A 57671-nucleotide genomic window follows, 5' to 3' on the forward strand; every position below is an offset into this window, starting at 1 on the left:
GGCGGTGACGCGTGATCAGCCGCTGGCACTGTCGTTCGCACAGGAACGTCAATGGTTCCTTTGGCAACTGGACCCGACCAGCGCCGCCTACCACGTGCCGAGCGCGCTGCACCTGCGTGGGCGCTTGGACGTCGCGGCACTGGAGCAGGCGCTCCAGGCCCTGGTGCAGCGCCACGAACCGTTGCGCACTACCTTTGAGGAGGACGGTGAGCACACCTGGCAGGTGATTCACCCAAGCCTGCCGATGCCGATCGAACAACAACGGGTCGCCGCTTCGGCCATCGAGCACGCGGTGGCGCAGGAAATCCAGCGTCCCTTTGACCTGGTCGCTGGCCCGCTGATGCGCGTCAAATTGCTCCGAGTTGAGCCGGAGCACCATGTGCTGGTGATTACCCAGCACCACATCATTTCCGATGGTTGGTCGATGCAAGTAATGGTCGACGAGTTGGTGGCGCTCTATGCGGGGCAACCCCGGTTGCCTGGGTTGCCGATCCAGTATGCCGACTACGCGCAGTGGCAACGCGACTGGATGGCCGCCGGTGAAAAACAGCGTCAACTCGATTACTGGCGCATGCGCCTGGGGATGGAGCATCCGGTGCTTGAACTGCCGCTGGATCACCCGCGCCCGGCGGTGCAAAGCCACCGTGGCGCACGCAGGCAAGTGCATTTGGACAATGCGCTGGTGGCCGACCTCAAGGCCTTGGCCCTGCGCCAGGGTGTGACGTTGTTCGTGCTGCTGCTGGCGTCTTTCCAAGTGTTGCTGCATCGCTACAGCGGCCAGTCGCAGATCCGCGTGGGCGTACCGATCGCCAACCGCAATCGCTTGGAAACCGAGCGTCTGCTCGGCTTCTTCGTTAACACCCAGGTGTTGCAGGCTGACATGCAAGGGCAGATGGCGTTTGATCAATTACTCGTCCAGGCCAGGCAGCGTGCCCTGGAGGCTCATGCCCATCAGGAACTGCCGTTCGAACAGTTGGTGGAAGCCCTGCAACCGCAGCGCAGCCTCAGTCACAATCCGTTGTTTCAGGTGATGTTCAACCATCAGGACAGCTTGCGGGCAGCCCCGGTGCAATTGCCTGGCCTGGCGTTGCAACCGGTGGATTGGTCGGGGCACAGCACCCAGTTCGACCTGAGCCTGGAGACCGAAGAATCCGCCGAAGGCTTGTGGGCATCTCTGACCTACGCCACCGACCTGTTTGACGCAGCAACTGTCGAGCGCCTGGCCGAACATTGGCAAAACCTATTGTGCGCCGTGGTGCGCGATGCGTCCCAGGCCGTTGATGAGCTGATGATGCTCAGTGCGCCGCAGTGGCAGCAGATGCTCGAAACCTGGAACGACACCGCCGTCGACTACCCCCGCGAGCGTTGTGTGCATCAGTTGTTCGAAGCCCGGGCCCTGGCACAACCACACGCCCTGGCGCTGCAATTCAATGGTCAAGCCCTGAGCTACGATGAACTCAACCGTCGCGCCAACCGCCTGGCCCATCGCTTGATCGCGGCGGGTGTGGGTCCGGACGTATTGGTGGCGGTGCATGTCGAGCGCTCTCTGGACATGGTGGTCGGCCTGCTGGCGACGCTCAAGGCAGGTGGCGCCTATGTGCCGCTTGATCCGCAATTCCCGGCGGATCGCCTGGCTTTCATGCTCGAAGACAGCCGCGCACAGGTCCTGCTGACCCAGCCACACTTGATCGGTCACCTGGCGCACCGGCACTGTGTGCAGGTATTGATGGTCGACGCCGCCGACGCTGCCGAGCACAACCCGCAGGTCGAGGTCACGCCGGAACACCTGGCCTATGTGATCTACACCTCCGGTTCCACCGGCAAGCCCAAGGGTGTGATGGTACGCCACCGGGCGCTGTGCAGCTTTACCTGCGGCATGGCCGATACTCTGGACTTCGGCATTGACGCACGGATGTTGTCACTGACCACCTTCTCGTTCGATATCTTCGCCTTGGAACTGTACGTGCCCCTGACGGTGGGTGCCATGGTACTGCTGAGCGGCCAGGAACTGGCCCTCGACCCGGAAGCAATCATCGACCTGGTGCACAGCCAGTCCGCCAACGTGCTGCAAGCGACGCCTTCGACCTGGCGCATGCTGATGGAAAGCCCACGTGCCCGGTTGCTGCACGGTATCAAGAGCCTGTGCGGCGGTGAAGCGCTGCCGGCGAACCTGGCTCAGCGCATGCTCGACCTGCAAGGTCCGCTGTGGAACCTTTATGGTCCCACCGAGACCACCATCTGGTCGGCGGCCCATCGTCTGCACGACGCACAGCCTTTTGTCGGGCGACCTATCGCCAACACCACGTTCTTTATCCTCACTGCCGGGTTGACACCAAGCCCGGTGGGCGCTGCTGGTGAACTGCTGATCGGCGGTGTCGGCCTGGCCCGTGGTTACCACGAGCGCCCCGCGCTGACGGCCGAGCGCTTTGTGCCCAACCCGTATGGTGCGCCAGGGGAGCGCCTCTACCGTACTGGCGACCTGGCCCGCTACCGTGCAGATGGCGCGGTGGAATACATTGGCCGCGTCGACCATCAGGTCAAGGTGCGCGGGTTCCGCATTGAACTCGGCGAAATCGAAGCCTGTTTGCGCGAGCATGCCGGCGTGCGCGAAGCCGTGGTTCTGGCCGATAACGACCGCTTGATCGCTTACCTGGTCAGCTCGGTACCCGACACGGTAGAGGCCTACAAGGCGGCCCTGCGCGAGCGCCTGCCGGACTACATGCTGCCGGCGCACCTGGTGTTCCTCGACAGCCTGCCCCTGACCCCCAACGGCAAGCTCGACCGTAAGGCTTTGCCGGCAGTGGACGCTGCGCGTTTGAGCAAAGGCCATGTGGCGCCAGTCACACTGCGTGAACAGCAGGTCGCGGCGATCTGGGCCGAGGTGCTGGAGCTGCCGCAGGTCGGCCTTGACGATCACTTCTTCGAGCTCGGCGGGCATTCGCTGCTGGCCACCCGTGTTGTCTCGCGGGTTCGCCAGGTGCTGGCGCTGGAAGTGGCGCTCAAGACCCTGTTCGAACATCCGCGGTTGGAGGACTTCGTTCGGGCGCTGGGCGAGGAGGGCGTGGTTGCTCCTGCGTTGCTCAAGGCTGACCGCAGTCAACCGCTGCCGTTGTCCTATGCCCAGGAGCGCCAATGGTTTCTCTGGCAACTGGACCCGCAAAGCACGGCGTATCACATCCCCAGCGCATTACGTTTGAAAGGGCTGCTCGACCTGCCTGCTCTGCAATGCAGTTTTGACACCTTGCTGGCACGCCATGAAAGTCTGCGCACCCATGTGCGCCAGGACGCTGGCGGCGCGGTGCAGGTGATTGAAGACTCGGGCCTGATTGAGATCAGCCTGCTCGGCACCGAGGAAGATGGCCTCAAGGCGCGGGTCGCAGAAGTGGTTGCGCAGCCATTCGACCTGCTGCGCGGGCCACTACTGCGGGCCAAGTTGCTGCGTCTGGCTGTTGATGACCACGTACTGGTGCTGGTGCAGCACCATATCGTCTCCGATGGCTGGTCGATGCAATTGATGGTCGAGGAACTGGTCCATTTGTACGCTACCTTCAACCAGGGGCGGATGCCCGACTTGCCCGCCTTGCCGATCCAATACGTCGATTACGCCCTGTGGCAGCGCAACTGGATGGAGGCCGGTGAGAAGGCTCGTCAACTGGCGTACTGGCAGGCCCAGCTGGGTGGCGTACAGCCGGTGCTGGAGCTGCCTTTCGACTACTTGCGTCCGGCGGTACAGAGCCAGCGTGGCGCACGCCTGGGCATCGAGCTGCACCCTGAGCTTCTGAGCGGCCTGCGTCAGTTGGCGCAGAACGCCGAGATCACCTTGCCGATGGTATTGCTGGCATCCTACCAGGCGTTGCTGCACCGCTACAGCGGCCAGGAAGACGTGCGCGTCGGCGTGCCGATAGCCAACCGCAATCGCCTGGAAACCGAAGGGCTGATCGGCTTTTTCGTCAACACCCAGGTGCTCAAGGCCGATATCCATGGGCAGATGAGCGTTGTGCAACTGTTGCAGCAAGTGCGCCGGCGTTCCCTGGAGGCCCAGGCCCATCAGGACTTGCCGTTCGAGCAATTGGTGGAAGCCTTGCAGCCTGAGCGCAGCATGAGCCTGAGCCCGCTGTTCCAGGTGCTGTTCAACCATCGTGTGACGTCAGCCAATAACCACCTGCAGCGCCTCACCGAACTGGATGTCGAGGTGCTGAGCTGGGATGAAGGCGTGGCGCAATTCGACCTGGCGCTGGATGTGGAGGAAAGCCAGGCGACGCTGCGTGCCTCCCTGAGCTACGCCACAGACCTGTTTGCCCCTGCCACGATTGAACGCATGGCCGGCCACTGGCAGAACCTCTTGCAGGCAATGGTTGCCGATCAACAGCAACCCATCAGCCAACTCAACCTGCTGGGCGAGGATGAGCAACAACACATCCTTCGGTTGTGGAACCAGACTGACGCCGGCTTCTCGGCCGAGCGGCTGGTGCACGAATTGGTAGCCGACCGTGCCCGGGAAAACCCGGATGCAGTCGCGGTGAAGTTCGACACGCAAACCCTGAGCTACGGTGAATTGGACCGCCAGGCCAACCGCCTGGCCCATGCGCTGATCGCCCGTGGTGTCGGCCCGGAAGTGCGCGTGGCAATTGCCATGCCGCGCAGTGCCGAGATCATGGTGGCGTTCCTCGCGGTGATGAAAGCCGGTGGCGTGTACGTGCCACTGGATATCGAATACCCGCGTGACCGCCTGCTGTACATGATGCAGGACAGCCGTGCCCGGTTGCTGCTGACCCACACCAGCGCCTTGCAGCAACTGCCGATTCCCGAGGGGCTGGACAGCCTGGCGATTGATCGCACCGAGGAGTGGGCGGGGTTCAGCGACACTGACCCTCAAGTGAAGCTGGATGGCGACAACCTGGCCTATGTGATCTACACCTCCGGCTCCACCGGCATGCCCAAGGGCGTGGCGGTGTCCCACGGTCCACTGGTAGCCCATATCATTGCCACCGGCGAGCGTTATGAAACCTCGCCCGCCGATTGCGAACTGCACTTCATGTCGTTCGCCTTCGACGGCTCCCACGAAGGCTGGATGCACCCGCTGATCAACGGCGCCAGTGTGTTGATCCGCGATGACAGCCTGTGGCTGCCGGAATACACCTACCAGCAAATGCACCGTCACAACGTGACCATGGCGGTGTTCCCGCCGGTGTACCTGCAACAGTTGGCCGAGCATGCCGAGCGTGACGGCAACCCACCGAAGGTGCGCGTGTACTGCTTCGGGGGTGATGCCGTTGCCCAAGCCAGCTACGACCTGGCCTGGCGCGCGCTCAAACCCACTTACCTGTTCAACGGCTACGGCCCGACGGAAACCGTGGTCACGCCGTTGCTGTGGAAAGCCCGCCGTGATGACCCATGCGGTGCCGTCTACGCACCGATCGGTACATTGCTGGGTAACCGCAGCGGCTATGTGCTGGACGCACACCTCAACCTGCAACCTATCGGCGTGGCCGGCGAGCTGTACCTGGGCGGCGAGGGCGTAGCGCGGGGTTATCTGGAGCGACCGGCGTTAACGGCTGAGCGCTTCGTGCCGGACCCATTCGGCAAGCCGGGCAGCCGTGTGTACCGCAGCGGTGACCTGACCCGTGGGCGTCCGGATGGCGTGGTGGACTACCTCGGCCGCGTCGACCATCAGGTGAAAATCCGTGGTTTCCGTATCGAACTGGGCGAAATCGAAGCGCGCCTGCGTGAGCAGGACAATGTCGGTGAAACCGTAGTGGTCGCCCAGGACGGCCCGACCGGCAAACACCTGGTGGCTTATGTGGTGCCGGAAGGCGGCAACCTGGCCAACGAAACCGAGTTGCGCGACGTTCTGCGCCGCGCCCTGAAAACCCGTCTGCCGGACTACATGGTGCCGACGCATTTCATGTTCCTGGCGCAAATGCCGTTGACCCCCAACGGCAAGCTCGACCGCAAGGGCCTGCCCGAGCCGGATGCGAGCCTGTTGCAACAGGCCTATGTGGCCCCCGAAACCGAGCTGGAACAACAGATCGCCGCGATCTGGGCCGATGTCCTGCGCCTGCCGCAAGTCGGCCTGAACGACAACTTCTTCGAGGTGGGCGGCCATTCCCTGCTGGCGATTCAGATCACCTCGCGGGTCCAGGCCGAACTGGGCCTGGAAGTGCCCCTGGTAGAAGTGTTCCAGACCGAAACCCTGCGTGCCTACGTGCAGGCCGCTGCCACCTTCCGTGCCGGCAGCGCGGAAGACTTTGATGATCTTCGTGACTTTTTGAGCGAACTAGAGGCGATTTGACCCATGCTTTCCAACCCTAACATCGATCTGGTTTCGCGCTTTCTTCGCCTGCCTCTGGAACAGCGCCAGCAGTTTTACCAGCGCCTGCAAAGCCGCGGCATGAGCTTCGCCCAACTGCCGATTGCCTCGATCCGCGAGGACGGCCAACACCTGCCGCTGTCCTACGCCCAGGAACGCCAGTGGTTTCTCTGGCAACTGGACCCGGACAGCGCCACTTATCATATTCCCGGCGCACTACGTCTGCAGGGCCGACTGGACCTGGCGGCCCTGCAACGCGCGTTCGACAGCCTGCTGGTCCGCCATGAAAGCCTGCGCACACGCCTGGTACAGGACGGCGAGCGCCTGCTGCAAAACGTAGCGCCCGAGGCGCGCATCGAGATACAGCAGGACGTTGCCGACGAACACCAATTGATGGCGCGCATCGAAGCCGAGATAGCCCGGCCTTTCGATTTGCAGGCGGGGCCGTTGTTGCGCGTGACCTTGCTGCAACTGGCCGAAGACGAGCATGTGCTGGTGATGGTGCAGCACCACATTATTTCCGATGGCTGGTCGATGCAGGTCATGGTCGAGGAGCTGGTGCAGTTCTACGCCGCGCACAGCCAAGGCCAGGATGTGCAATTGCCGGGCTTGCCGATCCACTACGCCGACTACGCGCTGTGGCAGCGCAGCTGGATGGAAGCCGGGGAGAAGGCCCGTCAATTGGCCTACTGGCAGGACCTGCTGGGCGGTGAGCAACCGGTGCTGGAATTACCCCTCGACCATCCGCGCCCGGCGCAGCAAAGCCATCGCGGCGCCAGCTTGCAGGTGCATCTGCCGGCGGACCTGGTGTCCGGTATCAAGCGCCTGGCCCAGCAAGAAGGCGTGACCCCGTTCATGCTGTTGCTGGCCTCGTTCCAGACCCTGCTGTTTCGCTACAGCGGCCAGTCGGACATCCGCATCGGCGTGCCGAATGCCAACCGCAACCGCGTGGAAACCGAGCGGCTGATCGGCTTTTTCGTCAACACCCAAGTGCTCAAGGCCGACCTTGACGGGCAGATGAGCTTCGCCGAACTGCTGCAACAGGCCAAGCGCCGCGCCCTGGAAGCCCAGGCGCACCAGGACTTGCCGTTTGAACAATTGGTGGTGGCGCTGCAACCTGAACGCAGCCTGAGCCATAACCCGCTGTTCCAAGTGATGTTCAACCACCAGACCGACGCCCAGGGCGGGCGCGATGGCCAGCAATTGCCTGGCCTGCGGGTGGCGGAACTGGATTGGGAGAGCCAGACCACGCATTTCGACCTGAGCCTGGACACCCATGAGTCCGCCGAAGGCCTCTGGGCGGCGCTGACCTACGCCACCGACCTGTTCGAAAGCGCAACCATCGAACGCTTGGCGCAGCATTGGCAGAACCTGCTCCAGGCGGCAGTGAGTGCACCACGCAGCCGTCTTTGCGCGCTGTCGATGCTCGATGCACCCGAACAACAGCGGATGCTCAAGGACTGGAATGCCCCCGCCACCGTCGCCGCACCGCATGCCGTGCACCAGTTGTTCGAGGCGCAGGCCCGCGAACATCCGGCGCGCCAGGCACTGGCCTTGGATGAGCAAACGCTCAGCTACGGTGAACTGAACCGCCAGGCCAATCGCCTGGCGCACTACCTGATCGCCCAGGGCGTAGGCCCGGAAGTTCTGGTGGGGATCGCGGTCGAGCGCTCCTTTGCCATGGTGGTCAGCCTGTTGGCCGTGCTCAAGGCGGGTGGCGCCTACGTGCCGCTTGACCCTGAATACCCGCGTGAACGCCTGGTGCATATGCTCGATGACAGTGGTGTGCGACTGGTGTTGACCCAATCCCACCTGCGCGACCGCTTGCCATTGCTGCCCGATCTGACGGCGCTGGACATCGACGTTGCCGACGCGCAGTTGGCGCAGTGTGCCGAGCACAACCCGCCTGCCGTGTTCGAGCCCCGCAGCCTGGCGTATGTCATCTACACCTCCGGCTCCACCGGCAAGCCAAAAGGCGTTGCCATCAGCCATGCGGCATTGAGCGAATTCGCCGGTATCGCGGCCGAGTATTCGCGCCTGGTCGCGGACGACCGCGTACTGCAGTTCGCGACCCTGAACTTCGATGGTTTTGTCGAGCAGCTGTACCCGGCCCTGACCCTGGGCGCGACGGTCGTGTTGCGCGGGCCGCAGTTGTGGGACGGCGCTGACCTGTACCGGCAGATTATCGACCAAGGCATCACCCTGGCCGACTTGCCCACCGCCTATTGGAAACTGTTCCTGCAGGATTGCCTGGCAGCGGGGCCACGGCCCTATGGCGCATTGCGCCAGGTGCATATCGGCGGCGAAGCGATGCCGCTGGATGGCCCGGTGCTGTGGCGGCGCGCGGGGCTGGGGCATGTACGGCTGCTCAATACGTACGGGCCGACCGAGGCCACGGTGGTGTCCAGCGTGCTCGATTGCAGCGATGACAACGCCGTGATTGGCGCCACTGCCAGCCCGATTGGCCGCGCGTTGCCGGGGCGTGGCCTGTATGTGTTGGACCGTGACCTTAACCTGTTGCCGGTTGGCGCCGTGGGTGAGCTGTACATTGCCAGTGCCAGTGGCTTGGCCCGTGATTACCTGCAACGCCCGAGCCTGACCGCTGAGCGTTTTGTCGCCGACCCGTTCAGCACCCTGGGCGAGCGTCTTTACCGCACCGGTGACCTGGCGCGTTATCGCGCCGACGGGGTGATCGAATACGTCGGTCGCGTCGACCATCAGGTCAAAATCCGCGGTTTCCGAATCGAGTTGGGTGAGATCGAAGCGCTGCTGTTGGCCCAGAAGGCCGTGCGCGAAGCCTTCCTGCTGGCGGCCGACAACCAGTTGGTGGCTTACCTTGTGCCAGCCCAGCCGTTGTCCGCCGCCGAGCATGCGGCGGCGGGCGAAACGCTCAAGGCCACCTTGCGTGAGCAACTGCCCGATTACATGGTGCCTGCGCACCTGATCTTCCTCGACCGCATGCCGTTGAACCCCAACGGCAAGCTTGACCGCCAGGCGCTGCCCAAACCCGATGGCAGTGCGGTGCAACAGGCCTGGCAGGCACCGATTACGCCACTGCAACAGCAGGTTGCGGCGATCTGGGCCGATATTCTTGGCGTCGAGCGTGTGGGCCTGACCCACCACTTCTTCGAGCTCGGCGGGCATTCGCTGCTGGCCATGCAGGTGGTCTCGCGCGTTCGCCAGGCATTGCAGCGCGAAGTGCCGCTCAAATTGCTGTTCGAGCAGCCGCGCCTGGAGGGGTTTGTCGCCGCACTGACCACCCAGGCCCCAGGCGCGCCGACCGCGCCCGCGCTGTTGCCGGTAGGGCGGGACCAGCCGTTACCGCTGTCCTACGCTCAGGAGCGCCAGTGGTTTTTATGGCAACTGGAGCCGCAAAGCGCCGCGTACCACATCCCCAGCGCCTTGCGTTTGAAAGGGCAGCTTGACCTGGGTGCACTGCAACGCAGTTTCGATACCTTGCTGGCCCGGCATGAAAGCCTGCGCACTCATTTGCGCCAGGAGCGCGACCGCGCGGTTCAAATCATTTCACCGCAGCTGTCGTTGCAGATAGCGCACGCCGAGGTGCAGGAAGCACAGCTCAAGGCGCGGGTCGAGGCCGAAATAGCCCAACCCTTCAATCTGGGACAAGGGCCTTTGCTGCGGGTTTCGTTGCTGCGCATCGCCGCTGATGAACATGTATTGGTATTGGTGCAGCATCACATCGTGTCCGATGGCTGGTCGATGCAGCTGATGGTTGAAGAACTGGTGCAACTCTATGCTGCCTACAGCCAGGGACAGGTGTTGCAATGGCCGGCGCTGCCGATTCAGTACGCCGACTACGCCGTATGGCAGCGCAACTGGATGGAGGCGGGCGAGAAGGCCCGTCAACTGGCGTATTGGCGCGACATGCTAGGCGGTGAGCAGAGCGTGTTGGCGTTGCCGTTCGACCACCCACGTCCGGCTGTGCAAAGCCATCGTGGCGCGCGCCTGGCATTCGAACTGCCCGGCGCGTTGACCCAAAGCCTCAAGGCCCTGGCCAAGCAGCAGGACGTGACCTTGTTCATGCTGCTATTGGCCTCGTTCCAGACGTTGCTGCATCGCTACAGTGGCCAGGAAGAGATCCGTGTCGGGGTGCCGATCGCCAACCGCAATCGCAGCGAGACCGAGCGTCTGATCGGCTTCTTCGTCAACACCCAGGTGCTCAAGGCCGATCTCCACGGCCAGATGAGCGTCGAGCAACTGTTGCAACAGGCCCGGCAACGGGCACTGGACGCCCAGGCCCACCAGGACCTGCCCTTCGAGCAACTGGTGGAAGCGCTGCAACCCGAGCGCAGCCTGAGCCACAACCCGTTGTTCCAAGTGATGTTCAACCACCAGACCGACGTGGGCCAGGCTCAGGTTCAGCAGCAACTGCCGAATCTTTCGGTAGAAGGGCTGGAATGGGAAAGCAAAACGGCGCATTTCGACTTGGACCTGGATATCCAGGAATCCACCGAAGGTATCTGGGCGACGCTCGGCTATGCCCAGGACCTGTTTGAGGCCAGTACCGTGCAACGCATGGCGCGACACTGGCAGAACCTGTTGCAAGGCATGGTTGCCGACCCACGGCAGAATATCAGCCAATTAAACCTGCTGGACAACGCCGAACGGCAACAGATTCTTCAACTGTGGAACCAGAGCGACGCCGGCTTCTCGGCCAAGCGCCTGGTCCACGAGTTGGTGGCCGACCGTGCCGGGGAAACCCCTGAGGCGGTGGCGGTGAAATTTGGCGAGCAACAGCTGACTTACGGCGAGCTGGACCGCCAGGCCAACCGCCTGGCCCATGCCTTGATCGCCCGTGGTGTCGGTCCCGAAGTGCGCGTGGCGATTGCCATGCCGCGCAGCGCCGAGATCATGGTGGCGTTCCTCGCGGTGATGAAAGCCGGTGGTGTCTACGTGCCACTGGACATCGAATACCCGCGTGATCGCCTGCTGTACATGATGCAGGACAGTCGCGCCCGATTGCTGTTGACCCATTCGGCAGTGCAACAGCGCTTACCGATTCCAGACGGCCTGGAAGCCCTTGCCGTGGACCAGACGCAAGCCTGGTCCACTGACGACGACACCGCACCCGAGGTGGCGCTGGATGGCGACAACCTGGCCTACGTGATCTACACCTCCGGCTCCACCGGTATGCCCAAAGGCGTGGCGGTGTCCCACGGTCCACTGGTAGCCCATATCATTGCCACCGGCGAGCGTTATGAAACCTCGCCCGCCGATTGCGAACTGCACTTCATGTCGTTCGCCTTCGACGGCTCCCACGAAGGCTGGATGCACCCGCTGATCAACGGCGCCAGTGTGTTGATCCGCGATGACAGCCTGTGGCTGCCGGAATACACCTACCAGCAAATGCACCGTCACAACGTGACCATGGCGGTGTTCCCGCCGGTGTACCTGCAACAGTTGGCCGAGCATGCCGAGCGGGACGGCAACCCACCGAAGGTGCGCGTGTACTGCTTCGGTGGTGATGCCGTTGCCCAAGCCAGCTACGACCTGGCCTGGCGCGCGCTCAAGCCGACTTACCTGTTCAACGGCTACGGCCCGACCGAAACCGTGGTCACGCCGTTGCTGTGGAAAGCGCGCCAGGGCGATCCCTGCGGTGCCGTCTACGCACCGATCGGTACATTGCTGGGTAACCGCAGCGGCTATGTGCTGGACGCACACCTCAACCTGCAACCTATCGGCGTGGCCGGTGAATTGTACCTGGGCGGCGAGGGCGTAGCCCGGGGTTACCTGGAGCGTCCGGCTCTGACCGCCGAGCGCTTCGTACCGGACCCGTTCGGCAAGCCCGGCAGCCGTGTGTATCGCAGCGGCGACCTGACCCGTGGCCGCCCGGATGGCGTGGTGGATTACCTCGGCCGCGTCGACCATCAGGTGAAAATCCGTGGCTTCCGTATTGAACTGGGCGAGATCGAAGCGCGCCTGCGCGAGCAGGACAGTGTCGGCGAAACCGTGGTGGTGGCCCAGGAAGGGCCGAGCGGCAAGCAACTGGTCGCCTATGTGGTGCCGCTGGACCCCTTGCTCGTCAACGACGCAGTGGCGCAGTCGACCTGCCGCGAAGCCTTGCGTCGCGCCCTGAAAACCCGTTTGCCGGACTATATGGTGCCCTCGCACCTGATGTTCCTTGAGCGCATGCCGCTGACGCCGAATGGCAAGCTCGACCGCAAGGGGCTGCCGCGCCCGGATGTCAGCCAGATGCAGCAGGTGTACGTGGCGCCACAGAGTGAGCTGGAGCAGAAGATCGCGGCGATCTGGTCCGACGTGCTGCGTCTGCCACGTGTCGGTTTGCACGATAACTTTTTCGAATTGGGTGGTGACTCGATCATCTCGATCCAGGTGGTCAGCCGTGCCCGCCAGGCCGGTGTGCGCTTCACGCCCAAGGATCTGTTCCAGCACCAGACGGTCCAGAGCCTGGCGGCCGTGGCCCGGGAAGGCGAGGGCGCGGTGGTGATGGATCAGTCGGCATTGACCGGCGAGTTGTTGTTGCTACCCGTCCAGCAGGCGTTTTTTGGCGATGACATCCCCCAGCGTCACCACTGGAACCAGTCGGTGGTGCTAAAGCCACACCAGGCGTTGCAGGCGCCGCTGCTGGTGACGGCGCTGCAGGCCTTGATCGTGCATCACGACGCCCTGCGCATCGGATTCGTCCAGGGCGCGGCAGGCTGGAGCGCGGCGTATCGCGGGCCGCAGCAGCATCAGGCCGAGCAGGTCCTGTGGCAGACCACCTTGAATGCGGTCGAAGAGTTGGAGGCCCTGGGTGAGGAAGCCCAGCGCAGCCTCGACCTGAGCGAAGGGCCGCTGCTGCGTGCAGTGCTCGTCGACCTGGCCGACGGCTCCCAGCGCTTGCTGCTGGTGATTCATCACTTGGTGGTGGACGGTGTGTCCTGGCGCATCCTGCTGGAAGACCTGCAAACGGCTTACCGTCAGCTTGCCCAAGGTGCCACGGTCGTGTTGCCCGCCAAGACCAGCGCGACCCGTGCCTGGGCCGAGCGTCTGCAAACCTATGCACGCAGCGCCGCACTGGCGCAGGAACTGGCCTGGTGGCAGACGCAGTTGCAAGGCAGCCCCACCGGCCTGCCGGGGGCCGATCCAAAGGCCAGCTTGAGCAACCGGCATGCGCTGAGTGTGACCACCCATCTGGATCAGGCCTTCACGCGGCGTCTGTTGCAGGACGCCCCCAGTGCTTACCGCACCCAGATCAATGACCTGTTGCTGACCGCGCTGGCGCGCGTCGTTGTGCGCTGGACCGGTGACGCGTCGATGTTGATTCGCCTGGAAGGCCATGGCCGTGAAGACCTGTTCGACGAGATCGACCTGACCCGTACCGTCGGCTGGTTCACCAGCCTCTACCCGGTGAAGCTGATGCCGACCGATTCGTTGGCCGGCTCCCTCAAGCAGATCAAGGAGCAACTGCGCGCGATTCCCGACAAGGGCCTGGGCTTTGGTGCCCTGCGTTACCTGGGGAATGCCGAGGCTCAACAGGCCCTGAGTGAACTGCCGCGCCCACGCATCACCTTCAACTACCTGGGGCAATTCGACGGCAGTTTTGACGGCGGCGAACAAGAAGGCTTGTTCGTCCCCTCCGGTGATGGCAGTGGTTCTGAGCAGAGTGCCGGGGCACCGCTGGGTAACTGGTTGGAAATCAACGGCCAGGTCTACGCCGGCGAATTGAAGTTGAACTGGAGCTTCAGCCAGCAGATGTTCGATGAAGCGACCGTACAGCGCCTGGCGGATGACTACGCGGCGGAACTCAAGGCGTTGATCGAGCACTGTGGCGTCAACCGGGGTGTCACGCCCTCGGACTTCCCGTTGGCGCGCTTGTCCCAGGCGCAACTGGACAGCTTGCCGGTGACGGTGGCTGATATCGAAGACGTCTACCCGCTGTCGCCGATGCAGCAAGGCATGTTGTTCCAATCGCTTTACGGCGAAGGCTCGGGTGACTACATCAACCAGATGCGCATCGATGTCGAGGGCCTGGATGTACCGCGCTTCCGCCAGGCCTGGCAGGCGGCGGTCGACCGCCATGAGATCCTGCGCAGCGGTTTTCTCTGGCAGACCGAGCTTGAGCAGCCTTTGCAGGTGGTCTACAAGCAGATGCACATGCCGTTCGCCGAGCAGGACTGGCAAGGTCGTCCTGACAGCAGTGTGGCACTCGATAGCCTGGCCGAGTCGGCGCGGGCCCAGGGGTTTGTGCTGGAACAGGCGCCGTTGCTGAGCCTGACGGTGGTCCGTACGGGGGCGTCCCGTTATCACTTGATCTACACCAACCACCACATCGTGATGGACGGCTGGAGTGGTTCGCAGTTGTTTGGCGAGGTGTTGCAACATTATGCCGGTGAACCGCTGCGTGTGCCCATCGGGCGTTACCGCGATTACATTGCCTGGCTGCAGGCACAGGACAAGTCGGTCAGCGAGGCATTCTGGAAAGAGCAACTGCTCAACCTGCAAGAGCCAACCCGCCTGGCCCGTGGCCTACAAGCTGCGCAAAGCGAGGCGCTGGCGGTCAACGGCGAGCATCGTCTGAACCTGGACGCCAGCCAGACCGCTCAGCTCAAGGCCTTCGCCCAGCGCAGTAAAGTCACCCTCAATACGTTGGTGCAAAGCGCCTGGCTGCTGCTTTTGCAGCATCACACCGGGCAGTCCACCGTGGCGTTCGGCGCCACTGTGGCAGGCCGTCCGGCGCAATTGCGCGGTATCGAACAACAGGTCGGTCTGTTCATCAACACCTTGCCCGTGGTGGCCACGCCGGATGCACAGATGACGGTCAGCCAGTGGCTGCAGCAGATCCAGGCGCAGAACGTGCGCTTGCGTGAGCAGGAGCATACGCCGCTGTTCGAGATCCAGCGTTGGGCCGGGCTGGGTGGCGAGGCGCTGTTCGACAGCATTCTGGTGTTTGAGAACTACCCAGTGTCCGAAGCGCTGGAGCAGGGCGCACCTTCGGGGCTCACGTTTGGCGCCGTCCACAGCCTGGAGCAAACTCATTACCCGTTGACCGTCCTGCTGGGCATCGGTGAAACCCTTGGCCTGGAGTTCAATTACGACCGCCAGGCATTCAGCGCGGCGCATATCCAACGGTTGGCCGAGCACTTCCAGCAGGTGTTGCAGGCATTGGCAATGGACGGCGACCAGCGTCTGGCAACGTTGCCTTCGCTGGCCAGTTCCGAGCGCGAAACGGTCCTGTATGCCTGGAACGACACGGCCACGGACTACCCGCTGCACCTCGCGGTGCATCAGTTGATCGAAGCCCAGGTGGTGCGCACGCCGGACGCACCGGCGCTGGTATTTGCCGGGCAGGTGTTGAGTTACTCCGCGCTTAACCGCCGGGCAAACCGCCTGGCGCATCGCCTGATGGCGGCCGGCGTGGGGCCGGATGTCCTCGTGGGGCTGGCGGTTGAGCGTTCGATTGAAATGGTCGTTGGCCTGCTGGCTGTACTCAAGGCAGGTGGCGCTTATGTGCCGCTGGACCCGGAATACCCCCGCGATCGATTGGCCTACATGCTGCAAGACAGCGACGTGAAGCTGTTGTTGACCCAGGCGCATTTGCTGGAGCAACTGCCGATTCCAACGGGCTTGCACAGCCTGGTGCTGGAGCAGGGCGATGAGGGGTTGCAGGCCTACGCCGAGCGGAATCCGCAGGTCGTCGTCGATGGCGAAAACCTCGCCTATGTGATCTACACCTCGGGCTCCACCGGCCAACCCAAAGGTGCGGGTAACCGCCATTCGGCGCTGACCAACCGGCTGTGCTGGATGCAGCAGGCGTATGGCCTGGACGGCAGTGATACGGTCTTGCAGAAGACGCCGTTCAGTTTCGACGTGTCGGTGTGGGAGTTCTTCTGGCCGCTGATGACCGGTGCGCGCCTGGTGGTGGCAGCGCCGGGCGACCATCGTGATCCGGCCAGGCTGGTGAGTCTGATCAACGCCGAGCAAGTCACTACGTTGCACTTTGTGCCGTCCATGCTCCAGGTCTTCTTGCAGGATGCTGGCGTCGGCGCGTGTCAAAGCCTGCAGCGCATTGTGTGCAGCGGTGAAGCGTTGCCGGTGGATGCCCAGCAACAGGTGTTCGCCAAGCTGCCACGTGCCGGTTTGTACAACCTGTATGGGCCGACCGAAGCGGCAATCGACGTGACCCACTGGACCTGCGTCGACGAAGGGGGTGACGCCGTGCCGATTGGTCGGCCGATTGCTAACCTGGGCTGCTACGTGTTGGACGGCAACCTGGAACCGGCACCCGTTGGCGTGTTGGGTGAACTCTATCTCGGCGGCGTCGGCCTGGCGCGTGGTTATCACCGTCGGCCGGGGCTGACCGCCGAACGCTTTGTGACCGATCCGTTCGGCAGTGGCACCCGTTTGTATCGCACCGGGGACCTGGCGCGTTATCGCGACGATGGGGTGATCGAGTACGCCGGGCGCATCGATCACCAGGTCAAGCTGCGTGGCTTGCGCATCGAGTTGGGTGAAATCGAGGCCCGCCTGCTGGAGCATGCGTGTGTGCGTGAAGCGGCGGTGCTCGCCGTGGACGGCACGCACCTGGTGGGCTACCTGGTGCTGCAGGCGCCGAGCGAGGATTGGAAAGCACAGGTGGCGATGCACCTGGCGGCGCAGTTGCCGGACTACATGGTGCCGGCGAAGTGGGTGGTGTTGACACAGATGCCGCTGAGCCCCAATGGCAAGCTGGATCGCAAGGCGTTGCCTAAACCGGAGGCGCAAGGCACGGACGCTTATCAGGCCCCGCAAAGCGCCATCGAGCAGCAAGTCGCGGCGATCTGGCGTGATGTCCTCGGTGTCGAGCGCGTAGGGCTGAACGACAACTTCTTCGAGTTGGGCGGTCACTCCTTGCTGGTGCTGATGCTCAAGGAGCGTATCCGTAAAGTCAGCGGTGTCGGCTTGTCCGTCAGCCAGTTGATGCTTAACCCGACCGTACGCGGCCAGGTCAACTGCCTGCAGGGCGACGCGCGCAGCTCGTTGATCGTCAAGCTCAACAGCCAGACAGAAGGCACACCGTTGTTCATGTTCCACCCAAGCTTCGGTTCGGTGCATTGCTACACCGCGATTGCCCTCGCGCTCCGGGAGCAGCGTCCGGTGTTCGGGGTGATTTGCCGTGCATTGGCCGAAGACGGTGCAGCAGTACCCGAATGGCAAGCCATGGTCGAGGATTATGCCGAGCAACTCCTGTTGGCCCAGCCCCAAGGCGCCTTCCGCCTGGCAGGCTGGTCGCTGGGTGGCAACCTGGCGATGGAAGTCGCCTACGTGCTGGAGCAAGCGGGACGCGACGTCGAGTTTGTCGGCTGGATCGACTCCGCGCCGCCGCAGTGGCTCACGCCTTATTGGCAGGCGGTCGTCACCGAGGATGACCGTGAAGTCTCGGCGAACGAGCGGCGTGCGGCCTTGTTAGGCGTGATGTTCCCGGCGTTTGCCGAGCGGATTCAGGCGGCCTGGCAGCAATGTCAGCGCGATGCCCAAGACGAAGCGGGGCAATGGCAAGGGTTTATCGCCTGGGCCGAGCAGACCCTGGGCGAGGCCTTTACCGGTATCAAGGACGAGTTGCTGCGTGGCAATGAGGCGCAGATTTCCTGGGAGGTCGACCGCGCGCTCAGTGAGCGTCTGTCGGCGGCGGACTTCAAGCCGATCAAGGCCCCGGTCAGTTGCTGGTGGGCGTCCATGAGCCGCGCCGGGCAGTTCAAGGAACTGATCGAGCAGCACATGGCAAGCACCCTTGTTCAGGGGCGGGTCGAGCGTTCAGTGGTGATCGAGACTGATCACGATGGGATCATCGACAGTGCCGAGTTCATCCGTAGCCTGGTGGCCGCCATGGAATAACACCTCAAGTGATGAACACTGAACCTGTGGCGAGGGGCTAGCTCACTCGCCACAGGGGAGGGCGGGATACAAAAAAGCCCGATGAAAGCAGCGCTTCCATCGGGCTTTTGGTTGATCGCCGCCAGGGCAATCAAGGCATCACATCAGAAGTCCCAGCGGGTGCTGAACATCACGTTGCGCGGCTCGCCGTAAGCGGCCGAGTTATAGAAGCCCACGTTGGTGTAGTAGGACTTGTCGAAGATGTTGTTGAAGTTGACAGTCGCCGAGAGGTTCTTGGTGACCTGGTAGCGGGTCATCAAGTCCACCAGCCAATAGGACTCCTGGGTGATGTCCTGGTTGGTGTTGAGCTGCGAGTTGTAGATTTCATTCCAACCCTTGCTCTGCCAGCGCAGGCCGCCACCGATGGTGAACTTGTCGAGATCGCCCTTGAGTTTGTAAGTGGTGTTCAGGTTGACCTGGTGCTCAGGTTCGAAGGTGGAGATTTTCTTGTCGTCTGCATCCCGCACGATCTTGTGGGTGTAACCGCCTTGTACTTGCCAGCCGGGCGCCAGCTCACCTGAGATTTCTGCTTCGTAACCCTTGGTGACGGCCTTGGAGCTCTTGAACGCATAGTTTTGCGGGGAAGGAGTCTGGTTGTTATAGGCATCGTCCGGGATGGCACGGTTGTCTTCATGCACTTCGAAGTAGGCAATGCTGGTGTTCAAGCGACCGTCGAGAAACTCGCCCTTCAGGCCCAGCTCGTAGTTTTGGCCTTCGTCCGGTTCCAGCAACGTCTGGTTGCGGTCTTTGTACGTGCTTTCCTGGGGTTGGAAGATATCGGTGTAGCTGGTGTACACCGAGAAATTGTCGTTCAGGTCGTAGATCACGCCGGCATACGGCACGAACCGGCCGGTTTCCTTGTAGGAAGGGTTGATACCGGTGACGTGGTAGTTGGCGACGCGACCACCGAGAATCACGTGCAGGTCATCCATCACGTTCAAGCGTGTGGTCATGTAGTAGCCGGTCTGGCGGATGGTATCGTCAATGTATTGCTGGACAGGGCCGTAGATCGGCTTGGCGATATGGCCATTCCAGTTGTAGAAATCGACTTTGTTGCCGCCTGGCCAATCCGGCGACCAGTACCCCTTGCCTTGCCAGCGCGACGTGCCGATCGAGCCGCCCACCACCAGTTCATGTTCGCGGCCAAACAGGCTGAAAGGCCCGGTGGCGTAGAGGTCGGCGGAGGTGCTTTTGGTTTCGCCGGTGTATTTCTGACCGTTGACCTCGGCGGTGCCATCGGCTGCCGGCTGGACAAACTGGATCGAACCAAGGTCAGCATGGTAGCTGTTGATCTTGTGGTCGAGCTGGAATTTGGTGACCCAGCCGTCACCCATATCATGCTCAAGCATGGCAAAGGCGGTGCGGGTGTTCTGTTCCCAGGAGCTCCAGGTGGCGCCGTTGTTGTAGGAGCGTGGCATCTTGTTGATGCTGCCGTTGGAGTTGACCAACGGGAACGAACCGGACCAGCTGGAGCCTTTCGGAATGTTGTCCTGATAGTCGAATCCGACGGTCAACATGGTGTCGGGGGACAGGTCAAACTCGGTAATGCCGTAGTAGGTTTCGGTCTTGCGCGAGTAATGGTCCATGAAGGACTTTTTGTCCTGGTACGCCGCCACTGCACGGCCCCGGACATTGCCGCTATCGGTCAACGGACCGCTCACATCCACTTCGCTGCGATAGTTGTCCCAGGAGCCGGCGCCCAATTGCACATGGCCCTTGAATTCCGACGTCGGCTTCTTGCGGATCAAGTTGATGGTCGCGCCCAGGGAGCCGGCGCCGTTGAGCAGGCCGGTGGCACCCTTGAGCACTTCGACGCGGTCGTAGATCGCCATGTCGCTGAGGGTGTTCCCCGCCGAGTAGCCGACGTTGCGCACGGTGGACGGAATACCGTCGTACTGGAAACTGTTGACCGGGAACCCACGCGAGTAATAGTTGGTACGGTCGGTGTCATAGGCCGATACGGTGATGCCAGGCGTGTGGCGCATGACGTCATCGACGTTGTTGAGACCGAAGTCCTCGATATGTTGGCGGGTAATCACCGTGATCGACTGCGGAGTTTCCCGCGGGGTCAGGGTCAGCCGCGTGGCCGTGGCAATGGTGCCCGGCGTGTAGGAGCCGGAGCCCTCGGTGATGTTGCCCAGCACGTTGCCGGTCACTTGGGTCGGACTCAATTCCAGCCCGGCGGACGCGCCGGCGGCGGTAACGGTCAGCGCGTTGCCACTGAGGCTATGGGTGGTCGAAGTGCCTGCCAGCATGGTGTTGATCGCCTGCTGCGGATCCAATTTGCCTTTGATCGCCGTGCTGTTTTTTCCCGCCACGTCGGTCGGGCTGTACAGCACCTGCAGGTTGGCCTGGCGGCCGAATTCCTGCAGTGCACTCCCCAGTGCCTGTGCTGGAATATCCAACTCGATCTCCTGTGCCTGCACATAGCCGGCAACCGGCAGCGATACCGCTAGGGCAAGCGCGCTCGGCAGGAGGTTGATGTTCAGGGCCCTGGTTAGCGTTTTGCTCAGTGGGCTGAGACCGAGTCGTGCTGACATGGATGGTTTCTCTTCTATATTTTAAGTGGGCAGATTTTAATGTTTATTGAGGTTAGTTCTCATTACCACTAGTGAGACGTTCCTACTTCGGAAAACCGGAAAAGAAAATTTCATGCAGGCTCCATTTCATGCACTACCTGGCCGGCGCGCAGCCGTACCAGCTGATCGGCGATGTCGAAATAGCGGTCGTCATGGCTGATCACAATGATGGTTTTGCCCAGGCGCTTGAGGTCCGGCAGCAGCTCGGTATAGAAAATCCGGCGGAAGGCCGGGTCCTGGTCGGCGGCCCATTCGTCGAACACCAGCACTGGGCGTTCTTCCAGCCAGGCGTTGACCAGTGCCAGACGCTTGCGCTGGCCGGTGGACAGGTCGGTGGTGCTGAACACACCGTCCTTGACGCTGACCTTGTGCGCGATCTCCAGGCGTTCCAGGTATTTAGTGGCGCTGTCCAGTGACTGGGTGGCGCTGCCCTGGACCAGGTCGTCGAACAGGTAGTAGTCGGCGAATACCGTGGTGAACAATTGGCGATAGTCATCGCGCTCGGGGTCGGTCACGGCCTTGCCGTTGAGCAGGATTTCGCCGGACTGCGGCGGGTAGAGCCCCAGCAGCAATTTGATCAGCGTGGTCTTGCCACTGCCGTTTTCGCCGACGATAAATACGATGTCGCCTTGGGCAATGCTCAGGTTGATCGGCCCCAGGTGAAACGGTTCGCTGCCTTCCACGGCCGGAGGGCTGTAGCTCACGTTTCGCAGTTCAAGGCTGTTGACGATCGGTGTCGGCGCCTCGCTGTCATCCATCAGCAGGTGCGGTTCAGGAGAGGAGAAGCGCTCCGACAGCTCGCTGATACGCCCGAAGGCAATCTTCGCCTTGCCCACCACGGGCAGGTAACCCAGCAGGTGTTCCAGCGGGCCTTTCATGTACAACAGCACCAGCACGAAGCCGGTGATCACGGCCGGGTCCGGGTTCGGGTTATAGGCCTGCATCGCCAGGGCCAGGCCGATGACCACGAAGAACAGCATCGAGCCGAAGGTCTTGGCGAGGATGTAGATGTTGACCGAACGCACCTGGATATCGCTGATGCGATCCGCCGTTTCCTGGATACGGTGGGTGTTCATGCGAAAGCGCCGTGGCCGATGCATGCGCAGTTCCTTGGCGCCGGACGCGATGGCGTTGTAATAACGCTGCAATTCGTCTTCATGGCTGCGTGCAAGGTCGAAGCCTTGGATACCCTTGCCGCCGGCGATGAACTGCACGGCGCTGCCAATCACGATGGCGACGACCATCATCAGGAACATCGGCACCGACAGGTACGCCAGGTAGCCCAGGCAGCCCAGCGTCACCGTGGCGGCAATGGCCAAGGGCGTGAACGCGAAGGAGAAGTCGCTGATGGTGTCGACATCGTGGGTCAGCACCGGGATCAGACGGTGGGAGCGATACTGTTCGATCTGCTCGATGGGCGCCGACAGCACCTTTTCACCCAGGTCCTTGCGCAGGGCGGCGATGATCCGCTGGCCCACATAGTTGGTACCGATATCGGAGACGATCGAACTGGTGAGCGCCAGCACACACAACGCCGCAAACGTCAGAATCACCCCCTGCGTCATCCCGGTGGGCGAGTGCAGGGCATTATTGATGGTCGCCAGCAACAGCGTGATGGCCAGGCCGCCGGCCATGCCCAGGGCGACGGAGACGGTCACGATGGTGCGAAAGGGCCTGAGCAATGCGAGCAAACCGTTGAAGGCGCCGCGCTTGGGGTCGGTCATAAATACTTCCCGGAAGGTGAAAAAGAGGGGGCTGGGCACACAGACCCTTACCCATGACAAACGAAGGATTGGCGCGACTATTTAGCTCGGTGCGCTCAGTGGTGGCGGTGGCGGATAAATTGCGCGGCGGCTGGTTCGTTCTTGTGGTGTAGGCGCACGCGCATTGGCGCGTGCCTGATCTATCCAGCGAGAGCGAAGCAATGACGAAAAAGAATCTGGTGTACGTGTGGTCCCTGCGCAATGCCGCGGCTGACAAGGCCGGGCAGCCGGTGGCCTACAAAGACCACGAGCGCTACATGATGTCGGTGTTGGAATCCCTGGTGGGGGCGCTGAACGACACGCCGCTGGGTGAGGCTTACCATTTGGTGGGGGTGGTGTACGACGATGACGAGCAGAACCCGCGTGACCAGCAACTGGTCAGCGACTACGGCTTTGCCTACCAGCCGGGCCGCCAATGGCTGTACCCGGCCGACCTGCGCGTGCAAGGCCGGCTGGTCAATGACTTGCTGCTGAGCGTGCCGTCCACCTACCGGCGCTTGCCACGGGGCAGCGCAGAACACATCGCCGGCAAGCAGGACTTCGAGCGCCGCCTGCACGACACGCTGGTGGAATTGAAAGCGGACATCGTGGTGCTCGACGGCCTGCTGGTGATTCTCGATGAACTGGTGCGTCCGGGCGCGCCGTTTGCCCGCCGCATCATGAACATCCACCCGGGGATTACCCGCATCGAATCGCCCTACGAGCGCCGTGGCGCCTACGCCACCTGGAACGCCCTGTACGGTGCGCGTGGGCAAACGGTGGTGGATTGGTCGACCAAGGAAACCCGGCCCTCGGAGCCGCTGTACCTCACCGGTGCCTCGTTCCACTACGTGGACAACGGCATTGATTCGGGTGAGGTGTTCCACGACGTGCTCAAGACCGAGATCGCGCCGGACGACACCATCCTCGAGCTGCGCTGGAACAACTTCAACAACAGCCTGTTCCCGGCGTTGCATGAAGGGTTGGCGCTGTTGGCGCAGAAGGGCTGACCGCAATTTTCCTGAGGCATGCGGTCCAAATGTGGGAGCTGGCTTGCCTGCGATTGCGGTGGGTCAGACACATTGATGTTAGCTGACCTGCCGCCATCGCAGGCAAGCCAGCTCCCACATTGAAGGGTGTCCGTGTTACAGGTCGCGCACTACCCGAAACCCGATCCAATCTCCGCGCGTCTGCGGGTAGATGGTGTTGCGGTTGCCCGAGCGCGAAAACACTGGCGCTTCGCCCCAGTCATTGCCGCGAATCATGTAACCCTCGCAGTTCGGCTCCACCCACGCACTGCCATCGGTAGGCGCGCCGATGTAGTTGGGGTGTTCGCAGTCGGCCACGCGCTCATAGACGTTGCCATGCATGTCGTACATGCCGAAGGCATTCGGCGGGTAGCTGCCCACGGGTGAGGAATAGCTGTAGCCATCGGCCGGGCCATAGGTGTTCGCATGCTTGGCGATGCTGTAGCCCTTGCCCTCATCGAACGGGAAGGGGAACGGCCCGGTCGAGCCCGCGCGCGCGGCATATTCACGCTGCGATTCGCTGACCATGTGGTACTGCTGCCCGGTCTTTTTCGACAGCCAGGCCACATAGCCTTTGATGTCATCCATGTCCATGCACACCGCCGGTTGGCGTGGGCCCTGGGGGTAACGCGGCTTGCTGGCGATGCATTCGCGACCGGGGCGGGTGTCGCCATCGGCGATGTTCACGCCGGTCTGGCGGATGTAGCTGTCCCACTCACCGGCGGTGATATGAAAGCGGCTCATGGCGAACGGCTTGGCGAAGGTCACTTCATGCAACGGGCCTTCGTCCGGCTCGCGGCCGACTTCGCCCTCGGAGGTGCCCATGGTGAAGGTGCCGGCGGGGAGTACCACCATCTCCGGGCAGTCCTTGCAGTCCTTGAACACTTTGCCGGGTTGCGGCGCGGCGGCTTGGGCCAGGTTGGGCAGGAGTGCGCCGCACAGGGCGGTCAGTGCCAGTGCCGTGAGGGGTTTGAGTCGGGATGGATTCATATGGGCATCTCGTTCAAAGAAAAAAGGGTGAGCGTCACACCTGCTGGCGAAGCAAGGTCATGAAACGCTGGATTTCATCGGAGGAATTGAGCAGGCCAGGGGCGGTGCGGATTACCGGGCCGACATCACGGTTCACCGCGTCGATCACCACACGGTGTTTCATCATGTTGGCCGCGACGGCATCACAGTCCCTTCCCTTGACGCGGAAGAAGGTGAAGCCGGCCGACAGTTCGGGGCTGCACGGCGTGACCAGTTCGATCTGCGGCTGTGCCAACAGCTGCTCCTTGAGTTCGGTATTCAACCCACGAATGCGTGCCTGCACCTGCGCCTTGCCCAGTTGCAAGTGCAGCTTGAACGCCTCATCCGCCGCCCAGCGATGCTCGAAGGCGTGGTAGCCGCCCGGGGTCATGATGGTGGCGAAGTCCTTCTCTTCGGAGAAGGTCGGCACCATCGGTGTCACGTATTTGTTTTCGGGGTCGCGGGCGCAGACCAGCCCGGTGCCGCGCGGGCCGAACATCCACTTGTGGGTGCCGGCGATGAAAAAGTCGCAATGCATGTCCGGAAAGTCGAGGTTTTCCACGCCGAAACCATGCACGCCATCCACCACATAGAGGATGCGGTCCTGGTCGTCGCGGTTGCGGTTGTGTTCATCCACCAGCGTGCCGATCTCGCCGATGGGCAGTTTTACGCCGCTGCCGGACTGCACCCAGGTCATGCCGAGCACGCGGGTGTTGGGGCGGATATGGCGCTGGATGTTGCCCAGCACCTCGTCGGCGGACACGCGGTGGGCGCTTTCGAATAACGTGATCCGGCGCACCTGGGTGCCTTCTTTGAGTGCGCGATAGTCCAGCACATGTTGGGTGGCGTAGTGCTCGTGGACGGTCGTAAGGATTTCCTGATCGGGCCGTACCTTGATCCCGCCGTAGATCATCGCCAACCCTTCCGAAGTGCTGCCGGTGAGGGCGATCTGTGCGGGGGTGGCCTGCAAATAGCGGCCGGCCCACTCACGCACCTGGCCTTCGCGCTTCCAGGTTTCCTGCAGGTCCCAGTCCATCGCCAGCCCTGGGTTGCGGTCGATCTGCACCCGGTAACGCTCGATGGCCTCGCGTACTGGCTTGGGGTGCGAAGCCACCAGGAAGTTGGAGAAGTGCAGGTAATCCGGGTCTTGGTTGAACAGCTGCTTGAGGCCCGTCCATGGGGCATCTGTGGTGTTGGCGGCGATTGCTTGCGGGAGCAGCGCGGCGCCCAGTGGCAGGCTGGCGGCAAATACACCCGCCTGCTTGAGGAACGTACGGCGGTCGGTCATGGACGTGCTTCTAAGTGATTAGCGGTTGGCCAATGGCTTGGCGGCTTTTTGTACCTGGTCCCACACGCGCAGGAAGTTGCCTCCCCACAGTTTGGCGATATCGGCTTCGGAGTAGCCGCGCTGGATCAGTTCGGCGGTCACGTTGCGTATCTCGCCGACGTTGTCCCAGCCCTGGATGCCGCCGCCGTCGTTGAAGTCCGAGGCGATGCCGACATGATCAATCCCGATCTTGCGCACCGTGTAGTCGACGGCGTCGCCCCAATCCTTGAGCGTGGCCTTGGGCTCCTCTTCAAGAATGCCGTACAGGCCTTGGGCATATTGGCCGAACTTCTGCTCGGGCCAGGCGGCAATGATCGCGTCGCCCGGCATCAAGGCCATGGCCAGGTTGGGCAGGGGAGGCAGGTCGAAACGTGCGCGCAGGGCATTGAGTTTGTCCTGGGTCGGCTGGCTCAAGGGGCGTAGATACGCCGGGAACCCCACGACCTGAACCACGCCGCCGCTGTTCTTGATCAGTTGCAGTTCCTTGTCACTGAGGTTGCGCGGGATATCCACCGACGCGCGTGGCGCTGAATGGGAGGCCACCATCGGCGTGCGGCTCAGCTGCGCCACTTGCTCGAGGGCCTTGGTCGACATCTGCGACACATCGATGATCACGCCCAGGTCGTTGAGGCGGTGCACGGCTTGCTGGCCAATCGGCGACAAACCTTCGAGTGCGTCGGCGGAGTCATTGAAAAACGGCAGTGGGCGCGAAGAATCGGACCAGGTGTTATTGCCGATATAGCTGAACCCGAACATGCGCATGCCGCGTGCGGCCCACAGGTCCAGCTGGTTCAAGTCGTTGCCCAAGGGGTAGGCATTGAGCATGCTGATAAAGATCGCGAACTTGCCCTCGCCATGCAGGCGCCGGAAGTCGTCCGGGGTGTAGGCAATGCCCACTTGGTTGGGAAAGTCGCGGACCATGCCGGAGATGATCTTGAAGCGCACCTCTTGCTCATGGCGTGCCTCTTCGACAAAACCGTCGGTGGGCTTGTGCGGGGCGTTGGGGCCGTTCCAGATTTCCGGCCAGCCAAAAATCGTCAGGGCCGCGCCGGACAAGCGCCCGCGCGCCGCCTTGGCCAGGTCGAACTGGCCGTTGCCATCTTTGTCTGCCTCGTTGTCGATGCCGCCGAAATCCAGGGGCACGGTGATATGGCTGTCGAATGACAACAGGCGATCCTGCATTTCATTGGCCTGTTTGATCACCTCCAGCGGGTAGCCGGCATTGCCCCTGAACCAGTGATCCCAGGCCAGGAAGCCGACTCCGGCGCCAATGGCGAGTGCCAGCGGCAGGCCGATATACAACGCCTTTTTCGAACGTGGTTTTGTCATTGCCATCTCAGTCAGTTGAGGCCTTTGCTATCAGGGAAGAACGAGTGATGGGCGGGGAAATTTAGGCGGCGAGGGCGCGCCGGTAAATTTCCCCGGCGTGCAAACGTTCTAGCTCTGATAAAGCCGTTTCCTAAGGTAGACAATGACCATCTCTCGACGTGGGTTCATCGCAGGCCTGGCGCTGACAGGCGCTGCGGTGCCAGCAGCCTTCTATGCCCATCGCGAGCTGACGCGCGAAGAAGAATTCCCCATCACCCCCGGCGAAGCCACGGTGGACCTGGCCGACACCGCCGGCCAGCACCTGGCGAACACCCTGCGAGGGGTCTGGAACCTGCGACTGGAAGGTCGCGACGCGGGCCTCAAGCGCTTACCGTTGCAAGGCCTGATGTTGCTGCTCGACATTGCCCCCCGGGGGCGCGGCCTGCGCGGCTACCTGGACACTGCCGCCAACCTGCGCGCTGAGGGTGAGCCTCGTTACCGGGTGCTCGGGGACCTGCTGACGGGTGAGGGTGCCGTGCTGTATTGGCGGTTGATCGACCGCGACTCGGCCGATGGCCTACCCGCCTACGAATTCAAGATGACCCTTGATGAGGTCTGGGCCAACTTCGCCAATGCCGGCAGCGGCACCCTCAGCGGGCAGATTCTTGAGCTGGACCGGCCGCTCGCGCTGGTTGAGCGCGACAATCGTTTTATCGCCCACAAGCAAGCGTTTCCTGAAGCGCGCGAACGCATCGGCCTCAACCCGGCCTTGTTGGCCTGGCTGATTGCTCCCGAGCACCGCTTGTTCCACCAACTGTGGCACGCCACCCGCGACCAATGGCACAAACTCTCCGAAGAAAAACGCGACGCTCTGCGCGGCATCGGCTGGCAACCCGGCCCGCGGGGCCAGGAGCGCGACGCCCGGGGCACGCGCAAAGACCGCAACGGCTCGGGCATCGACTTCTTCTTCATGCACCGGCACATGCTCGGCACCGCGCGCGCCCTGCAGGATTTGCCCTCGTGGCCGCAATTCCCCGAACCGCAGCCGGCGCTGGAGCGTGATCGACTGGGCTTCCTGCGTTACTTCGACAACCACGACGGCTTCGCGCTGCCGCCCACGTGGTCGGCGCCGGATGACAGCGCCTACACCCAGTGGGTCAGCGACATCAAGGCCGCTGAGACCTATCACAGCAACTTTCAGGTGTGGGAGTCGCAGTACCGCGACCCCCGCTATTTGTCCAAACTGACACTCGGGCAGTTGGGTTCAGAGATGGAACTGGGCCTGCACGACTGGCTGCACATGCGCTGGGCCTCGGTGCCGCGTGACCCCTCCAACGGTGCGCCGGTGCCGTTCGCCCGTGCCCCGTCCGACTTCGCCCCACGCTGGTACACGGCGCAGAACGACTTTCTCGGCGACCCATTTTCCTCCCACGTGAACCCGGTGTTCTGGCACTTTCACGGCTGGATCGACGACCGTATCGAAGACTGGTTTCGCGCCCATGAGCGCTTCAATCCGGGTGAAGTCCGCCGCATGCAAGTCAACGGCGTGGCCTGGTTCGCGCCGGGCCGCTGGGTCGAGGTGGGAGACCCGTGGCTGGGTCCGGACACGCATGGCTGCAGTACGACGCCGGGGTTGCAGAGGGGGCGGTCGATGGAAATGGACCCGGAGACCATGAAGCTGGCGCTGCGGATCACCTTTGGCGAAGACGACGGCATGTTGCAGGGGCTATTCAAGCGAGTGCCAAAGCGGCCCTGGTATGCGCGGCATCTGAAGCTGAAGCCGCGCGAGGTTTGAGTGTCCGGCTGCGCCCCGACAAGCCAGCGCCCTAGGGGCAGCGGTGCTTCATGGATGTGCAGCCGCGTCATCCTCCGTCGAATACAGCCACCGCAACAACGAATGCCGCCCACTGATCCCCAGCTTGATCGCTGCGCGTTTCAAGTAACTCTCAATGGTATTGACTTTCAATGCCAACTGCTCTGCCAGCTCCGGCGCCGTGCGCCCGGCCAGCAGCCCCAGGCACACCTCAAGCTCACGGTTGGACAACGTTAACCCCGACTGTACCAACCGCTCTTCAATGCGCCGGCGCAGGGTTTCGATAGCCTGGTTTTGCGGCATCACCGGGTCGCGGTCTTGACGGCACGGGTGGATTGCCGCGATGTGCTTTTCCACCAAGGGCAACAGCAGTGTGGAGAAGTCCTGCAGCAGGCTGCGTTCCTGCGGCGAGAAATTGTCTGACGGGTGTGAGCGATACACCGACAGCACGTAGCGTACGTCGTCCTTGTGGCGGGTGAGGTGCAATTGCGCGGCGTGCCGTTCCCCGTTCAGGGTTGCCACCGAGTCGGTATAGACCGGGCTGATCTTGCGGCGGGGGTGCCCGTCGGTGCTGACCTGCAATTGGGTGATATGGGTGGCGTCCACTGCCAGTTGGGTGAGGATGAGGTCATGCAGCATGCGTGGGAAATGGCGACTGCCGGTGCTGGCGATGACCTTGCCAATATGAGGGAACAAGTGTGCGTTCATCAATTCGTCCATGAGGCGTGCAGGTACTCGGCTTTATAGCGGCGGGGATTGAGAGGCTAGCCAATGCGAACAACCTGCCGTGATAGTCCTTCCCGCCGGGACCTATGCTAGTACAGCGTGGCGGCGGGAAGGGGATCCAATCTGAAAAGATCGGCTCAAACACTCACAAATTGAGTACGACGCGGCGCGGCGCGCGCGCACTTGGCCAGTGCCTGCTGCACATCCGCCAGCAAGTCCGCAACGTCCTCAAGCCCCACCGACAGACGCACCAGCCCTTCGCTGATCCCGTGCCGGGCGCGTTCCTCCGGAGTGTAGGTGGAATGGGTCATGCTCGCCGGGTGCTGCGCGAGTGACTCTGCGTCGCCCAGGCTGACCGCGCGGGTAAACAGCTTGAGTGCATTCATGAAACGACGTCCCGTCTCGAGGCCGCCCTTGAGTTCAAAGGCAATCATGCCCCCGGGCATTTTCATCTGGCGCGTCGCCAGTTCGTATTGTGGGAAGGCGCGCAGCCCTGGATACGTCACCCGCTCCACGGCCGGGTGCGCCTGCAGGGCTTCGGCCACCGCCTGAGCGTTGCTGCAATGGCGCTCCATGCGCAGGGCCAGGGTCTTGAGGCCGCGCATCAACAGCGAGGCGTCCTGGGGCGACATCACTGCGCCGGTCAGATCCTTGAGACCTTGCAGGCGAATACGCTGAGCCAGGGTCTGGTTGCTCACCGCAATGCCCGCGGTGATATCGCCGTGGCCGCTGAGGTATTTGGTCGCCGAATGCACCACTACATCGGCACCCAGGTCGAGGGGGCGCTGCAGGTAGGGCGTGCAGTAGGTGTTGTCGACCACTACGGTCACGTTGGGCTGCTGGTGGGCGAGAGCCGCCACGGCGGCGATATCCACCAGTTGCAGGTTGGGGTTGGCCGGGGTTTCGCAGTAGATCATGCGGGTGGCGGGGCAGAGTGCGGCTTGCAGGGCGGCCAGGTCAGTCAGGTCGACGTGCCGCACCTTGATCCCGAATTCGCCGATGCCATGGTGCAGCAGGGCGAAGGTGCAGCCGTAGAGGGTCTGGCTGACGATCACTTCATCGCCGGGCCGCAGCAGGGTCCAGAACGTCGCCGCAATCGCGCCCATGCCGGAGCTGAATGCCACCGCCGCCTCACCGTTTTCCAGGGTCGCCATGCGCGATTCCAACAACGCCAGGGTCGGGTTGGAAATGCGTGTGTAGAAGTGGCCACTGGCTTCACCGGCAAAACAGGCGGCGCCATATTCGGCGGTAGGGAAAGCGAAGGTGGCTGACAGGTAAATCGGTGGCACGAGCGCGCCGTGGTGGTCCTTGGGGTCATAGCCATGGTGGATGGCGCGGGTAGAAAAGCCGAGTGCATTGTGTTTATTGTTCATGTCGGGCGCTCCCTATTTCCTACAATGCTATGCTCATAACCAGAGATGAACGTTGCATTATTTGCTGTTAATTCCTGCATTTTTGGATGAAAGTCCTATAAAAATAACGAACAGAGGCACGTTATGCCCGTCAGTCTGGATCGTACCGACAAGGCTCTTTTAAACGCGTTGCAAGGCAACGCCCGGCTCACAGTGGCCGAATTGGCCGACCGCGTATCCCTGACCACCTCGCCGTGCTGGCGGCGGGTGCGAAACCTGGAAGAGAGCGGGGTGATCAGCGGGTATCAGGCGATTCTTTCGCCCAAGGCGCTGGGGTATGGGGTGACGGCATTTGTCAGCATCATGATGGAGAGTCATACCCAGGAAATTGCCCGGGCGTTTGAGCAAAGGTTGTTGGAGATTCCGGAGATTGTGGCGTGTCACAACGTGTCGGGGCGGTATGATTTTTTGCTTGAAGTGGTGGCGAAGGATCTAGAGTCGTTTGGCGAGTTTGCGCGGGAGGTGTTGCAGACGTTGCCTTGTGTTAAGGAGATTTACTCCAGTTTTTCTTATAAGTCGGTGCGGGCGTTGCGGGTGATTCCGTTGCCGGGGTGAAGCGCTGTTTTTTGTAAACATATCCGTTATTTAGGTCACGGCCACCTACGGTTCCGCTCTTACAGCGGGTCACTTTTTGAAGAGCGCAAAAAGTAACCAAAAACGCTTTGACCCAACACTCGGCACCTCGCCTAGGCTCGGTGTGCCCGAACGAAGGCTTGAATCCGTGGGTAACCCGGCGTCCTGCCGAGTTGCCTGCATCGCAGGCAAGCCAGCTCACACAATTTGGATCTCCATTCATCAGGCAGATATCAACCTTCTCTTGATCTGCTCTTGATCTGGCTTGTGATCTTGATCTTAGGCGCCCCGTCAAACACGCTGGCCGGAATTCGACATGGATTTGGGGCACACCGAGCCTAAGCGAGGTGCCGAGTGTTGGGGCAAGAGCGCTTTGGTTACTTTCGCGCTTTTCGAAAGTGACCCGCTGTAAGAGCGGAACCATAGGTGGCCGTTACCTAAATAACGGATATGTGTACCCAACCCAACCCAACCCCCCCAAACAGCACGTACATCCAATTTTCCCCACCCCACACCCCTGCAAACTAGCCTCACCGCTGAAACATCAAGGCAGAGGGGCACCCCATGGACCCAGCACCAAAACCAGGCTCCGATGAAGTCGTCACCCTGGTGGTCAAACACCTGATCAAACAAGGCCGTGAAGCCGATTACGAAGCCTGGCTACGCCGCATCGTGCGCATCGCCGGCGACCGTCCTGGCCATCTGGGCGTCGATGTGGTCCGCGGCAAGCAAGGCAAGCTGGCGATGTTCACCTGCATATTGCGCTACCGCTCCACCGACGACCTGGAAACCTGGCTCCACTCGTCCGAGCGCAAAACCCTGATTGCCGAAGCCGCCCCGATGCTCGCCGACGGCGACAACACCGAAATCGGCACGGTCAACGAATTTTGGTTCAACCCCGAAACTGAAAACACCCCCAAGCCGCCCCGCTGGAAGCAGGCAGTGGTCACGCTGTTTGTAATCCTGCCGCTGACCCTGCTGGTGCCGATCATCTGGGGACCGGTACTGCGCCTGCACCCGTTCCTCTCCAATTATGTAGTCGCCACCTTCCTGGTCACCGTGACGATCGTTGTGCTGGTGGTGTACCTGCTGATGCCGGCGGCTACCCGCCTGTTCGCTCCCTGGCTTGAAACCTCTGTTAAGGAAACCCTATGAACGCCGATCTGATTCTGTTCAATGGCCAGTTCCACACCGTGGACCGTGAGAACCCACGTGCAACCGCTGTCGCCATCAGCCAGGGGCGATTTGTTGCCGTAGGCACCGACGGTGAAGCCATGGCGCTACGTGGCAGCGGCACGAAGGTCATCGACCTCAAGGGCCGCACCGTCATCCCTGGCCTCAATGACTCGCACCTGCACCTTATCCGTGGGGGCCTGAACTACAACCTTGAACTGCGCTGGGAAGGTGTGCCGTCCCTGGCCGATGCCTTGCGCATGCTCAAAGACCAGGCTGATCGAACCCCTACGCCGCAATGGGTGCGTGTGGTCGGTGGCTGGAACGAATTCCAGTTCGCTGAAAAGCGCATGCCAACCCTGGAAGAACTCAACCAGGCCGCGCCGGATACTCCGGTGTTCGTGCTGCACCTCTACGACCGCGCCTTGCTCAACCGTGCCGCGCTGCGTGTGGCCGGCTACACCAAGGACACGCCAAACCCGCCGGGTGGCGAGATCGTGCGTGACAGCAACGGCAATCCCACCGGCATGCTGGTAGCGCGGCCTAACGCGATGATCCTGTATTCGACCCTGGCCAAGGGCCCGAAACTGCCGCTGGAATACCAGGTCAACTCGACCCGCCAGTTCATGCGCGAGCTCAATCGCCTGGGGCTCACCAGCGCCATTGATGCCGGCGGTGGTTTCCAGAACTACCCCGATGACTACGCGGTGATCGAGCAACTGGCCAAGGACGAACAGTTGACGGTGCGCATCGCCTACAACCTGTTCACCCAAAAGCCCAAGGAAGAACTCAGCGACTTCAAAAACTGGACTGGCAGCGTCACCCTGCACCAGGGCGATGACTACCTGCGCCACAACGGCGCGGGCGAGATGCTGGTGTTTTCGGCGGCGGACTTCGAAGACTTCCTTGAGCCGCGCCCCGACTTGCCGCTGACCATGGAACAGGAGCTGGAGCCGGTGGTGCGCCATCTGGTGGAGCAGCGCTGGCCGTTCCGTCTGCACGCAACTTATGACGAATCCATCTCGCGCATGCTCGACGTGTTCGAGAAGGTCAACCGCGATATCCCGTTCAACGGTTTGCCGTGGTTCTTCGATCACGCCGAAACCATCACCCCGAAAAACATCGAGCGCGTGCGTGCCCTCGGCGGCGGGATTGCGATCCAGGACCGCATGGCGTTCCAGGGCGAGTACTTCGTCGAGCGTTACGGGGCCAAAGCTGCCGAAGCCACGCCGCCGATAAAGCGCATGTTGGCCGAAGGCGTACCGGTAGGGGCCGGCACTGACGCCACGCGGGTGTCGAGCTACAACCCATGGACCTCGTTGTACTGGATGGTCAGCGGCCGCACCGTCGGCGGCCTGGAGCTACACGCCGAAGGCCTGCCGCGCCTCACCGCGCTGGAACTGTTCACCCATGGCAGCGCCTGGTTCTCGTCTGAACAGGGCAAGAAGGGCCAGATCAAGGTTGGGCAATTGGCGGATGTGGCGGCACTGTCGGCGGACTTTTTCAGTGTCGATGAAGAAGCCATCAAGTGGATCGAATCGGTACTGACCGTGGTCGGCGGCAAGGTGGTCTACGGCGCCGGCGATTTCGAAGATTACGCACCGCCACGGGTTCCGGTGCTGCCGGACTGGTCGCCGGTGGTCAAGGTGCCGGGTCACTGGCGTCCAAGTTCGCCTTTGCAAGCTCAAGTTCACCAATGCAGCGGCCCGTGCGGCGTGCATGCCCACAGCCATGAAAAGGCGCGTCTTTCCAGCGTGCCGGTCAGCGACTTCCAGGGTTTCTGGGGTGCGTTTGGCTGCTCGTGCTTTGCTTTCTGAATCCCCTACATCCCACAGGAGTTACCCCATGACTTACAAGCGCTTGAACAAAGATGACGCCGTTGTCCTGTTGGTCGATCACCAGACCGGCCTGATCTCGCTGGTACAGGACTTCTCTCCGAACGAATTCAAGAACAACGTACTGGCCCTGGCCGACGTCGCTAAGTTCTTCAATCTGCCGACCATCCTCACCACCAGTTTTGAAAGCGGCCCTAACGGTCCACTGGTCCCAGAGCTCAAAGCCCTGTTCCCGGACGCGCCTTACATCCCGCGCCCTGGCCAGATCAACGCCTGGGACAACGAAGATTTCGTCAAGGCCGTCAAGGCGACCGGCCGCAAGCAGATCATCATCGCCGGCGTAGTGACTGACGTCTGCGTGGCGTTCCCAACCCTGTGCGCCCTGGATGAAGGCTTCGACGTGTTCGTGGTCACCGACGCTTCGGGCACCTTCAACGAAACCGTGCAACAAGCGGCCTGGGCGCGCATGACCGCCGCCGGTGCCCAACTGGTGAACTGGTTCTCCGTGGCTTGCGAGCTGCAAGTTGACTGGCGCAACGACATGGAAGGCCTGGCCAACCTGCTGTCGCCGCGCATCCCTAACTACCGCAACCTGATGAACAGCTACTCGGCGTTTACGGCCAAGTAAGCTGCGCCACAGAACACCGCTGAACCCTGTGGGAGCCGGGCTTGCCCGCGATGGCGGTGTGTCAGCTGACAGCAATGTTGGCTGACACACCGCTATCGCAGGCAAGCCAGCTCCCACACTTGATTTGTGGTGTGGCGACATACCCGTTATAAAAACCACAAATGTCCACCGAGAAGCGACAATGAACCCCTTCGAAGACATGCGCCTGTTCTGCCAGGTCATGGAGTCCGGCAGTTTTACCGCCGCCGCCGAACAGTTGGGCCTGTCCAAGCAGTTCGTCAGCCGCCGCCTGATCCAGCTGGAAGATCGCCTGGGCGTGCGCCTGCTCAACCGTTCCACACGCCGCCTGGATGTCACGCCACTCGGCCAGACTTATTACGAATCCGCGTTGCGCCTGCTCAGTGACGTCGAGCAAGTGGAGCAGGGCATTGCCGGGCAGAACAGCGAGCCACGCGGCACCCTTCGCCTCAGCGCGCCGTTGTCGTTTGCCATGGCCCATTTGGGCTGCCTGTTGCCGCAGTTTTTGCAGCGCCATCCGCAGGTGTCGGTGGAAGTCGACTTAAGCGATCGCCCCGTGGACCTGATCGGCGAGGGCTACGATCTGGTGCTGCGCATTGGCACCCTGGAAGATTCCACCCTGATCGCCCGCCGTATTGCCAGCATCCCACGGGTGTACTGCGCCAGCCCCGGGTACCTGGCCCTGCGCGGTACGCCGTTGCAGCCCGAGGACCTGGCCCAGCACGATTGCCTGCCTTATGGCCATGGCCGCCAGGTGCAATGGCGCTTCAAAGGCAAGGTGCAGGCGCTGAATGTCAGCGGGCGCATGCGCGTCAATAACGGCGACCTGCTGCGCGATACCGCCATCGCCGGGCTGGGCGTGACGTACCTGCCGACGTTTATCGTCGGCGATGCGTTAAAGGACGGCCGCCTGGTCAGCGTATTGGATGACTTCGCCCCCGAAGCCCTGACGCTTTCGGCCGTTTACCCGCAACACCGGCAGAGCTCGCGACCGGTGCAGGCGCTGGTGGAGTTCCTGCGTGAATGCCTGGCTAGCGGCTGTTGAACAACTGCCGGATCAAGTTTGGCGTACTGCCGGTCCAGCGCTTGAATGAGCGGCGGAAGTTCGCCGCATCGTTGAAGTTCAGGTACGCCGCCACTTCATCATTGCTGTAACCCTTGACCTGGTACAGGTGCAGCGCCACCTGCTTGCGCACGCGGTCCACCTGCTGCTGAAAGCCGGTGTCGTGTTTGTGCAGCTTGCGCTTGAGGGTCGCCGGGCTCATGGCGAAGGCGTGCGCGGCCTGTTCCAGGCTGGGAGGCTGGCGCACCTGCTCGCGCAGGTAGTCGTTGAGGCAGTCGAGAAAACTGCCGGCAAAGCCCAACTGTTCGATCTGCTCGCGGGCTTGTCGGCGCGCCACCTGGCCGGCCGTGGCCGAGGCGCCGGGCCACGTGCGGGTGAGGTATTCGCGGGGGATGCTCATCATGTCCAGCGGCCGTTCGAAGCGCGTTTCTTCGCCCAGATGCACCCAGTACTGCTCAACATAACGCGGCTCGGCATGGCTGAAACTGCACGCCCACGGCAGACGCTCGCCGCTCAGCCATTGGCTCATTGCAACCAGCGAGGTCGTGCTGGCTTCGAGCAAAAAGCGCCAGTGCTCGCCGGCGCCGCAACTGTCCAGCCAGTACAGGTAGGCATGGTGCTCATCCAGTTCCAGTTGCAGCGTGACCAACGGGCTGAGCAGCACCTGTTGCTGGATCAGGATTTCCAGGGCCTGATGCAAGTTCTGCGCATGGCCCAGGGCATGGCTGGCCGCGCCGTAATAGCCGGGCAGCAAGCGTTGGCCGAACAGGAAGCTGCTGTCGTCGGCGTCCAGCAACTTGCGGCTGTTGCCGATCAAACCGAGAAACTGTTGTGGGCTCAGTCGCGCGTTGCCGGCCAGGATATCCTCGTGGAACAGCCCGGTGCCGCGCAGCAGGCGATGGCTGTCGATGTCCCGGGACAACGCCAGGTCGATCAGCGTGGCGGGTTGATAGTGCCCGGGTATGAAGCGGCTGTCGGCTTCATACCAGTTGGTCTTAACGGCCATCTCAGGCACTTTTCGCCAGGGGCTGCTTGGCATGGGCCAGCGCCAGGTTAAGGCGCTTGAGCAAATCGTGGGGCGGCTCGTTCAGTGCCATCACCACCGCGGTGGTCGCCGCCAGTTGCAGGCGTTCGCCTTGTTGCCGGGTCTTGTGCGCCAGGCCGCGCACTGCTTGCTGCAACTCCAGCGCAAGCTCCTTGGCCTGGCGCTCGCCGGTATTGGGCAGCAGTACCACAAAACGATCGCCGGCCAGGCGGCACAGCAGGTCCTGGCGACGCAGGTTGAGCAACAGCAAATGGCTGAGGGCCTGCAACACTGCATCACCCTCGGCATGCCCGTAGGCCTGGTTGATCGCGGCGAAGTTGTCCAGGTCCAGAGCCAGCAAGGACAGCGGTTGTTGCTGGTCGAGGCTATCTTGCAGGCTGTCGGCCAACTGGCGCTTGAGATAGTCGGCGCCGGCCAGCGGCGTGAGTTTGTCGAACAACCGATGCTCGCGGAACAGCCGCTCGCGCTTTTCCATCTGCGCGCTGATCGCCAGTTGTTCGCGATGCCAGTGGTAGATGCCGATGGTCAGCAGGATCATGCCCACCGGCATCGGCCCGGATTCGAGCCAGTGGTCCCAGGTGATGCTGTCAGGCAGGCGGATGAATTCGTCGAGGCTGTCGATCCACCACGAGAAGAAGATGCACGACAGGCCCAGCGCCAGGTAGTTGGTGACGCGCCCGGCCGGGCGGCTCTTCAGCACCAGGCCCAGCCAGACCAATGCCAACAGCGCGGATCCGCCTTCGCCGAAGATGTCCAGCCACACCCACTCGCTGAAGCTTTTCAACTCGCCGCAGGCCAGGTGCAGGATCAGCCCGAGGTTGGCGGCGATCAGCAGCAGCGAGAGTTTCCAGCGGTGGGGTTTGAGCACGGAAAACATGGCCGCGAGTCCTCTGATGATTCAGTCGTGGGCGCCAGCACAGCAGATGGATGTGACGGTTGCGTGACGGTGGGGAGGGGTCGAATCAGCTCACGGCATAAACACAATCCACAGGCAAACACCGTTCAAATGTGGGAGCGAGCAAGCCCGCACAGTTTGACCGAGGTCATTTCAGCTCATTTGTATGCTCGAACTCGCGCTAAACCCCGGTTTAAGGGCTTCACACGTCAGACCTGTCACAGAATCGTCATCCCCCACCCCTAGCGTGCCCTCCCAGTTGCCGGGCCTCTTGCCTGGCGCCAACGGATTCTTGGGGAGGATTGCATGTACAAGCGCACCGGGCTCGTCAGCTTCACGCTTACTGCCTTGACCCTGGCGATGGCCAGCGAGCGGCTGAACGCAGCCGAGGCCACCAACACCGAGCACGTCGAAGTGATCGGCCAGGCTGCTGCCATTGACCAGGCGCTCAAGGAACAGCGCAGTGCCGACAGCATCAAGAGCGTGGTGCATGCTGACGGCGTGGCACAGTTGCCGGATGAAAACGTCGCCGAAGCGGCGCAGCGTCTGCCCGGTATCAGCGTCGAGCGCGACCAGGGCGAAGGGCGCTTCGTCAGCGTGCGTGGCCTGGGCCCGGACCTCAATAGCGTCACCATCAACGGCACCCTGGTGCCCGCCCCGGAAAGTGCCCGCCGTGCCGTGGCCCTGGATGTGTTGCCGTCGGAGTTGGTGCAGTCGCTGTCGGTGATCAAGACACTCACCCCGGACATGGACGCCAACTCCCTTGGCGGAACCGTTGACGTGCAAAGCCTCTCGGCCTTCGATCACAAAGGCCTCTTCTACACCGGCAGCACCGAAGCCAGCTACGACAAGAATACAAGCCAGACCAGCCCGAAATTCTCCGGCGCCGCCAGCAACCGTTTCAGCCTTGGCGACGGCATCGACAACTTCGGCGTGGCCGCAGCGCTGAGCTGGCAGAAGCGTGACTTCGGCTCGGACAACGTCGAAACCGGCGGCGCCTGGGACTTCACCAACGGCGCCAAGCTCAATGAATTCGAACAACGCGACTACGACATCAGCCGCGAACGCGCGGGCGGCGGCCTGAACTTCGACTACAAACCCGATGACCTCAGCAGCTACTACCTGCGCACCCTGTACAGCCGCTACAAAGACACCGAGACCCGCAACTCCACCAGCCTCGAATTTGCCGACCCCCAAGCGCCCGGCGAGCTGGGCGATGCCGAGGCCAAGCGCAAGCTGAAAAACCGTGAAGAAACCCAGGAAATCCAGTCCTACGTGTTCGGCGGCGAACGCATGCTTGGCCTGTGGACCCTGAGCGGCCAGGCCGGCTACAGCCAGTCCAGCGAAGACAGCCCGGCGCACATCGCTGGCGCTACGTTCGACGGCGGCGACGTTGCCAACAGCGGCTTCTACGACAAGGACAAGCCACGCCCGATCATCGGCAGCGGCTTCTACGACGCCAGAAACTTCACCCTCGACAAAGTCGATTGGGAAAAACAGAACACCAAGGACACCGAGAAAAACCTGCGCCTGGACCTGGCCCGCGACTACGACCTGAGCGGCTATGCGTCCCAGGTCAAATTCGGCGGCAAGGTCAGCCGCCGCAATAAGGACAACGACCTGGAGGCCTGGGTCTACCAAGACTTCGATACCTTCGGCTTTACGGCCGACTCGCTCAACCTCTCCCAGTTCCAGAAGGGCAACGTCGACTACCGCCTCGGCAACTACGGCCCCGGCATCAGCGCCAGCGGCATCAAGCAACTGATCGGCAGCCTCAACGCTGCGGATTTCTATGACGAGACCGAATCGCGGGTCAACGACTACACCATCAGCGAAGACATCAACGCCGGCTACTTGATGAATACCGTCGACATTGATGACTGGCGCTTCATCGCCGGCCTGCGCTACGAGGGTACCGAGTTCGAAGCCAAGGGCACCGGTGCCACCGACGGCGCGTTCACTGCCACCGAAACCAAGCGGCGCTATCACCACTGGCTGCCGGGCCTGCATGCGCGTTACCGGATCGACAAGAACACGCAAGTACGTGCGGCCTGGACCAAATCCGTGGTGCGCCCAACCTTTGGCCAATTGGCTCCGGGTTTTGTGATCGACGATGACGAAGCCACCTTTGGCAACCCGGACCTCAAGCCCCTGGAGTCGAGCAACCTGGACCTGGGCATTGAGCACTTCATGGGGCGCGCGGGCACCGTCTCGGCGTTCGTGTTCTACAAAGACATCAAGAATTTCGTCTATGACACCGACGTAGCGGGCACCGGCGCCTGGACCAACTTCGCCGAGGCGCACACCTACGCCAATGGCGACAGCGCCAAGCTGTACGGCCTGGAACTGGCCTACTCACAGAAGTTCGACTGGCTGGCCGCGCCCTGGAATGGCCTGCTGATCGGCGCCAACAGCACCTTCAGCCGCTCCAGTGCGAATATCGAAGGCTTTGATGCCGCCAGCGGTTCCAGCCGCAAACGCGACATCAGCCTGCCCAACCAGTCCGACACCGTGGGCAACCTGATGCTCGGCTGGGAGGACGACACGCTCAGCCTGCGCCTGTCGGCCAACTACAAATCGGCTTACCTCTACGAGCTGGCCTCGATCAACGACAAGGCCCATGACCTGCACGTTGATGCGCAGACCTTTGTCGACTTCAGCGCGCGCTACTCGCTGACCAAGAACCTGCAAGTCAGCTTCGAGGCCCAGAACCTCACCGATGAGTCGTACTTCGTCTACACCGGCCACCGCAGCTACAACGGCCAGTACGAGGAGTACGGCCCCACCTACAAAGTGGGCCTGACCTTTACCCATTTCTAATAAGTACTGCATTTCAAAATGTGGGCGCTGGCTTGCCTGCGATTTCATCGACGGTGTCTGCCTGACACAACAAGGTGTCTGCATCGCAGGCAAGCCAGCTCCCACCGTTGATCTTCACTGTGTTCGAAGGATTTGTTTGTTCATGAGAATTTCCAAGCTGTATTTGCTGATGGCCCTGGCCTCCTGTGGCCACGTAGTCGCCGCCGATCTGGCCCTGGCCCCTTGGGCACCAAGGCTCAACGCCGAAGCGATTGCCTTCCTGCCCAACGCCACCGAACGCCTCGCTGCCAGCCCCCGCGACGGCCTGCAATTGCTCGATAGCAAAGGCGTGGAACTGGCTCGCTTCAAAGGCAATTTCACCGGCCTTGACACCCGCGCCGCCGGCGCCCAGGTGTTGGTGGCCAGCCTCGACAACGACCGCCAGCAAGCGCTGCTGGTCAGCCTTGATCCTTCGCGCAAAAGCTTTGGTAAGCCGCTGTACCTGCCCACCCGCGACTACGCGGTGAACGGCCTGTGCCTGTACCGCGACGCGGCGGCCAACCTGTATGTGTTCCTGGTAGGCGAGGAGGGCAAGGGCGAGCAATGGCTGGTGGGTAACGGTTCGACGCTGGTGAGCGAGCCACAACGCGTACGCGGTGTGCCGCTGCCGCCCTCGGCGCAGTTCTGCCAGGTGGATGATGCCACCCAACAATTGGTCGTCAATGAAGAAAACGTCGGCTGGTGGGCTTACCCGGCGCACCCTGAGGCTGAGGTAAAACGCACGCCCGTGGCGCTGTTCGACAATCCCAAGCGCGAAGCCGGCGCTATGGCGTTGGTGTCGGGCGCAGTGGTCGCGCTTGATCCGAAGACCGCCCAACTGCACCTGTTCCAACACAACGGTGAGCGTTGGATCGAACACGCCAGCCTGACGCTGCCGGGCCTCAAAGAACCGGAGCAACTGACCATCAATGGCCAGCAAGTGCTGGTGCGTGATGACGACACTGGCAAGCTTTACCAAGGCACAGTCAACTGGCAGGCCAAGCCGGTGACGGTGGAGCCAGTGCTACCTGAAGTCGCTGCTGTGCGCCAAACCGACCCGGTCGGCCGCCAGGGCGATGCGGCGGATGACCCGGCAATCTGGATTCACCCCGAGCAACCCGAGAGAAGCCGCGTGCTCGGCACCAACAAGAAGCAGGGCCTGCTGGCCTATGACCTCGACGGCAAGCTGTTGCAGGAACTGGCGGTCGGTCGGCTGAACAACGTCGATGTCCGTCCCAACTTCAAGCTCGGCGCTCAAACGGTCGACCTCGCCGTGGCGAGCAACCGCGATCACAACAGCCTGAGCCTGTTCAGCATCGACCGCACAACCGGCGAGCTGCGCGAAGCCGGTGAAGTGCCCACGCCGCTCAAGGAAATCTACGGCATCTGCCTGTTCCAGCCCGCCAGCGGTGAGATCTACGCGATCGCCAACGGCAAGGACGGCACCTTCCTGCAATACCGCCTGAGCGCGCCGGACGGTCGGGTGCAGGGCAAGCTGGTGCGCCAGTTCAAAGTCGACAGTCAACCCGAAGGCTGCGTGGCTGACGACCAGCGCCAGCGTCTTTTCCTGGGAGAGGAAGACGTGGGTGTGTGGGCGGTGGATGCCCGCGGCGACCAACCCGCCACGCTCACCAGCGTGATCAAGGTCGGCCCGCAATTGCATGCGGATGTCGAGGGGCTGGCGCTGTACCAGAGTAATGAGCGTGACTACCTGGTGATTTCCAGCCAGGGCAATGACAGCTACCTGGTGGTGGATGCCGAACCGCCGTTTGCCATGCACGGTGCATTCCGCGTCGGCCTGAATGCGGCTGCCGGGATCGACGGCGCCTCGGAAACCGATGGCCTGGAAGTCACCGCCATCAACCTCGGCGGGCCGTGGAGCAAAGGCATGCTGGTGGTGCAGGACGGGCGCAAGCGCATGCCCGAGCAGACCCAGAACTTCAAGTTTGTGCCGTGGGCCGATGTCACTCGCGCGCTGAAATTGCCGTGAAGCGTCATCTACCCGTCATCACTTTTTAATCGAATAGGAGCTCACCAATGCACGCGACGATGGAACATATGACGATCTGGGGTTTGATCAGCGACGCCAGCCTGCTGGTCAAGGCGGTGATGGTCACTTTGCTGCTGGCGTCCTTACTCAGTTGGTACTTGATTATTCAGCGCGCCAGTGTGCTGCGGCGCCTGGAGCGCCAGTTGAAAGGCTTTGTGCCGCGCTTTCGTGCTGCGCCTGACCTGCAACCGCTGTACCGCGAAACTGTGCAGGCGGGCGAGGGTGGTATTGCGCCGATTTTCATCGCTGGGGTACAGGAATACCAGCATCTGCACGCTCATGATCCGGCCGTGCTGGAAGGTGTCGAACGCGCCTTGCAGGTGGCGATCACCGAGCAGGAAATCGAGCTTGAAAAAGGCCTGCAATTCCTGGCGACCGTGGGCTCGGTGAGCCCCTACATCGGCTTGTTCGGCACCGTGTGGGGCATCATGAACTCCTTTATCGGCTTGTCCCAGGTGCAGCAGGCCACATTGTCGACGGTGGCGCCGGGTATCGCCGAGGCGCTGATTGCCACGGCCATTGGTCTGTTTGCGGCCATCCCGGCGGTGATCGCCTACAACCGCTTCGCGGCGCGTGGCCAGACCTTGCTCACCCGCTACTACGCCTTCGGCAATGAACTGCAAGTGCGCCTGCACCGCACCTTGCGCGGTACGCCGATCAACCTGGCCGTGGCCGCCTGAACAAGGAGCAAGCCGATGTTAACCAGGCCGCAACGCAAGCACGGGCCCAAGGCCGAGATGAACGTGGTGCCCTATATCGACGTGATGCTGGTGCTGCTAGTCATCTTCATGGTCACCGCGCCGATGCTCACCCAGGGCGTAAAGATTGAACTGCCCAAGGTCGCCGCCGAGGCACTGGCCACCGACACCCGCCAGCAAATCCTCACGCTGTCGGTCAAGGCCGATGGCAGCTACTACTGGAACCTCGGGGGCGAACTCGACACCCAACACCAGACCGACAGTGCCGTGAGCCTGGATGAAATGGGCGCCAAGATCTCGCAGGTGGTGGCGGCGCGCAGCGACACTCAGGTGTACATCCGCGCTGACGATAACGCCGGCTACGGACGTGTGGTATCGGCCATGGCGGTGTTGCAGAAGGGTGGTGTCAGCAACCTGGGGCTGGTGACCGAGGCCCCGCAATGACGGCGATGATCATGCACAGTCCAACATTGACGGTGGCACCCCGGGAGGCTTCCGGGTTCTGGAGAAACAGCTTCGCGGCAGGCCTGGCGGTGGCCCTGCATGTTGGCGTGGTGGCGGCGCTGATGCTGGGTTGGTCGGCCGAGAAGCCGGTGGTGGAGGCGCCGAGGGTGATGCATACGCAATTGGTGATGATGCCGCCGGCACCGGCTCCCTTGCCTGAACCAGTGGTCGTTGCAGCTCCACCAACGCCGGAGCCCGTTGTCGTGCCTGTGCCGGTGAAGCCTACGGTTGACCCTCAGATCCAGGCGCAGAAACTTGAGAAAGCCGCCTTGGCGCGCAAACGGGTCGAGGAAAAGAAGGTCGCGCAGCAACAGGAACGTTTAGCCACCGAGCAGCGCAACCGCGAGCAGGAACAACAACGCCTGACCCAGGAGCGCCTCGCCGCTGAACGTGCACGCCCCGCACCCCCGGCGCCCGCGCCTGCGTTTGACAGCCGCCAATACCAGCCCTTGAGCAAGGAAGCGCCGGACTACCCCGAGCGTGCCCTGGACAAGAACGTCGAAGGCGACTGCTCGGTGGAATACACCGTCAACATTCAGGGCCGCGTGGAAAACCCCAAGGTGTTGGAGGGCTGCCACCCTCTGTTCATGCGACCGTCATTGGCGGCGGCAAATACCTTCCGCTATCAGCCAAGGATTGTCGATGGAAAACCCGTGCCCGTGCCGGCAGTGCGCAACACCTTCCACTACCGCATCAAATGATTGCTCAGAGACACCTCAATCAATGTGGGAGCAGGCAAGCCAGCGCCCACATGTTTACCGTGTCAGGCGTTAGCTGGATTCGCCAGTTCGCTACCGGAAATAAGCCGGTCCAGATCTGCCAGGAATGTACCGGCAATCTCCTGCTTGCTGTTTGTCGAAATCACCGAAGTCTGCGGCGATAACCTCACCCTCGGATGCGCATACAACGAATGCTTACCCGGTAACGGCTCCGGCTCGGTCACACCCATTGACGCGAGCCCGACCTGCCGGTTATCCAGTGCCTCCAACAGCGCTTCCTGATCCAGCAGCCCACCCCGTGCAATGTTGAGCACTGCCCAGCACATCACGGTTGATGATATGGCGCTTGGCCTCGGTCAGCGGCGCAGCCACCATCAAGTGATCGGCGCGGGCGAACAGGTCGTGTATATCCTTGGCGGCTTCCACTCCCGCGCTGAATGGCGCCTGGCTTTGGCGCAGCGCCACAACGTTGACCCCCAACGCCAGGGCCTTATGCGCCAGGCTTTCGCCAATTCAGGTCGGCAAGTCGGTGTTGTGGGTGGACCGTGAGTTGCATTAATAGCGGGCGAAAAAAACCGGCTGATCAGGCCGGTTTGGGGTTCCCGCAAGCAGCGGGAGGTTAAGCGTTGTTGCCTTGTAGACGATCAGCACCGCCTTCAGCCAGACCGCGTTCTTGCAGACGATCAGCAGCCTTCAGCCAGACCGCGCTCTTGCAGACGATCAGCACCGCCTTCGGCCAGACCGCGTTCTTGCAGACGATCAGCACCGCCTTCAGCCAGACCGCGCTCTTGCAGACGATCAGCACCGCCTTCAGCCAGACCGCGTTCTTGCAAGCGATCAGCACCGCCTTCGGCGACACGGCGTTCCAGCAGGCGGTCCGAACCACCCTCTGCAACACGACTTTCGATCAGGCGATCCGAACCGCCTTCAGCCACCACGGGGTGAGCAAATGCGTTTGCAGCAAGTACCGAGAAAGCGAGGCTAAGCAAGATTTGGCGTTTCATGATGGTGTGCTCCGAGTGTTTTAGTTTGGGTGTTGCCTGGTATGGGTTTGATGGTACGCGTTGCATTTTTTAAGAGAACTTCATTGGGCTGATGGTGACTATCGACGCCAGCGATGGCTCGTGTTGCCGGGCCATCGCGGGGCCGGTCATGGCATCTGCGGCAATTCCTGGGGGCGCAGGTCGAACACCAGCACCTCGGCGTCTTCACCCTGGCTCAGGCGCAGCTGCCGCTCATCCCGTACCCGAGCGCCATCGCCTTCCTGCAAGCGCTGGCCGTTCACTTCAACGCTGCCCCGGGCCACATGGATGTACACGTGGCGATCCGGCGGCAGGTCCAGAGTTGCGGCTTCGTCACCGTTGAACAGCCCGGCATACACCCGTGCGTCCTGGCGCACGCTGAGGGAGCCGTCGTTGCCCTCTGGCGAGATGATCAGTTGCAGACGCCCACGTTTCTGCGCCTCGCTAAAGTGCTCCTGCTGGTAGCGCGGCTCGGCACCGGCCACTGCGGGCACGATCCAGATTTGCAGGAAGTGCACGCCACGGCTTTGGCTGTGGTTGAACTCGCTGTGGGCCACGCCGCTGCCGGCGCTCATCAGTTGCACATCGCCAGGGCGGATCACCGAGCCGGTGCCCAGAGTGTCCTTGTGCTCCAGGGCGCCCTCGAGCACGTAGGAGAAAATCTCCATGTCGCGGTGTGGGTGCTGGCCGAAGCCTTTGCCAGCGGCGACGCGGTCATCGTTGATCACCAGCAGGTCGGAAAACCCTTGTTCATTCGGGTTCCAGTAGCTGGCGAACGAGAAGGTGTGGAACGACTTCAACCAACCGTGATTGGCGGCGCCGCGTTCGGAAGCTTTGCGAAGGGTCAGCATGGTCTTGTCCTCAAGTGGGAGCGGGCTGCGACATGCAGGGCTCCGTCGTTGAGAAAGAGGTTAATGGTTAATGTCTGATTGATTAAGAAGGTGAATTCTGAATAACTGTCTCTTATAAGTTGACAGTTGCAGGCATGGCATAATGTCCGCCGTTTCCTTTTTGATGGATCTTTTCCCAAATGAAAACCGTGGTCATGGCGCTGTTTCCGGACTTTCTCCTGCTCGACATGGCCGGACCGCTCGAAGTGTTCTCCATTGCCAACCGCTACCTGCCGGTAGCGGCGCACTACCAGATCCTCACCATCGGCACCGAGCCCGGCCCGCTGCGTGCTTCCAACGGCGTGATGGTGCAGACCGATCTGCTGCTGGATCAGGCCCAGGATGCCTACGATCTGCTGCTGGTGCCCGGCGGGCCCGGTGCCTATAACGAATGCCACCCCGTGCTGTTGCGGTGGCTCAAGGCAGCTGCCCCGAGGGCGCGGCGCTTCGGCTCGATATGCACCGGGGCGTTCGTGCTGGGGCATGCAGGCCTGCTTGACGAGCACCGTGTGACGACCCATTGGCACTACACCGAACGGCTGATCAGGGCGTTCCCCAAGGCGATTGTCGAGACGGATCGAATCTACTTGCAGGACGGGCGCTTGATGACCTCGGGTGGCGTCACGGCCGGTATCGACTTGGCGCTGTCGGTGGTCGCCCAGGACCATGGCAAGCAAGTCGCGGTGGACGTGGCCAAGGTGCTGCTGGTGGTGATGAAGCGCCAGGGCGGCCAAGCACAGTTCAGCCCGATGACAGCAGCGGTTGCGCCCCAGGAAACTGCGATTACCCGCGTGCAGAACCATGTCCTGGAGCATTTGGAGCAACCCTTCACCATCGAGTCCATGGCCGAGCTGGCCGGCATGAGCGCACGCCATTTTGCGCGGGTGTTTGCCAAGGATGTGCAGATGACGCCCATGGCGTTCCTGCAAGGTGCACGCATCGACCGCGCCCGGCAGTTGCTGGAATCCACCGATCTGCCGCTCAAGACCGTGGCTTTCCACGCAGGCTTTGGCAGCGTGCGGCATATGCGCTTTTTGTTCAGTGAGAAACTGGGCCTCAACCCGACCCAATACCGACAGCAGTTCAGTTAACGGCAGAATGTCCGTCTCGCGCACTCGATTGTCCGTGTCGCTCCCCGTTCCAGCATTGTCCTGTCATCGCCAACTGGCAAGATAGCGTCAAGCCCATGGAAAAGGATGCGCAAACGCCCAAGGCCGGGTGTTTCAGCGCGATTACCCACATGAATAATCCTCTGGCGATTGACGCTGATGGCACGGTCCGCTTCGGCGCCTATGTCTTTCACCGGCAACAGCGGTTGGTCAGCAAGGCTGGCTGGCCGGTGCCTCTGGGCGGACGCGCGCTGGATATCCTCACGGCGCTGCTCGAGGCGCCGGGGCAGTACATCAGCAAGGCCACCCTGATCGAGCGGGTCTGGCCGAAGAGCGTGGTGGAAGAAAACAACTTGCGCGTGCACATCGCCGCACTGCGTCGCGCCCTCGATGGGCAACGCTTCATTCTCAACGACCCGCAGCGCGGCTACTGTTTCGCAGCACCTGTACAGGGCGCGGTACACGCCGTGCTGCCCCGGCACAATCTGGCGGCACGGCTCAGCCCTGTGATTGGCTGCGATGAACTGTTGGGTGTGCTGGTGCGGCGCCTGTCGGGGCAGCGCCTGATGACCCTCACCGGGTGCGCCGGCGTAGGCAAGAGCACCGTGGCCCTGGCGCTGGCCGAACGTGTATTGCCGCGCTATCGGGACGGTGTGTGGTGGGTCGATCTGGCCACTGTGGAAGCGCCGATGAGTATGCTGCGCCACCTGGCCACCGCGCTGAACCTTGAAACGGGCGCCAGCGCTACCGAGTTGAGCCGTCAATTGACCTCCCGCCAGTTGTTGCTGGTGCTCGACGGCGCCGACCTTTTGCTCGGCGCGTGCCGTCACCTTGTGCGGGTGCTACGCGAAACAGCGCCTCAAGTCAGTGTGCTGGTGAGTAGCCGTGAGGCCCTGCAAGTTCACGGCGAATGGGTGCAACGCGTGCCCCGGTTGGCGGTGCCTGCACCGTCGGCACTGAGCAGTGTTGAACAGGCGATGGCCTACCCGGCCGTGCAGTTGTTCGTCGCCCGCGGGCGTGCCAGTCAACAGGGCTTTGTGTTGCGGCCCCAGGACCTGGTGCCGCTGCGGGATATCTGCCGACGCCTGGATGGCATTCCCCTGGCCCTGGAACTGGCAGCCGCTCAAGTGGACGCCCTGGGTGTGCGCGGTCTGCAGCAGCAACTGTGCAGGGGCTTGCAAGTGCTGACCCGCGGCCGCCGTACGGCAGTGGAACGTCACCAATCCCTGACCGCCGCCCTCGACTGGACCTGCGAGCGCCTCAGCCTGCCGGAGCGCTGGCTGTTCCTGCAATTGGGGTTGTTCAAGATGGCGGTGACCTTGCCCACCTTGAGTGAACTGGTCGCCGGCACCGAGCTGGAACACGCCGATCTGTCCTACCTGCTGGGGCGTCTTGTCGGCATGTCGTTGCTGACCCTCGAACCCGGCCCCGGCAACCCGCGTTACCGTCTGCTCAATTGCGTGCGCAGCTATGCCTTGGCACAACTGCGCGATCCGGAGCAGGTGACGCGTTTGCAGCAGGGTTATGGACATTACCTGGGACCGTTTTCAGGCCGGCCGTTTGTCCTCAAGCTCGTCGAGCAGGCTGCGTACGCGAACTAGGTCCTGGGTGGCGAAGCCTTCGGTGAATCGCGCGTAGGTTGAACTCAACAGGTCGCGCGAAGCTTGCTCGCGACCTTGGGGCAGCCACAGCTGCGCCAATGATGTCGCGCAACGCAGCTCCCAGGCGAGCGCGCCTTGCTGGTGCGCCATCGCCAGAGCATCGTGCAGCAGTGTTTCGGCCGCGTGGGTATCCGCCATGCTGTCGGCGCGTACTCGCAGAATTTCCGGCGCGCACCAGCCCGCGCTGCCTGTGCGTGCACGTTCGAAGGCAGGCTCATCGACCGAGTGTGCACCCAGCGTGATCAGGATGTCCTCGATCAGCCCCAAGCCTTGCCAGTCTTTATGCCCGAGGATGCCGGCGTAGTGCCCCGCCCAAGTCTGGAACAGTAGCACCGAATGCTTGTGCGCGTGTTCCTGCAACAGTGCCTGCAGCGTCTGGGCGTTGTCCTCTTCACCGTTGTAGCGGGCGATCATCACGCCTGCCAGGGCCAGGGTGTAGCAGATGGAGGTGCCATGATTGATTTGCAGCGCCAGTTCCAACGCTTGGCTGGCGGTACGCCAGGCTTGCTCGGGGAAACCTTGCAGCCAGAGGATTCGCGCTAATACAGTCAGGGAGGCAACGTTTTGGTCGTATTGCACGCCAATCCCGTGGGCGAACCGGTTGAGGTGGCCGCTGTGCGCCATGCGCTGGATCAATTGTTCGACGTTATGCCGGGCGAGTGCCTGATTGCCGTTGTAGTGCTGCGCCAATACCCGCAGGCGTTGGGCGCTCAAGCCCAGCAGCGGGTCGGTGCGTGGGTCGAGGCGATCAAATTGCATGCTCTGCGCCAGCGCCTGGCGATAGCGGCCTGCGCACAAGTTCACCGCCATTTGCCCGGAGATGGCGCGCATTTGGCCAGCGACATCCTGGCGCTCCTCAGCCAGGCGTTGAGCCCCGACAAAGGCCGCGATAGTCTGGGGAGCAGCCCCCATGGCGTGGTAAGACAGGCTGCCCAGCGCCAATTGCAGTTGCATCTTCAACTGAGTGCAGGGTGTACGGACCTGCTCAATCAATGCCAGCGCCTTGCCCACATACAAACCGTGTTCCCGGAGCAACGATAACTCTTGCCAGAGCGGCATTGCGCTGACCGTCAAGCGGATAGCCAGCAGGTTTTCACCGCCCGGTGCGAGCCCCCAGTCGAGCGCGGCGCGGACGTCTTCGCGCAGCGGCGCATAGCGGTCGATCCAGGGCTGGGTCGCGATCAGCTCCCAATCGCCGCGCGCCTGTTCCATCAGTGCCAGGCAGCGCGCTGCATGGCGCTCGCGCGTGGCGTCGAGCTCATGGGCAACGCTGAGTTTTTCCAGGGCGTAGGTGCGCGTGATGTCCAGCAGGCGATAGCCCATCTCGTCATCACCGGCCTCCACATTGAGCAAGGATTTGGCCACCAATTGCGTGATCGAGCCCAGCACCTCAGCCGGCGCCACCTGTTCCCCGGCAATCACCGCCGCGGCGCTCGCCAGGCTGAACCCACCCCGGAACACCGCCAGGCGCCGCAGGCAGACTTGCTCGCAGGCGGTCAGCAGGTCAAAGCTCCAGTCCAGCGTGGCGCGCAGGGTCTGATGCCGCGGCAGCGCACTGCGTCGGCCACGGGTGAGCAGGCGGAAGTTGTCTTCCATCTGCACCAGTAGCCCGGGCAGGCCGAAGCGTTCGATTTGCGCCGCCACCAGTTCGATCGCCAGGGGGATGCCGTCCAGACGCTGACAGATATCAATCGCCAGCGGCAGTTCGGTTTCACTCAGTTCAAAACTGTCCTGATGGGACATGGCCCGCTCGATCAACAATTGCAGGGCCGGGTAGCCCAGCGCCTGGGCGCGGTTACCGGTGGCAGGCGGGCAGGCCAGGGGTTCCAGACGCTGCACGTACTCGCCCTCGGCGCGCAATGCCTCGCGGCTGGTGGCCAGGATGTTCAGCCTGGGCGCGTGGCGCAGCAAGGTTTCGCTGATCAGGGCGATGTCATCGAGCAGGTGTTCGCAGTTGTCGATCACCAGCAGCAACTGGCGCTCCTGCAAACTGCGGGCGAACGTGGCCAATGGTTCGTGCTCGACGTGGGTCAGGTCGAGCAGGACGGCGAGATTGGGCAGGATCATCGACGGCGCGCTCAGCGGCGCCAGGTCGAGCAAGCGAATACCATCGCGGTAATGTCCGATCAGCAATTCCGCCACGCGCAAGGCGACAGTGGTCTTGCCGATACCGCCGGTGCCGGTCAGGGTGATGAAGCGTTGTTCGGGCAGTTGTTGCACCAGGCTGTCGATCAGGGCATGGCGGCCGATCATCCGGGTGCGGCGCAAGGGCAGGTTGTGGCACGGGCTTTGGGGAGCGCCGTCGGTGGGTATCGTCATCGGTTCGATGCTCAGTGGCGCAACAAAACTGTAGCCGCGCTGGGCCACAGTGACGATATAGCGCTGCCCGGCCTGGCCGTCGCCCAAGGCCTTGCGCAACGCCGCCATGTGCACGCGCAGGTTGCCGTCCTCCACCACGCTTTTCGGCCAGACCCGGGCGATCAGTTCCTGCTTGCTCACCACATTGCCGGCCTGCTCCAGCAGGATCAGCAGGATATCCACTGCCCGCCGTCCCAGGCGCAACGGGCGACCCGCCTCCAGCACCAGGCGTTGGCGCGGGTGGATGCGGTAGGGGCCGAAATGCACGGCTTGATCGCTGAGGTCACTCATCGGTGGCCATGCTCGGGAGGGGGGAGCGGCCAGCATATTCCAGGTCCGTACAGACCACTAGGCCGCGATCACTTGAGGCTTGGGGCGCGAGTGGTGATTTCGCCAGGTCATCGGGTTGACGCCCTCGCTGCGGGTGAACATATGGCAGAAGTGCGCCTGGTCGCAAAACCCGCACTCCAGGCTGATTTGCGTGAGGCTCAAGGAGGAACTGGTGATCAATTCCTTGGCTCTCTGGATGCGCTGTTGGCGGATCCACTCCTGCGGCGACAGCCCGGTGGTGCACTTGAAGGCGCGGGAGAAATGGCTGCGCGACAACGCACAGGCCTGGGCCAGGTCGGCAATGGCCAGGCTTTCGCCGAGATTGGCCAGGATCAACTGCTTGGCGATACGCTCGCGCCGGGGGCATAAGCCACCGGTGGCGGATAAACGAGGGGCATATTGCTCGAGCCGGGCCATGACAAATATCCGCAGTAGATGGGAGCGTTCCCGTTGAATGGATGCAGTGTGGACGCCGTTAATCTTGTTGCCGGGCCGCCCGGCTGACGAGTTAATCGTTGTTAATTTCGTCAGGTATCGGCCTGGAAAAGACAGCACAGCCATGCAATCCCAATAGCGCTTTGTGTGTTTATCTGTAGGCTTTCCAATCGTTTGGATACCACCATGAACCGCAACGACCTGCGCCGCGTCGACATGAACCTGCTGGTGATTTTCGAAGCGCTGATGTTCGAGAAGAACCTGACCCGGGTCGCCGAAAAACTCTTCATGGGCCAACCCGCGGTCAGCGCGGCGCTGGGGCGCCTGCGCGATTTGTTCGACGACCCGTTGCTGCTGCGCAACGGACGGGGCATGGAGCCCACGCCACGTGCGCTGGCGATACTCAAGGAGTTGCAACCGGCCATGGACACCATTTCCGGCGCGGTCAGCCGTGCCAAGGATTTTGATCCTTCCACCAGCTGTGCGGTGTTCCGCATCGGCCTTTCCGACGACGCCGAGTTCGGCCTGTTCCCGCCACTGCTCAGCCAACTGCGCGAAGAGGCCCCAGGCATCATCGTGGTGGTGCGCCGGGCTAATTACTTGCTGATGTCATCGTTGCTGGCCAGTGGTGAGATATCCGTTGGCGTGAGCTACACCACCGAACTGCCGGCGAATGCCAAGCGCAAGAAACTGCGAGACATCCCGTGCAAGGTCCTGCGTGGGGACGACGGCGCCAAGCCGCTGACCCTGGATGACTACTGTGACCGGCCCCATGCGATGGTGTCTTTTTCCGGGGACTTGAGCGGCAATATCGACCTGGACCTGGCGCGCATTGGCAGGGCGCGGCGGGTGGTGCTGGCGGTTCCACAGTTCAGCGGGTTGCGCGCGTTGCTGGCGGGCACGCAGATTATCGCGACGGTGCCGGATTATGCGGCGTGTGCGTTGACCGAGGGCACGGCGTTACGGGCGGAGGATCCGCCGTTTGCGATCGAGGCGGCGGAGTTGTCGATGGTGTGGAGCGGGGTGCATGACAATGACCCGGCGGAGCGGTGGTTGAGGGGGAGGATTGGGGAGCATATGGCTCGGGTGGTTTGACCTTCTGGGTACATATCCGTTATTTGCGTAACGGCCTCCTATGGTTCCGCCCTTACGGCGGGTCACTTTTGGAAGGACCCAAAAGTAACCAAAAGGTCCTCGCCCCAACACTCGGCACCTCGCTTAGGCTCGGTGTGCCCTCACTCCGGCTTTGGAGCGTGGGCCGGAGTGAGGGCATGTCGATCCTAGGCGAGACACCGAGTGGTGGGGCAAGAGCGTTTTGCTTACTTTTGCGCTTTTCAAGAGTGAGCCGCTGTAAGAGCGGAACCCATATCAGCCATCACCCAAATAACGGATATGTACTCACCCCCCACCCAAAGAAAATTGGTCACCCATTCTTCCCCAAAATTGGATATTCCTCCCCAACCCCCCGGTGACTAACCTAGCCACCAACCCCACCGTTGCGGAGCAATACCATGCAAACCCGTACCGATTTCTACACCGCCTCGCCAGACGCGATGAAAGCCATGCTCGCCCTGGAAGGCGCCGTCGGCACTCGGTCCATCGAGCTGCCATTGCTGGAGCTGATCCGCCTGCGTGTTTCGCAGATCAACGGCTGTGCCTTCTGCCTCGACATGCACACCGCTGATGCGCGCAAAGGGGGCGAGACCGAGCGCCTCCTGTACACCGTGTCGGCCTGGCGTGAAACACCGTTCTTCACCCCGCGTGAGCGCGCCGCGCTGGCCTGGACCGAGAGCTTGACCCTGCTGAGCCAGACCCACGCCCCGGATGAAGACTTCAACGCGTTGGCCGGCCAATTCAGCGCCCAGGAGCAAGTCGACCTGAGCGTGGCCATCGCCACCATCAACAGCTGGAGCCGCCTGGCAGTAGGTTTGCGCAAGATGCCGAAGTAACCCGTCAGAAATTGACAGAGGCACTCAGGCGCGCCGTCAATGGCGCGCCTTGGAACAGGTAGTCATCGCCCATGTACTCGCCCGCGTCTCGCCAGTAGCGCTTGTCGAACAGGTTGTCGACGCTCAGGCGGAACACCGTCTCATAGCCGTCCACCTTGGTGGTGTAGCGGCTACCCACATTCACCACCGCGTAATCGCCCACTTCCACCTTGCCGGTGCGGTTGGCGGACTTCTTGGCGCTGTATTGCACGCCACCCAGCACCGCGAGGCCGTTCACCCACGGCAGGGCATAGTCGGCATACACGCTGGCACGCAGCTTGGGCACGTTGATCGCCTGGTGACCTTCGTACTCCGGCGTGCCACTGCCGGTGACCCGCGCACGAATCGCCGCCACGCTGGTTGCAATCTGTAGGCGGTCGGTGGCCCAGCCGTTGGCCGACAACTCCAGCCCGGTGTTCTTCTGCTCGCCTTGCTGCACATAGGTGAAGTTGCCTGCCCCGTCCGGCTGGGCGTACTGGTAGGCCTGGCGGGTCTGGAACACGGCGGCGGCGAAGCTGATGCGGCGCCAGTCGTACTTCACCCCGGCTTCGATTTGCCGTGAGGTGGTCGGGGCCAGGGTTTCATTGGCGTTGCTGGCGTACCAGGGGGCGGTGCCGCCCAGGGACAGGCCCTTGCTGTAGCGGGTATAAAGCGAGAGGTTGTCCACCGGCTTGAAGATCACCGATGCCTGTGGCAGGAACACATACCGTTGAGTGTGGCGGGCTTCATTGCCGTTATCGTCAAAGGCGCGCTCATCCAGGCGCACTTCACGGCCGCCGAGAAGGGTTTGCCAGTGCTCGTTGAAGCGAATGCGGTCGCTGACAAACAGGCCGTATTGGCGGCTGTCGAGGTTGCGATGGCTGTCGTTCAATGGGACGTCAGTCGGTGTAAAGGTCGGCGCGTCGGCGTTAATATTGCTGCTGCCGATCCACGCGTTGACTGGCGTGCGCTTGTCGATCACGCGGCGAAACGCGCTGGTGCCAACGGTCAGTTCATGGCCCAGGCCGGCGGTGTCGAACAGCCCGGTCATTGCCGCCTGTACTTCATCGTCGCGACGGGTGTCGTCCGGGCTGCGGTAGTCGTAGATGTCGTAGTTGCCTTCGGGCGTAAAGGTGTTGCCCACGCCGCGGGTGGCGCCACCCCAGGCAAACGAACTGTAGTCATCGATCACCACTTTGCTGCGGGCGGCACTGACACTGCCTTTCCACTGGTCGCTGAAACGGTATTCAAACTTGCCGTTGAGGTTCAGTGATTCAATGCCCACCTGCCTGGACCCGCTTTGGTGCCCCAGCAGTTTTTTCGGCGAGGCGTCGTGTGGAACCTCAGTGCCGCCCAACAACTGGTAACCCGGCACCGAGCGCTGTTGCTTGTCCTGGTATTCGGCATCCAGTTGCAGCACCGCATCGGGACTGATGTTCCAGTCGAAGGCCAAGGAAACGAAATCGCGCTGGCCATTGGCGTGTTCGACATAGGCATTGAGGTCTTCATGGGCCACGTTGGCGCGCAGGCCGAACTGCTGCTCGCTGCCAAACCAACCGCCGACGTCGGTGGCGATGTAGCCGCTGCCGCGATCGTCGGTGGAGACGGTCACCGAGCGCACATCTTCCGGGCGCTTGGTCACGTAGTTGATCACGCCGCTCGGCTCGGATATCCCGCTTTGCAGACCCGCCAGGCCTTTGAGCACTTCCACCTGCTGCTTGTTTTCCAGGGCGACGTTCTGCTCGCCGGTGATGGTACGACCGTTGATCTTGTAGCTGCTGGCTGCGTTCAGCGAGAAGCCGCGCACCACGAAGTTTTCGTAATAACCAATGGGCGCATAGCTGTCGCCCACCGAGGCGTCGTTGCGCAGCACTTCACTGAGCAGGCGCGCTTGCTGGTCCTTGATCAGGGCGGCGTTGATCACGCTGATCGACGCCGGGGTGTCCAGCAGCGGCGCGTTATCGACGCCACTCACCGAGGCGGTTTCACTGCGGTAGCCGGATTCATCCTGGCCCTGAACCTTCACCGCCGGCAGTTCAAATTCAGCCGCCAGGTTGTTACCGATGCCGCCGCTGAGTAGCAAACCGAGGGCGAAACGTGAGGTGACGACGGGACGAAAACGCAAAACCATGGGGGCAAGGCCTTAAAGCGCAGGGCGGGGGGGCGCATAAACTAGGCATAACCGCGCACTTTTACAAGTTTTCGAGAATGGTTCGCGGCTTGAGACAACCCGTCTCAACCTCCCCGCCGAACCGTCTGCGCCTCGACAGGCCAAGGTGCACCTGCGATAGACAAGGCTTCCCTCATCATTTGCAGGAGATAGCCATGAGTATCGCTGGAAAAGTTGCGTTGGTAACCGGCGCCGGGCAGGGCATTGGCCGGGCCATCGCCCTGCGCCTGGCACAGGACGGTGCCGACATCGCCCTGGTGGACATCAATGGCGCCAAGCTCGAAGCGCTGGCTGCCGACATCGTGGCGTTGGGACGCAAGGCCTCGGTGTTTGTCGCCGACGTGTCCAAGCGTGAGCAAGTCGCGGCGGCGGTGGAACACGCGCACCAGACCCTGGGCGGCTTCGACATCATCGTCAACAACGCCGGGGTCGCGCAGATCGACTCACTGTTGGATGTCAGCCAGGAACAGGTCGAACGCACCCTGGGCATCAACGTGCAGGGTGTGCTCTGGGGTATCCAGGCTGCCGGCAAGAAATTCAAGGCGCTGGGGCAGAAGGGCAAG

Annotated in this window: 33 protein-coding genes and 1 pseudogene (2 of these 34 cut by a window edge); 19 read left to right on the top strand and 15 right to left on the bottom strand. The window is 62.3% G+C overall.

Annotated elements, in window-relative coordinates; genetic code table 11:
• Together AACY52_RS11230 and AACY52_RS11235 are read left to right on the top strand one after the other, a co-directional pair.
• A protein-coding gene (locus tag AACY52_RS11230; protein ID WP_339560491.1) for a non-ribosomal peptide synthase/polyketide synthase crosses the window boundary here: on the top strand, nucleotides 1-6292 show its final stretch. 7745 nt of this gene lie to the left of the window's left edge; the window shows 6292 of its 14037 coding nt (coding positions 7746-14037); the start codon falls outside the window, past its left edge; it ends in the stop codon at nucleotides 6290-6292.
• Between the two features lie 3 nt (nucleotides 6293-6295).
• Nucleotides 6296-18145: a non-ribosomal peptide synthase/polyketide synthase gene (locus tag AACY52_RS11235; RefSeq protein ID WP_339560492.1), complete on the top strand. Its 11850-nt coding sequence runs from the start codon at nucleotides 6296-6298 to the stop codon at nucleotides 18143-18145.
• A gap of 143 nt (nucleotides 18146-18288) precedes the next feature.
• On the opposite strand, the gene AACY52_RS11240 is transcribed toward AACY52_RS11235, so the two are convergent.
• Nucleotides 18289-20724, bottom strand: coding sequence for a TonB-dependent siderophore receptor (locus AACY52_RS11240; protein ID WP_339428097.1), 2436 nt, complete (start codon nucleotides 20722-20724; stop codon nucleotides 18289-18291).
• A 110-nt stretch (nucleotides 20725-20834) separates the two neighbouring features.
• Nucleotides 20835-22487 (bottom strand): cyclic peptide export ABC transporter, encoded by a 1653-nt coding sequence (locus AACY52_RS11245; RefSeq protein ID WP_339560493.1) that lies wholly within the window; start codon nucleotides 22485-22487, stop codon nucleotides 20835-20837.
• Nucleotides 22488-22687: 200 nt separating this feature from the next.
• Here AACY52_RS11245 and AACY52_RS11250 point away from each other — a divergent pair, with 200 nt between their 5' ends.
• Entirely contained in the window at nucleotides 22688-23515 is an 828-nt protein-coding gene (locus tag AACY52_RS11250) for a N(5)-hydroxyornithine transformylase PvdF (RefSeq protein ID WP_339428095.1), read from the top strand.
• A 135-nt stretch (nucleotides 23516-23650) separates the two neighbouring features.
• Here the strand turns inward: AACY52_RS11250 and AACY52_RS11255 are convergent, their stop codons facing one another.
• The 3 genes from AACY52_RS11255 to pvdM are packed head-to-tail and all read right to left on the bottom strand — an operon-like array spanning nucleotide 23651 to nucleotide 27197.
• Nucleotides 23651-24523 (bottom strand): formylglycine-generating enzyme family protein, encoded by an 873-nt coding sequence (locus tag AACY52_RS11255; RefSeq protein ID WP_339560494.1) that lies wholly within the window; start codon nucleotides 24521-24523, stop codon nucleotides 23651-23653.
• 34 nt (nucleotides 24524-24557) lie between these two features.
• Entirely contained in the window at nucleotides 24558-25829 is a 1272-nt protein-coding gene (locus tag AACY52_RS11260) for an aminotransferase class V-fold PLP-dependent enzyme (protein ID WP_339560495.1), read from the bottom strand.
• An 18-nt stretch (nucleotides 25830-25847) separates the two neighbouring features.
• Nucleotides 25848-27197, bottom strand: a complete 1350-nt coding sequence (gene pvdM, locus AACY52_RS11265) for a pyoverdine-tailoring dipeptidase-like protein PvdM (protein WP_339428092.1) — start codon at nucleotides 27195-27197, stop codon at nucleotides 25848-25850.
• A gap of 142 nt (nucleotides 27198-27339) precedes the next feature.
• Between pvdM and AACY52_RS11270 the strand changes: the two genes are divergently transcribed.
• Complete coding sequence (locus AACY52_RS11270; RefSeq protein ID WP_339506668.1) at nucleotides 27340-28971, top strand: PvdJ/PvdD/PvdP-like protein; 1632 nt, start codon at nucleotides 27340-27342, stop codon at nucleotides 28969-28971.
• 48 nt (nucleotides 28972-29019) lie between these two features.
• Here the strand turns inward: AACY52_RS11270 and AACY52_RS11275 are convergent, their stop codons facing one another.
• Entirely contained in the window at nucleotides 29020-29697 is a 678-nt protein-coding gene (locus tag AACY52_RS11275) for a helix-turn-helix transcriptional regulator (RefSeq protein ID WP_339420402.1), read from the bottom strand.
• Between the two features lie 155 nt (nucleotides 29698-29852).
• Nucleotides 29853-31088: a methionine gamma-lyase gene (locus AACY52_RS11280; protein ID WP_339420403.1), complete on the bottom strand. Its 1236-nt coding sequence runs from the start codon at nucleotides 31086-31088 to the stop codon at nucleotides 29853-29855.
• A 123-nt stretch (nucleotides 31089-31211) separates the two neighbouring features.
• On the opposite strand from AACY52_RS11280, the gene AACY52_RS11285 reads away from it, so the two are divergent.
• The 5 genes from AACY52_RS11285 (at nucleotide 31212) to AACY52_RS11305 (ending at nucleotide 36399) form a co-directional block, all read left to right on the top strand.
• The gene (locus tag AACY52_RS11285) at nucleotides 31212-31682 is read left to right on the top strand and encodes an Lrp/AsnC family transcriptional regulator (RefSeq protein ID WP_016976082.1); all 471 of its coding nucleotides are present in this window, start codon (nucleotides 31212-31214) and stop codon (nucleotides 31680-31682) included.
• 582 nt (nucleotides 31683-32264) lie between these two features.
• The gene (locus AACY52_RS11290) at nucleotides 32265-32855 is read left to right on the top strand and encodes an antibiotic biosynthesis monooxygenase (protein WP_339420404.1); all 591 of its coding nucleotides are present in this window, start codon (nucleotides 32265-32267) and stop codon (nucleotides 32853-32855) included.
• Nucleotides 32852-34690, top strand: a complete 1839-nt coding sequence (locus tag AACY52_RS11295; protein ID WP_339494050.1) for an amidohydrolase — start codon at nucleotides 32852-32854, stop codon at nucleotides 34688-34690. Before AACY52_RS11290 ends, AACY52_RS11295 begins: the two co-directional genes overlap by 4 nt.
• Before the next feature lie 28 nt (nucleotides 34691-34718).
• Nucleotides 34719-35336 carry an isochorismate family cysteine hydrolase YcaC gene (ycaC, locus tag AACY52_RS11300; RefSeq protein WP_339420406.1) on the top strand — a complete coding sequence of 206 codons (618 nt, stop codon included), beginning with the start codon at nucleotides 34719-34721 and terminating at the stop codon, nucleotides 35334-35336.
• A gap of 181 nt (nucleotides 35337-35517) precedes the next feature.
• Entirely contained in the window at nucleotides 35518-36399 is an 882-nt protein-coding gene (locus AACY52_RS11305; RefSeq protein ID WP_339420407.1) for a LysR family transcriptional regulator, read from the top strand.
• On the opposite strand, the gene AACY52_RS11310 is transcribed toward AACY52_RS11305, so the two are convergent.
• Together AACY52_RS11310 and AACY52_RS11315 are read right to left on the bottom strand one after the other, a co-directional pair.
• Nucleotides 36386-37423, bottom strand: a complete 1038-nt coding sequence (locus AACY52_RS11310) for an AraC family transcriptional regulator ligand-binding domain-containing protein (RefSeq protein WP_339428089.1) — start codon at nucleotides 37421-37423, stop codon at nucleotides 36386-36388. The genes AACY52_RS11305 and AACY52_RS11310 overlap by 14 nt on opposite strands.
• A 1-nt stretch (nucleotide 37424) precedes the next feature.
• Nucleotides 37425-38339, bottom strand: a complete 915-nt coding sequence (locus tag AACY52_RS11315; RefSeq protein ID WP_339420409.1) for a diguanylate cyclase domain-containing protein — start codon at nucleotides 38337-38339, stop codon at nucleotides 37425-37427.
• A gap of 324 nt (nucleotides 38340-38663) precedes the next feature.
• Between AACY52_RS11315 and AACY52_RS11320 the strand changes: the two genes are divergently transcribed.
• From AACY52_RS11320 to AACY52_RS11340, 5 genes are all read left to right on the top strand, one after another.
• Nucleotides 38664-41177 carry a TonB-dependent receptor gene (locus AACY52_RS11320; protein ID WP_339560496.1) on the top strand — a complete coding sequence of 838 codons (2514 nt, stop codon included), beginning with the start codon at nucleotides 38664-38666 and terminating at the stop codon, nucleotides 41175-41177.
• Nucleotides 41178-41319: 142 nt separating this feature from the next.
• Nucleotides 41320-43185, top strand: a complete 1866-nt coding sequence (locus tag AACY52_RS11325) for a phytase (RefSeq protein ID WP_339420411.1) — start codon at nucleotides 41320-41322, stop codon at nucleotides 43183-43185.
• Nucleotides 43186-43232: 47 nt separating this feature from the next.
• A complete protein-coding gene (tolQ, locus tag AACY52_RS11330; protein ID WP_339428483.1) occupies nucleotides 43233-43925 on the top strand; it encodes a protein TolQ in 693 nt (230 codons plus the stop codon).
• Nucleotides 43926-43940: 15 nt separating this feature from the next.
• Nucleotides 43941-44387 (top strand): protein TolR, encoded by a 447-nt coding sequence (gene tolR, locus AACY52_RS11335; RefSeq protein WP_339420414.1) that lies wholly within the window; start codon nucleotides 43941-43943, stop codon nucleotides 44385-44387.
• Nucleotides 44384-45148, top strand: a complete 765-nt coding sequence (locus tag AACY52_RS11340; RefSeq protein WP_339494045.1) for an energy transducer TonB — start codon at nucleotides 44384-44386, stop codon at nucleotides 45146-45148. The genes tolR and AACY52_RS11340 overlap by 4 nt, the downstream gene beginning before the upstream one ends.
• Before the next feature lie 62 nt (nucleotides 45149-45210).
• Here the strand turns inward: AACY52_RS11340 and AACY52_RS11345 are convergent.
• The 3 genes and pseudogenes from AACY52_RS11345 to AACY52_RS11355 form a co-directional block, all read right to left on the bottom strand.
• Nucleotides 45211-45679 (bottom strand): annotated as a pseudogene (locus AACY52_RS11345) (NAD(P)-dependent oxidoreductase); the annotation flags it as partial.
• 170 nt (nucleotides 45680-45849) lie between these two features.
• A complete protein-coding gene (locus AACY52_RS11350) occupies nucleotides 45850-46170 on the bottom strand; it encodes a hypothetical protein (RefSeq protein ID WP_370468019.1) in 321 nt (106 codons plus the stop codon).
• A 146-nt stretch (nucleotides 46171-46316) separates the two neighbouring features.
• Entirely contained in the window at nucleotides 46317-47039 is a 723-nt protein-coding gene (locus tag AACY52_RS11355; protein WP_339457391.1) for a pirin family protein, read from the bottom strand.
• Nucleotides 47040-47218: 179 nt separating this feature from the next.
• Between AACY52_RS11355 and AACY52_RS11360 the strand changes: the two genes are divergently transcribed.
• Together AACY52_RS11360 and AACY52_RS11365 are read left to right on the top strand one after the other, a co-directional pair.
• Nucleotides 47219-48169, top strand: coding sequence for a GlxA family transcriptional regulator (locus AACY52_RS11360; RefSeq protein WP_339420418.1), 951 nt, complete (start codon nucleotides 47219-47221; stop codon nucleotides 48167-48169).
• A 95-nt stretch (nucleotides 48170-48264) separates the two neighbouring features.
• Complete coding sequence (locus tag AACY52_RS11365; RefSeq protein WP_339436546.1) at nucleotides 48265-49788, top strand: winged helix-turn-helix domain-containing protein; 1524 nt, start codon at nucleotides 48265-48267, stop codon at nucleotides 49786-49788.
• Here AACY52_RS11365 and AACY52_RS11370 read toward each other — a convergent pair.
• Together AACY52_RS11370 and AACY52_RS11375 are read right to left on the bottom strand one after the other, a co-directional pair.
• The gene (locus AACY52_RS11370; protein WP_339560497.1) at nucleotides 49735-52497 is read right to left on the bottom strand and encodes a winged helix-turn-helix domain-containing protein; all 2763 of its coding nucleotides are present in this window, start codon (nucleotides 52495-52497) and stop codon (nucleotides 49735-49737) included. The two genes, AACY52_RS11365 and AACY52_RS11370, sit on opposite strands and share 54 nt — an antisense overlap.
• A 57-nt stretch (nucleotides 52498-52554) precedes the next feature.
• Nucleotides 52555-52953 (bottom strand): AraC family transcriptional regulator, encoded by a 399-nt coding sequence (locus tag AACY52_RS11375; protein ID WP_339420421.1) that lies wholly within the window; start codon nucleotides 52951-52953, stop codon nucleotides 52555-52557.
• Between the two features lie 204 nt (nucleotides 52954-53157).
• Between AACY52_RS11375 and AACY52_RS11380 the strand changes: the two genes are divergently transcribed.
• Complete coding sequence (locus tag AACY52_RS11380; RefSeq protein ID WP_339560498.1) at nucleotides 53158-54066, top strand: LysR substrate-binding domain-containing protein; 909 nt, start codon at nucleotides 53158-53160, stop codon at nucleotides 54064-54066.
• 416 nt (nucleotides 54067-54482) lie between these two features.
• The gene (locus tag AACY52_RS11385; RefSeq protein ID WP_339560499.1) at nucleotides 54483-54920 is read left to right on the top strand and encodes a carboxymuconolactone decarboxylase family protein; all 438 of its coding nucleotides are present in this window, start codon (nucleotides 54483-54485) and stop codon (nucleotides 54918-54920) included.
• 4 nt (nucleotides 54921-54924) lie between these two features.
• Here the strand turns inward: AACY52_RS11385 and AACY52_RS11390 are convergent, their stop codons facing one another.
• Nucleotides 54925-57069 (bottom strand): TonB-dependent siderophore receptor, encoded by a 2145-nt coding sequence (locus AACY52_RS11390; protein WP_339560500.1) that lies wholly within the window; start codon nucleotides 57067-57069, stop codon nucleotides 54925-54927.
• A gap of 194 nt (nucleotides 57070-57263) precedes the next feature.
• On the opposite strand from AACY52_RS11390, the gene AACY52_RS11395 reads away from it, so the two are divergent.
• On the top strand, nucleotides 57264-57671 hold the 5' portion of the coding sequence (locus AACY52_RS11395; protein WP_339420425.1) for an acetoin reductase. Its footprint extends 372 nt past the window's final position; the window shows 408 of its 780 coding nt (coding positions 1-408); it begins with the start codon at nucleotides 57264-57266; the stop codon falls past the right edge of the window.

The organism is Pseudomonas sp. EA_65y_Pfl1_P113, assembly GCF_963970525.1.
Lineage (GTDB): Bacteria > Pseudomonadota > Gammaproteobacteria > Pseudomonadales > Pseudomonadaceae > Aquipseudomonas > Aquipseudomonas tritici.

What these genes read in the sequence shown, in the direction of transcription:
- AACY52_RS11235 (WP_339560492.1), top strand. Translation starts at nt 6,296, where the DNA reads ATGCTTTCCAACCCTAACATCGATCTGGTTTCGCGCTTTCTTCGCCTG.
- AACY52_RS11240 (WP_339428097.1), bottom strand. Translation starts at nt 20,724, where the DNA reads ATGTCAGCACGACTCGGTCTCAGCCCACTGAGCAAAACGCTAACCAGG.
- AACY52_RS11245 (WP_339560493.1), bottom strand. Translation starts at nt 22,487, where the DNA reads ATGACCGACCCCAAGCGCGGCGCCTTCAACGGTTTGCTCGCATTGCTC.
- AACY52_RS11250 (WP_339428095.1), top strand. Translation starts at nt 22,688, where the DNA reads ATGACGAAAAAGAATCTGGTGTACGTGTGGTCCCTGCGCAATGCCGCG.
- AACY52_RS11255 (WP_339560494.1), bottom strand. Translation starts at nt 24,523, where the DNA reads ATGAATCCATCCCGACTCAAACCCCTCACGGCACTGGCACTGACCGCC.
- AACY52_RS11260 (WP_339560495.1), bottom strand. Translation starts at nt 25,829, where the DNA reads ATGACCGACCGCCGTACGTTCCTCAAGCAGGCGGGTGTATTTGCCGCC.
- pvdM (WP_339428092.1), bottom strand. Translation starts at nt 27,197, where the DNA reads ATGACAAAACCACGTTCGAAAAAGGCGTTGTATATCGGCCTGCCGCTG.
- AACY52_RS11270 (WP_339506668.1), top strand. Translation starts at nt 27,340, where the DNA reads ATGACCATCTCTCGACGTGGGTTCATCGCAGGCCTGGCGCTGACAGGC.
- AACY52_RS11275 (WP_339420402.1), bottom strand. Translation starts at nt 29,697, where the DNA reads ATGAACGCACACTTGTTCCCTCATATTGGCAAGGTCATCGCCAGCACC.
- AACY52_RS11280 (WP_339420403.1), bottom strand. Translation starts at nt 31,088, where the DNA reads ATGAACAATAAACACAATGCACTCGGCTTTTCTACCCGCGCCATCCAC.
- AACY52_RS11285 (WP_016976082.1), top strand. Translation starts at nt 31,212, where the DNA reads ATGCCCGTCAGTCTGGATCGTACCGACAAGGCTCTTTTAAACGCGTTG.
- AACY52_RS11290 (WP_339420404.1), top strand. Translation starts at nt 32,265, where the DNA reads ATGGACCCAGCACCAAAACCAGGCTCCGATGAAGTCGTCACCCTGGTG.
- AACY52_RS11295 (WP_339494050.1), top strand. Translation starts at nt 32,852, where the DNA reads ATGAACGCCGATCTGATTCTGTTCAATGGCCAGTTCCACACCGTGGAC.
- ycaC (WP_339420406.1), top strand. Translation starts at nt 34,719, where the DNA reads ATGACTTACAAGCGCTTGAACAAAGATGACGCCGTTGTCCTGTTGGTC.
- AACY52_RS11305 (WP_339420407.1), top strand. Translation starts at nt 35,518, where the DNA reads ATGAACCCCTTCGAAGACATGCGCCTGTTCTGCCAGGTCATGGAGTCC.
- AACY52_RS11310 (WP_339428089.1), bottom strand. Translation starts at nt 37,423, where the DNA reads ATGGCCGTTAAGACCAACTGGTATGAAGCCGACAGCCGCTTCATACCC.
- AACY52_RS11315 (WP_339420409.1), bottom strand. Translation starts at nt 38,339, where the DNA reads ATGTTTTCCGTGCTCAAACCCCACCGCTGGAAACTCTCGCTGCTGCTG.
- AACY52_RS11320 (WP_339560496.1), top strand. Translation starts at nt 38,664, where the DNA reads ATGTACAAGCGCACCGGGCTCGTCAGCTTCACGCTTACTGCCTTGACC.
- AACY52_RS11325 (WP_339420411.1), top strand. Translation starts at nt 41,320, where the DNA reads ATGAGAATTTCCAAGCTGTATTTGCTGATGGCCCTGGCCTCCTGTGGC.
- tolQ (WP_339428483.1), top strand. Translation starts at nt 43,233, where the DNA reads ATGCACGCGACGATGGAACATATGACGATCTGGGGTTTGATCAGCGAC.
- tolR (WP_339420414.1), top strand. Translation starts at nt 43,941, where the DNA reads ATGTTAACCAGGCCGCAACGCAAGCACGGGCCCAAGGCCGAGATGAAC.
- AACY52_RS11340 (WP_339494045.1), top strand. Translation starts at nt 44,384, where the DNA reads ATGACGGCGATGATCATGCACAGTCCAACATTGACGGTGGCACCCCGG.
- AACY52_RS11350 (WP_370468019.1), bottom strand. Translation starts at nt 46,170, where the DNA reads ATGAAACGCCAAATCTTGCTTAGCCTCGCTTTCTCGGTACTTGCTGCA.
- AACY52_RS11355 (WP_339457391.1), bottom strand. Translation starts at nt 47,039, where the DNA reads ATGCTGACCCTTCGCAAAGCTTCCGAACGCGGCGCCGCCAATCACGGT.
- AACY52_RS11360 (WP_339420418.1), top strand. Translation starts at nt 47,219, where the DNA reads ATGAAAACCGTGGTCATGGCGCTGTTTCCGGACTTTCTCCTGCTCGAC.
- AACY52_RS11365 (WP_339436546.1), top strand. Translation starts at nt 48,265, where the DNA reads ATGGAAAAGGATGCGCAAACGCCCAAGGCCGGGTGTTTCAGCGCGATT.
- AACY52_RS11370 (WP_339560497.1), bottom strand. Translation starts at nt 52,497, where the DNA reads ATGAGTGACCTCAGCGATCAAGCCGTGCATTTCGGCCCCTACCGCATC.
- AACY52_RS11375 (WP_339420421.1), bottom strand. Translation starts at nt 52,953, where the DNA reads ATGGCCCGGCTCGAGCAATATGCCCCTCGTTTATCCGCCACCGGTGGC.
- AACY52_RS11380 (WP_339560498.1), top strand. Translation starts at nt 53,158, where the DNA reads ATGAACCGCAACGACCTGCGCCGCGTCGACATGAACCTGCTGGTGATT.
- AACY52_RS11385 (WP_339560499.1), top strand. Translation starts at nt 54,483, where the DNA reads ATGCAAACCCGTACCGATTTCTACACCGCCTCGCCAGACGCGATGAAA.
- AACY52_RS11390 (WP_339560500.1), bottom strand. Translation starts at nt 57,069, where the DNA reads ATGGTTTTGCGTTTTCGTCCCGTCGTCACCTCACGTTTCGCCCTCGGT.